At 73.0% G+C, this 57,671-nt stretch carries 46 protein-coding genes and 1 tRNA gene (1 of these 47 running past the window's edge); 23 read left to right on the plus strand and 24 right to left on the minus strand.

Features of this window, described 5'->3' with window-relative positions; translation table 11 throughout:
- Positions 1-359: 359 nt before the first annotated feature.
- The 4 genes from ACFY1P_RS21850 to ACFY1P_RS21865 form a co-directional block, all read right to left on the minus strand.
- A complete protein-coding gene (locus ACFY1P_RS21850; protein WP_361533632.1) occupies positions 360-1,250 on the minus strand; it encodes a LysR substrate-binding domain-containing protein in 891 nt (296 codons plus the stop codon).
- Positions 1,251-1,327: 77 nt separating this feature from the next.
- Complete coding sequence (locus ACFY1P_RS21855) at positions 1,328-2,989, minus strand: sigma-70 family RNA polymerase sigma factor (protein WP_390751631.1); 1,662 nt, start codon at positions 2,987-2,989, stop codon at positions 1,328-1,330.
- Between the two features lie 105 nt (positions 2,990-3,094).
- Positions 3,095-4,561, minus strand: a complete 1,467-nt coding sequence (locus ACFY1P_RS21860) for a PH domain-containing protein (protein ID WP_390751632.1) — start codon at positions 4,559-4,561, stop codon at positions 3,095-3,097.
- Complete coding sequence (locus ACFY1P_RS21865) at positions 4,558-5,085, minus strand: PH domain-containing protein (protein ID WP_361532340.1); 528 nt, start codon at positions 5,083-5,085, stop codon at positions 4,558-4,560. Before ACFY1P_RS21865 ends, ACFY1P_RS21860 begins: the two co-directional genes overlap by 4 nt.
- Positions 5,086-5,175: 90 nt before the next feature.
- Here ACFY1P_RS21865 and ACFY1P_RS21870 point away from each other — a divergent pair, with 90 nt between their 5' ends.
- Positions 5,176-5,775: a TetR/AcrR family transcriptional regulator gene (locus tag ACFY1P_RS21870; protein WP_390751633.1), complete on the plus strand. Its 600-nt coding sequence runs from the start codon at positions 5,176-5,178 to the stop codon at positions 5,773-5,775.
- Positions 5,776-5,817: 42 nt separating this feature from the next.
- On the opposite strand, the gene ACFY1P_RS21875 is transcribed toward ACFY1P_RS21870, so the two are convergent.
- The 8 genes from ACFY1P_RS21875 to iolC form a co-directional block, all read right to left on the minus strand.
- Positions 5,818-6,078 carry a hypothetical protein gene (locus ACFY1P_RS21875; protein ID WP_361532334.1) on the minus strand — a complete coding sequence of 87 codons (261 nt, stop codon included), beginning with the start codon at positions 6,076-6,078 and terminating at the stop codon, positions 5,818-5,820.
- Positions 6,075-6,428 (minus strand): hypothetical protein, encoded by a 354-nt coding sequence (locus ACFY1P_RS21880; RefSeq protein ID WP_361532331.1) that lies wholly within the window; start codon positions 6,426-6,428, stop codon positions 6,075-6,077. The genes ACFY1P_RS21875 and ACFY1P_RS21880 overlap by 4 nt, the downstream gene beginning before the upstream one ends.
- A gap of 59 nt (positions 6,429-6,487) precedes the next feature.
- Complete coding sequence (locus ACFY1P_RS21885; protein WP_390751634.1) at positions 6,488-8,584, minus strand: FUSC family protein; 2,097 nt, start codon at positions 8,582-8,584, stop codon at positions 6,488-6,490.
- A 182-nt stretch (positions 8,585-8,766) separates the two neighbouring features.
- A complete protein-coding gene (locus tag ACFY1P_RS21890) occupies positions 8,767-10,260 on the minus strand; it encodes a CoA-acylating methylmalonate-semialdehyde dehydrogenase (RefSeq protein ID WP_390751709.1) in 1,494 nt (497 codons plus the stop codon).
- Between the two features lie 172 nt (positions 10,261-10,432).
- On the minus strand, positions 10,433-12,313 hold the full coding sequence (gene iolD / locus ACFY1P_RS21895) for a 3D-(3,5/4)-trihydroxycyclohexane-1,2-dione acylhydrolase (decyclizing) (RefSeq protein ID WP_390751635.1): 1,881 nt from the start codon (positions 12,311-12,313) through the stop codon (positions 10,433-10,435).
- Positions 12,310-13,185, minus strand: a complete 876-nt coding sequence (gene iolB / locus ACFY1P_RS21900) for a 5-deoxy-glucuronate isomerase (RefSeq protein WP_390751636.1) — start codon at positions 13,183-13,185, stop codon at positions 12,310-12,312. Before iolB ends, iolD begins: the two co-directional genes overlap by 4 nt.
- A 40-nt stretch (positions 13,186-13,225) precedes the next feature.
- Positions 13,226-14,095 (minus strand): deoxyribose-phosphate aldolase, encoded by an 870-nt coding sequence (locus ACFY1P_RS21905; RefSeq protein ID WP_390751637.1) that lies wholly within the window; start codon positions 14,093-14,095, stop codon positions 13,226-13,228.
- A 285-nt stretch (positions 14,096-14,380) separates the two neighbouring features.
- A complete protein-coding gene (iolC, locus tag ACFY1P_RS21910; RefSeq protein WP_361535409.1) occupies positions 14,381-15,385 on the minus strand; it encodes a 5-dehydro-2-deoxygluconokinase in 1,005 nt (334 codons plus the stop codon).
- Positions 15,386-15,569: 184 nt separating this feature from the next.
- Between iolC and ACFY1P_RS21915 the strand changes: the two genes are divergently transcribed.
- The 6 genes from ACFY1P_RS21915 to ACFY1P_RS21940 all read left to right on the plus strand — a co-directional run bounded on the left by ACFY1P_RS21915 (position 15,570) and on the right by ACFY1P_RS21940 (position 22,174).
- Positions 15,570-16,487 carry a sugar phosphate isomerase/epimerase family protein gene (locus ACFY1P_RS21915; protein WP_390751638.1) on the plus strand — a complete coding sequence of 306 codons (918 nt, stop codon included), beginning with the start codon at positions 15,570-15,572 and terminating at the stop codon, positions 16,485-16,487.
- A 34-nt stretch (positions 16,488-16,521) separates the two neighbouring features.
- Positions 16,522-17,541, plus strand: coding sequence for a Gfo/Idh/MocA family protein (locus ACFY1P_RS21920; RefSeq protein WP_390751639.1), 1,020 nt, complete (start codon positions 16,522-16,524; stop codon positions 17,539-17,541).
- A 407-nt stretch (positions 17,542-17,948) separates the two neighbouring features.
- Entirely contained in the window at positions 17,949-18,944 is a 996-nt protein-coding gene (locus ACFY1P_RS21925; RefSeq protein ID WP_390751640.1) for a Gfo/Idh/MocA family oxidoreductase, read from the plus strand.
- Between the two features lie 357 nt (positions 18,945-19,301).
- On the plus strand, positions 19,302-19,508 hold the full coding sequence (locus ACFY1P_RS21930; RefSeq protein ID WP_390751641.1) for a helix-turn-helix transcriptional regulator: 207 nt from the start codon (positions 19,302-19,304) through the stop codon (positions 19,506-19,508).
- A 163-nt stretch (positions 19,509-19,671) separates the two neighbouring features.
- Positions 19,672-19,890, plus strand: a complete 219-nt coding sequence (locus ACFY1P_RS21935) for a heavy-metal-associated domain-containing protein (protein WP_361523375.1) — start codon at positions 19,672-19,674, stop codon at positions 19,888-19,890.
- A 16-nt stretch (positions 19,891-19,906) separates the two neighbouring features.
- A complete protein-coding gene (locus ACFY1P_RS21940; RefSeq protein WP_390751642.1) occupies positions 19,907-22,174 on the plus strand; it encodes a heavy metal translocating P-type ATPase in 2,268 nt (755 codons plus the stop codon).
- Between the two features lie 402 nt (positions 22,175-22,576).
- Here the strand turns inward: ACFY1P_RS21940 and ACFY1P_RS21945 are convergent, their stop codons facing one another.
- The 5 genes from ACFY1P_RS21945 to ACFY1P_RS21965 all read right to left on the minus strand — a co-directional run bounded on the left by ACFY1P_RS21945 (position 22,577) and on the right by ACFY1P_RS21965 (position 29,727).
- Positions 22,577-23,863 (minus strand): citrate synthase, encoded by a 1,287-nt coding sequence (locus tag ACFY1P_RS21945; protein WP_361523381.1) that lies wholly within the window; start codon positions 23,861-23,863, stop codon positions 22,577-22,579.
- A gap of 115 nt (positions 23,864-23,978) precedes the next feature.
- The gene (locus ACFY1P_RS21950) at positions 23,979-26,270 is read right to left on the minus strand and encodes an ATP-dependent RecD-like DNA helicase (RefSeq protein ID WP_390751643.1); all 2,292 of its coding nucleotides are present in this window, start codon (positions 26,268-26,270) and stop codon (positions 23,979-23,981) included.
- A 261-nt stretch (positions 26,271-26,531) separates the two neighbouring features.
- Positions 26,532-27,422 carry a sugar phosphate isomerase/epimerase family protein gene (locus ACFY1P_RS21955; RefSeq protein WP_390751644.1) on the minus strand — a complete coding sequence of 297 codons (891 nt, stop codon included), beginning with the start codon at positions 27,420-27,422 and terminating at the stop codon, positions 26,532-26,534.
- Complete coding sequence (locus ACFY1P_RS21960; protein ID WP_390751645.1) at positions 27,419-28,576, minus strand: dihydrodipicolinate synthase family protein; 1,158 nt, start codon at positions 28,574-28,576, stop codon at positions 27,419-27,421. Before ACFY1P_RS21960 ends, ACFY1P_RS21955 begins: the two co-directional genes overlap by 4 nt.
- Positions 28,573-29,727 (minus strand): Gfo/Idh/MocA family protein, encoded by a 1,155-nt coding sequence (locus ACFY1P_RS21965; RefSeq protein ID WP_390751646.1) that lies wholly within the window; start codon positions 29,725-29,727, stop codon positions 28,573-28,575. Before ACFY1P_RS21965 ends, ACFY1P_RS21960 begins: the two co-directional genes overlap by 4 nt.
- Before the next feature lie 91 nt (positions 29,728-29,818).
- Here ACFY1P_RS21965 and ACFY1P_RS21970 point away from each other — a divergent pair, with 91 nt between their 5' ends.
- The 3 genes from ACFY1P_RS21970 (at position 29,819) to ACFY1P_RS21980 (ending at position 32,286) form a co-directional block, all read left to right on the plus strand.
- Entirely contained in the window at positions 29,819-30,619 is an 801-nt protein-coding gene (locus ACFY1P_RS21970) for a sugar phosphate isomerase/epimerase family protein (RefSeq protein WP_390751647.1), read from the plus strand.
- A gap of 72 nt (positions 30,620-30,691) precedes the next feature.
- Entirely contained in the window at positions 30,692-31,321 is a 630-nt protein-coding gene (locus ACFY1P_RS21975) for a TetR/AcrR family transcriptional regulator (RefSeq protein WP_361523399.1), read from the plus strand.
- Positions 31,322-31,674: 353 nt separating this feature from the next.
- Entirely contained in the window at positions 31,675-32,286 is a 612-nt protein-coding gene (locus tag ACFY1P_RS21980; protein WP_361523401.1) for a hypothetical protein, read from the plus strand.
- An 8-nt stretch (positions 32,287-32,294) separates the two neighbouring features.
- Here ACFY1P_RS21980 and ACFY1P_RS21985 read toward each other — a convergent pair whose 3' ends face one another.
- The 3 genes from ACFY1P_RS21985 to speB all read right to left on the minus strand — a co-directional run bounded on the left by ACFY1P_RS21985 (position 32,295) and on the right by speB (position 38,727).
- On the minus strand, positions 32,295-33,722 hold the full coding sequence (locus ACFY1P_RS21985) for a S28 family serine protease (RefSeq protein WP_390751648.1): 1,428 nt from the start codon (positions 33,720-33,722) through the stop codon (positions 32,295-32,297).
- 150 nt (positions 33,723-33,872) lie between these two features.
- Positions 33,873-37,637: an ABC transporter ATP-binding protein gene (locus tag ACFY1P_RS21990; protein ID WP_361523407.1), complete on the minus strand. Its 3,765-nt coding sequence runs from the start codon at positions 37,635-37,637 to the stop codon at positions 33,873-33,875.
- Between the two features lie 115 nt (positions 37,638-37,752).
- Positions 37,753-38,727 (minus strand): agmatinase, encoded by a 975-nt coding sequence (gene speB, locus ACFY1P_RS21995; RefSeq protein ID WP_390751649.1) that lies wholly within the window; start codon positions 38,725-38,727, stop codon positions 37,753-37,755.
- Between the two features lie 179 nt (positions 38,728-38,906).
- Here speB and ACFY1P_RS22000 point away from each other — a divergent pair, with 179 nt between their 5' ends.
- The gene (locus ACFY1P_RS22000) at positions 38,907-39,695 is read left to right on the plus strand and encodes a phosphatase (protein WP_390751650.1); all 789 of its coding nucleotides are present in this window, start codon (positions 38,907-38,909) and stop codon (positions 39,693-39,695) included.
- A gap of 114 nt (positions 39,696-39,809) precedes the next feature.
- On the opposite strand, the gene ACFY1P_RS22005 is transcribed toward ACFY1P_RS22000, so the two are convergent.
- Genes ACFY1P_RS22005 through ACFY1P_RS22015 form a run of 3 tightly spaced genes read right to left on the minus strand, consistent with a single transcriptional unit; the run spans position 39,810 to position 42,612 of the window.
- Positions 39,810-40,712 carry an acyl-CoA thioesterase II gene (locus ACFY1P_RS22005; RefSeq protein WP_361523415.1) on the minus strand — a complete coding sequence of 301 codons (903 nt, stop codon included), beginning with the start codon at positions 40,710-40,712 and terminating at the stop codon, positions 39,810-39,812.
- Between the two features lie 23 nt (positions 40,713-40,735).
- Positions 40,736-41,893 carry an acyl-CoA dehydrogenase family protein gene (locus tag ACFY1P_RS22010; protein WP_361523417.1) on the minus strand — a complete coding sequence of 386 codons (1,158 nt, stop codon included), beginning with the start codon at positions 41,891-41,893 and terminating at the stop codon, positions 40,736-40,738.
- Positions 41,894-41,952: 59 nt separating this feature from the next.
- The gene (locus ACFY1P_RS22015) at positions 41,953-42,612 is read right to left on the minus strand and encodes a TetR/AcrR family transcriptional regulator (RefSeq protein WP_361523419.1); all 660 of its coding nucleotides are present in this window, start codon (positions 42,610-42,612) and stop codon (positions 41,953-41,955) included.
- Between the two features lie 97 nt (positions 42,613-42,709).
- Between ACFY1P_RS22015 and ACFY1P_RS22020 the strand changes: the two genes are divergently transcribed.
- From ACFY1P_RS22020 to glmS, 6 genes are all read left to right on the plus strand, one after another.
- On the plus strand, positions 42,710-44,326 hold the full coding sequence (locus tag ACFY1P_RS22020) for a carboxyl transferase domain-containing protein (protein WP_390751651.1): 1,617 nt from the start codon (positions 42,710-42,712) through the stop codon (positions 44,324-44,326).
- 8 nt (positions 44,327-44,334) lie between these two features.
- Positions 44,335-46,488 (plus strand): acetyl/propionyl/methylcrotonyl-CoA carboxylase subunit alpha, encoded by a 2,154-nt coding sequence (locus ACFY1P_RS22025; RefSeq protein ID WP_390751652.1) that lies wholly within the window; start codon positions 44,335-44,337, stop codon positions 46,486-46,488.
- Complete coding sequence (locus ACFY1P_RS22030; RefSeq protein WP_361523426.1) at positions 46,485-47,423, plus strand: hydroxymethylglutaryl-CoA lyase; 939 nt, start codon at positions 46,485-46,487, stop codon at positions 47,421-47,423. The genes ACFY1P_RS22025 and ACFY1P_RS22030 overlap by 4 nt, the downstream gene beginning before the upstream one ends.
- Positions 47,424-47,432: 9 nt before the next feature.
- Positions 47,433-48,587 carry an acyl-CoA dehydrogenase family protein gene (locus ACFY1P_RS22035; protein WP_361523466.1) on the plus strand — a complete coding sequence of 385 codons (1,155 nt, stop codon included), beginning with the start codon at positions 47,433-47,435 and terminating at the stop codon, positions 48,585-48,587.
- Between the two features lie 182 nt (positions 48,588-48,769).
- Positions 48,770-49,045 carry a hypothetical protein gene (locus ACFY1P_RS22040; protein ID WP_361523429.1) on the plus strand — a complete coding sequence of 92 codons (276 nt, stop codon included), beginning with the start codon at positions 48,770-48,772 and terminating at the stop codon, positions 49,043-49,045.
- Between the two features lie 60 nt (positions 49,046-49,105).
- Positions 49,106-50,926, plus strand: coding sequence for a glutamine--fructose-6-phosphate transaminase (isomerizing) (gene glmS / locus ACFY1P_RS22045; RefSeq protein ID WP_361523432.1), 1,821 nt, complete (start codon positions 49,106-49,108; stop codon positions 50,924-50,926).
- Between the two features lie 329 nt (positions 50,927-51,255).
- On the opposite strand, the gene ACFY1P_RS22050 is transcribed toward glmS, so the two are convergent.
- Entirely contained in the window at positions 51,256-51,777 is a 522-nt protein-coding gene (locus ACFY1P_RS22050) for a universal stress protein (protein ID WP_116211949.1), read from the minus strand.
- Positions 51,778-52,199: 422 nt separating this feature from the next.
- On the opposite strand from ACFY1P_RS22050, the gene ACFY1P_RS22055 reads away from it, so the two are divergent.
- The 6 genes from ACFY1P_RS22055 to ACFY1P_RS22080 all read left to right on the plus strand — a co-directional run.
- Positions 52,200-52,607 carry a hypothetical protein gene (locus ACFY1P_RS22055; RefSeq protein WP_390751653.1) on the plus strand — a complete coding sequence of 136 codons (408 nt, stop codon included), beginning with the start codon at positions 52,200-52,202 and terminating at the stop codon, positions 52,605-52,607.
- 368 nt (positions 52,608-52,975) lie between these two features.
- A complete protein-coding gene (locus ACFY1P_RS22060) occupies positions 52,976-54,346 on the plus strand; it encodes a helix-turn-helix domain-containing protein (protein ID WP_361523438.1) in 1,371 nt (456 codons plus the stop codon).
- Positions 54,347-54,351: 5 nt separating this feature from the next.
- A complete protein-coding gene (orn, locus tag ACFY1P_RS22065) occupies positions 54,352-54,957 on the plus strand; it encodes an oligoribonuclease (RefSeq protein WP_361523440.1) in 606 nt (201 codons plus the stop codon).
- Between the two features lie 99 nt (positions 54,958-55,056).
- Positions 55,057-55,129 (plus strand) — tRNA-His (locus tag ACFY1P_RS22070).
- Positions 55,130-55,437: 308 nt separating this feature from the next.
- Positions 55,438-56,715, plus strand: coding sequence for an extracellular solute-binding protein (locus ACFY1P_RS22075; RefSeq protein WP_361523442.1), 1,278 nt, complete (start codon positions 55,438-55,440; stop codon positions 56,713-56,715).
- Positions 56,712-57,671, plus strand: partial view of a carbohydrate ABC transporter permease gene (locus ACFY1P_RS22080; RefSeq protein WP_390751654.1) — the 5' portion only. It continues 30 nt past the right edge of the window; only the first 960 of its 990 coding nucleotides appear in the window; the start codon lies at positions 56,712-56,714; its stop codon lies beyond the right edge, outside the window. The genes ACFY1P_RS22075 and ACFY1P_RS22080 overlap by 4 nt, the downstream gene beginning before the upstream one ends.

Below are 57,671 nucleotides of genomic sequence, written 5' to 3' on the forward strand. Positions count from 1 at the left end.
GGGGGGGGGGGGGGGGGGGGGGGGGGGGGGGGGGGGGGGGGGGGGGGGGGGGGGGGGGGGGGGGGGGGGGGGGGGGGGGGGGGGGGGGGGGGGGGTGGGGGGGGGGGGGGGGGGGGGGGGGGGGGGGGGGGGGGGGGGGGGGGGGGGGGGGGGGGGGTGGGCTGGGTGGCTGACCGGGGCTCCGCCCCGGACCCCTGCGCCTGCGGCGGGCTTTTCCCCTACCCACCCCTTCCCGAAACCGGGGCTTCGCCCCAGACCCCGAACCGCGCTCCGCGCGGTGTCCTCAAACGCCGGACGGGCTGGATTTCACGAACCGTGGGTTCCTCACCTGCGGGCCACAGGCAACGGACCCGCACCCACTACCCGGCCCCACCCAAGTGCTCCAGCAACACCCCCCGCAACTCCCGCGCAGCCCGCGGCGGAGCCACGTCCTTGCGGTGCGCCACCGCGATCGTCCGCCGCATCCGCGTCCCCTCGAACGGCGTGACCCGCAGGCCCGAGCGGGCGGCGACCATGCCTGGGACCACCGCGAGGCCGAGGCCGGCGCGGACGAAGCCGAGGACCGCGTCCATCTCGCCGCCCTCGACGGTGAAGGACGGTTCGAAACCGGCCGCCCGGCACGCCGCCGTGGTGATCTCGCGGAGGTCGTAGCCGCGCCGGAACATCACCATGGGCCGGTCGGCGAGTTCGGCCACCCGGATGGCGCGGCGCCGGGTGGGCGGGGGCGCCGAGGGGGCGGTGACGACGACGAGGTCCTCGCGCAGCAGCTCGGTGGTGGCCAGGGCGGGGCCGCCGACGGGCAGCGGGGTGATGATCAGCGCGAGGTCGAGCTCACCGGCGGCGAGGGTGCGGACGAGGTCCTGGGAACCGCCCTCGTCCACCACGAGCTCGATGCCGGGGTAGCGCGCGTGATACGCGTGCAGCACGTCGGGGACCAGGCTCGCGCAGAGGCTGGGCGGCGCCCCGAGCCGCACCCGGCCGCGCCGCAGCTGGACGACCTCCTGGACCTCGCGGCGCGCCGTCTCGGTGTCCGCGAGGATCTGCCGGGCGAGCGGCAGCAGGACCTCGCCCGCGTCGGTGAGCGTGATGTTGCCCCGGGCCCGGTGGAAGAGCTCGGCGCCCAGCTCCCGTTCGAGGGCGCGGATCTGCTGGGAGAGCGACGGCTGGGCGACGTGCAGCGCGTCCGCCGCCCGCGTGAAGTGGCGGATCTCGGCGAGGGTGGCGAAGTAGCGGAGCTGCTGGAACTGCACCCGCGCATCGTATATAGCCGGAACCTATCGAGACAGGCTCCGGCATCGACGATCGCTGTCCGGCGCGGGCGGCCGCGTCAGCGCGCCCCGAACACCTGGGTCCACCGCGGGCCGCCGGGCGCGTGGTTGACGCCGACGCCGATCTCCTTGAAGGAGCAGTTGAGGATGTTCCGCCGGTGTCCGTCGCTGTGCATCCAGGAGTCCATGACGGAGGCGGGGTCCTGCTGCCCGTAGGCGATGTTCTCGCCGTACGTGCTCCAGTGGTACCCGGCGGCGGTGATGCGGTCGCCGGGGCCGGCGCCGTCGGGGTTGGTGTGGTCGAAGAAGTTGCGGGCGGCCATGTCGTCGGAGTGGCCCTGCGCGGCCCGGTCCAGGGTGCCGTTCTCGGTGACGGGCGAGCAACCGGCCTTCGCGCGCTCGGCGTTGACGAGGTCGGTGACCTGCTGCCCGAGCGAGCCGCCACCGGAGCCGCCGGCCGGCTTGGGCGCCGGAGGGGCCTTCGGGGCAGGGCGGTCGGTGGTGGGGTCCGCCTTCTTCGGCTCGGGCGACTCCTCGGCCGGGGTGCTCGCGGGGGCGGAGGCCGAGGCGGACGCGGACGCGCTGGCCTTCGGGGAAGCACCGGCGCTCGCGGAGGGCGACGGGGAGGCGCTCGGGGGCAGCGCGCCGGTGGAGGCGTCGAGCGCCTTCACCTGGGTGGGTATCTCGTCCCCGGCCGAGACCGGCCGGTCGGTGCGGTCCGTGGAATCGGTGAAGAGGTAGAGGCCGCCCAGCACGCCGCCCGCGACGACGGCCAGGGCCGCCGCTCCGGCGGCCGCCCGCTTAACGGTGCGGGGCCGGGAGGCGGCGCGGTGGCCGTGCGTACGGCCGCCACCGGCGCGGCGGCGGGCGGCGCGGGAGGTGCCCGGCACGGAGGCGGAGGCCGGGGCCGAGGCCGAGACCGACTGGGTGCGCAGGACCGCGCCGCCGCCCCACCAGCCGAGCAGCGCGCCCGCCACCGGCACCAGGCCGAGGCCGACTAGCAGCCGCTCGGCGGGGACCAGCGCGGACCAGGATCCCCCGCACGCCCCGCAGGCGCGCGCGTGCCGGGCGATGCGCTTGCGCCACAGCGCGGACGGCGCGCCGTCCCAGGGGGCCACGAGGTCGGCGAGCTCGCGGCAGCGGGGTGCGGCGCCGAGGGCGCGTACGACGCCGCGGGCGGTGTCCAGTTGTTCCTTGGTGCGCTGGACGCGGACGGCGGTGTGCGCGGGCGAGAGCTCCAGCGCGGCGGCGACCTCGGCGCGGGTGAGCTCGCCCGCCGCCTCCAGCCACCACAGGGACAGCACGGTCTGCTCGCCCTCGTCGAGCCAGCGGGTCGCCTCGGCGACCTCCCTGCGCTGGCCCTGGAGGCCCAGCCGCACGATGGTCAGGTCGACGAAGTCCGCGCGCGGGTCGGGGACTTCGGCGACCTCCTGCAAGCCACTGACGGGTGCCTCGGGGCGGGCCCGCCAGTGGCTGCGTATCTGATTGGTCGTGATGGCCACGAGCCAGGAGCGGAAGCGGGCGGGGTCCCGGAGCTCGTCCAGGCCGTTGATGACCCGCAGCATCGTCTCCTGGACCACGTCGTCGACGTCGGCGTGACCGTTGAGGGCCCGTCCGACGATGTTGTAGACGAGCGGCAGGCAGGCGGCGACGAGCTCGTCCTGTGCCGCCTGGTCCCCGGCCCGCGCCGCCTCGACCACGGCCACGCTGTCACTGTTCACGCCGCGCCACCCCTTCTCGCTTTTCCGTTCGGTCCGACACATAGGAGACGTGGGGCGACGCGCGGGATAACAGAAAAGGGAGAGAAATTTTTTGTGCGGGATTTTTTACGCGAGGAACTCCGCCACGATGCCGGGCGCGGCCGACTCCGCGAAGCCCGCCGCGTCCGCCGCCGCCATGTCGCGGACGCGGTAGCCCTCCTCACCCGCCGCGACCGCGGCCGTGAGCGTGACCACGCCGGCCCGCCGCGAGAACGGGTTGTCCGTGAACGTCCAGGCCAGGACAGCCCGCCGGTCGAGCACGGCCGTCTGCCGCCCGAACGTGCCCGCCCGCACGACCAGATGGCGCCCGCGCACCGCGTGCCCCAGCCCGCGGTACGCGCTGCGCGCGAGGGCGTACGCGACGGGGGCGGCGAGCAGGACGTAGCCCGCGGCGCAGTACAGCAGCACGGGCGTGAGCAGCCACCCGAGCACGGCCAGGGCCAGGGCCGGGGGCAGGACGCACCAGAGGAGGGCGCGCACGATCCGCCTGCGCAGGGCGACGCGCGGGTGCGGGGTGAGCCCTGTGATGCCGGTGGCCGTCCCGCCCTCGCCCAGCAGATCGGCGCACACGCGCAGCGCTTCGGCGCGGGGCGCGGGCGGCATGACGACGCTGCGCCTGCGGTTCTCCTCGCGGTTGCCGAGGCCACCGGCCACGGCCCGCACGCTCGCCCCGCCGCCGGCGCGCAGCATGAGCGGTTCGCAGAGGGTCACGCCGCGCAGGCGGGCGCGTTCGATGGAGACGGAGCGGGTCGTGAACAGGCCACGGCGGACCCGCAGCATGCTCGAACCGTCCCATTCCAGGCGGTACTTCCACCAGTTCTCGGCGTACAGCGCGACGGCCCCCACGACGCCGAGGGCGGTCACGGCGAGTACGGCCAGGGGCACGGTGATCCACAGGGCGCTGTTGCCGAACTCCTGGAAGGCGTGGCGCACGAAGCCGATGCGCCACGGCTCGACGCCGATCCCGTCGAGCACCCGCCACACCGTGCCGGCCGCGACGAAGACCCCGCCGAACACCCAGAAGGTCAGCGGCGCGTAGCGCAGCCAGCGGGGGTCGGCGACGGCGAGCACGGGGTCGTCGGCGTCGCGCGCCCCGGCGCGGGCGAGGAGTTCGGTGCGCAGCCGCTCGGCCTCGGGGCGGGCGAGGGCCTCCAGGGCCAGCCGCGCGCCCTGGCCGCCGGTGCCGGCACGCAGCACGGCGAGGCCGAGTGCGCGCTGCACGAGGTTGGCGGTGACGTCGACCGTACGGATCCGGCTCAGCGGTATCGAGCGGAGGCTCTGGGTGAACAGGCCGGTCCGCAGCTCGAAGGAGTCCGCGGTGACACGGAAGCGGGTGCGCCGCCAGGTGATGAGCCCGGCCACGGTGAGCACGGCGAAGACGGTGCCGATGACGGCGAGGGTGATCCACGCGCGGGTGTCGAGGCGGCCGCCGGTGGCGAGCGCGGTGAGGGCGAGCGAGCCGAGCGGCGCGCCCATCCAGGTGCAGTGCAGGACGAGGGTCCGGGCGTCGAGGGTGCGCCAGCCGGCGGTCATGCGGCGTCCCCGGGTATCAGGCGCGCCGCGTCCGTGATGCGCTCGGCCAGGTGCCGGGCGTCGGCGTCGGACAGCCCGGCGATCTTCACGTCGCCCGCCGTGGAGGCGGTGGTGACGGTGACCGTGGCGAGCCCGAACGACCTCTGCAGGGGCCCGCGTACGGTGTCGACGGTCTGCACCCGGGACAGCGGGGCGATCCGCCGCTGCTGCCGGAACCAGCCGCCGGCGGCGTAGACCGCGTGCTCGCCGAGCTCCCAGGCGTGGACGCGGTACCGCAGCCGGGGCATGACGAGGAGATAGCCGACGGCGGGCAGCACGAGCGCACAGGCCACGAGTGGCGCGAGCCACGGCAGGGCGCCGGGGAAGAAGAGCAGCGACAGCACGAGCAGCGCGAGGGCGACGAGCAGCAGCGGGCCGCTGACAGTGAGCACCGCCTGCACGGTCCACCAGCGCCGCGCCCGGGGATCGACGCCGTGGCGTGGCGGCCGGAGCCTGACCTGTGGACGGTGCCGTCGTGCGGCCATCGCTGCCCCCGCTTCTTTCCAAGTCAGTCGTACTGGCAACCGCTAAGCTATAGCAATACAACCGACCCGTAAAAGTGAGGGGTGGCGGACGTGCCCAAGCGCGTGGACCACGAGGAGCGCCGCAGAACCATCGCGGAGGCCCTCTGGCGGATCGCGTGCGAGCGCGGCCTGGACGGCGCGAGCCTGCGCGACGTCGCGGCGGAGGCGGGCATCTCGCTCGGGCAGTTGCAGCACTACTTCGCCAGCAAGGACGACATGCTCGTCTTCGCCCTCGGCCACATCAGCGAGCTCGCGACGCGGCGGGTGGCCGCGCGGCTGGAGGCACTGCCCGCCGCGCCCTCGCCGCGCGAGGTGCTGCGCGAGACGATCGTGGAGATCCTGCCCCTGGACGAGGCGAGCCGCACCGGCAATCTGGTGCAGATCGCCTACTTCGTCCGCGCCCTCCACGACGAACGCCTGCGCACCCACGCCAAGGAGGGCATCCCGGCACTGCGGGCCTTCTTCGCCGGCCAGGTGCGCGAGGGCATGACCCGGGGCGAGATCGCCGCGGACCGCGACCCGGACGCGGAGGCGATGCTCCTGATCGCCCTGTCCGACGGCCTGACCACCCACGCGCTCCTGGACGTCTCCTCCCGGGAGGAGACCCTGCACCTGCTCGACGCTTATCTGGAACGGCTGTTCACGCGGTAGCGGGGAGCGGGACTCCGGCCCAGGCCGGAGCGACCCGCCGCGTCAGCCGTACCAGGTGATGTCGCAGACGTACACGCAGCAGTGGCGAGGAACGACCAGAAAGCTGAGGAAGCCGCGTCCGCCGAGGAAGTCGAAGTGCCGCACGCCGCCCTCGGGCCTCGGAGACCTGCCGACCTTCTCGGCGTCCCGCCCGAGTGCGGCGAGTTCGGTGGCCAATCGCTCCACCTCGGCCATCACACCGGGCGGAAGACCCGCCGAGACGTGCTCCTCGTCAGGGTCGTACTCCCAGGACCAGTCGCTCACAGCCCCGCCTCGGTCTCCGCCGTCCGGAAGATCTGGCGGATCTCGGCGAGCAACGGCCGGAGCGCGTCCTTGGTTTCCGCGGTCCGCGCTGCGTCCTCCAGTTCGCGCAAGCGGGCCGCGCGCTCGGGGTGGCGCTCGATCGCGATGAACACGGCCCAGTGGTGCACGAAGGTCCGGAGCGGGGCGAGACTCTGCGTCTGCTGCGCGTTCGTCGTCGCTTCGAACAGGTGCTGGGTGAGGTCGGGGATCCTGCTCGGGGCGATCCGGGCGACCGCTGCCCGCAAGGCGTCCGGCGTGAGCTCCGGCATGGGGATCAGCGGGCCGTACGGACCGTCGGGCTGCGCACTCACGGTGTCCTCCGTTGCGAACGGGGTGGTCCCGGCCACCGTACCGTCAGGCTGGGCCCCCCTCACGGCCTCCGCGTCGCCCTGTTGCGGCCGCCGGGGCCCGGGGAGAGGGCTTCGGCGAGGTCGTCGAGGGCGTCCATGAGGAGGTCCGCGCCGCGGACGGCGACTCCCTCGTCGCCGACCTCCGCCTGCCAGGCGGTGAGGGCGGCGCGGGGGCCCGTCCAGTCGAGGGAGCAGCGTTCGCGTACGGCCGCGGCGGCGGCGGGGAGGGCCTCCTGGAGGGCGGCGGCGAAGGCTTCGGCGCCCTTGGAGGGTTCGGCGTCGCGGTCCGGGAGGTGGGCCTCCATCAGCATGGTGGCCCGGCCCATGGTGGCGAGCGCCGCGTCCGCCGCGCGCTCCTTCGTACGGGACAGGCCCCGGTGCCGTACGGGCTCGGTCAGGGCGCGGGCCGCCGCCTCGTCCCAGGCCGTACGGGCCGAGCGCGAGGCCAGCAGTGCCTCGCGCACCCGGCGCGGGCGGCGCTCGGACGGGCTGCCGAACGCCTTGAGCACGGCCAGGCTGTAACGGCCGTTGGCGGTCAGCCAGTCGGCGAGGCGGTCGCGCAGCCGGGGCGTCTCCCAGGTCGGGAAGAGCGCGTACGCGGCCATCGCGAGCAGTCCGCCGAGCAGGGTGAGGGCCACCCGCGCCTGGACGGTCTGCGACCAGCTCCCGCCCGCGATGCCCAGGAGGAAGACGACATAGGCGGCGATGCACGCCGACGCCACGCTGTAACCGGTGCGCATCAGCAGATACATCAGGCCGATGCACAGCACGGCGAGGCCCGCGTTCACCCACTCCCCCGGGTGGGCCACGGCGACCAGCGCGCCGGCGAGCAGGACGCCGACGACGGTCCCCGCGAAGCGGGCGACGCCCCGGGAGTAGGTCTGCCCGAAGTCCGGCCGCATCACCATCACGGAGGTCATCGGCGCCCAGTAGCCGTGCCCGAGCGGCAGCGCGGTGCCCAGCACGTAACCGGCCAGCACGACCACCGCCGTGCGGACCGCGTGCCGGCCGACCGGCGACGACCAGCGCGCCTCGCGGCGCACGGCGCTCAGCACGAGCGGCGCGAGGCGGGGCACCGAGGGCCGCGGCAGGTGCGGGTGCTCCTGCCCACCCTGCGGGGGCGTGGTGCGGACCGGTTCGTCGGTGGCGTCGACGGCGTCGCCGAGCAGCGAGATCAGGCGGTACGCGGACCGCCGTGCCGGGCCCTTGAGCATCGGCCCCGACGCGGGCACCTCCAGCGCCGCCATCGCCTCCGCCGGCAGCCGCACCGGCTTGCCCCAGCGGATGGCACGGGCGACGGCGTCCAGGACGGCCCCGGCGGCGGCCAGCAGATCGCGGGCCCGGTCGCGCTCGGGCCCTTCCGCGGGGGCGCCCAGCACGGGGTCGGCGAGCGAGGCGAGCACCGGCCGGATGCTCTCGGCCACACCGCGCGGGCCGGCGAGCTGGCGCGGCCGGTTCCGGGCCTGACGTGGGGTCAGCTCGGCGGCCTCGCGCGCGTCCATCAGCGGCTGCGGGTCGAAGCGGGCCATCGGGTCGTGGCGGAGTCTGCGCGCGTAGTCCGCCTCGGCGGCCAGCGCGTCCGCGAGCGCGTCGCGCTGCGCGCCCCAGGGCCGGATGGGCAGCAGCACGATCAGCGCGGCCTGCACCAGACCGCCGAAGGCGATGAGCCCGGCGTGCTCCAGGGCGCCGAGCAGCGACGTGGGCAGGGTGACCGTGACCAGCATGACCGCGATGGTCTGCGTCGCGACCAGCCCGGACACCGGCCCGGCCGCCCAGGCCATGCCGGCCAGCAGGGTCCACACCGTCAGCAACGTGGCGAACAGCACGTGGTCGGCGGCCGCGACGTAGCCCAGGAACGTGCTGATCGCCAGGCCCACCGCCACCGCGAGGGCGAGCACGGGCCGCGGCCGCCAGCTGCGCTGGAACGTCGCCAGGCCCGAGGCGAAGGCGCCGAACGCGGAGGAGACGGCGAGGGTGGGGTTCCCCAGCCACAGCATCAGCCCGATCACGATCGCGACCCCGGCGGCGCCGCGCACGGCGACGAGGGGCGTGAGCTTGGTGCGCTCCACGGTCAGCCCGGCCCGTGCGGTCTCTCTCAGGGCACTCGACCAGGTCATACCCCGAGCTTACGATCATGCCCGGACGAACCGGAGGTGCGGTTCCGCTCCGCTGGAGGTCCGGTTTGCCGCTGCGGGCCGGCTGTGGCCGGTCGCGCCCGCGCGGCGGAGCCGCACGACGTCGCAGCCCCGCGCCCCTTACGGGGCGCGGTTTCGCATGGACTTCGGCGCGTCCGGGCCCCCTACTTGTGGCTCGGGAAGCCCAGGTCGACGCCGCCGTCCGACGGGTCCGGCCAGCGCGTGGTCACCACCTTGCCGCGGGTGTAGAACTGCACGCCGTCGTTGCCGTAGATGTGCAGGTCGCCGAAGAGGGAGTCCTTCCAGCCGCCGAAGGAGTGGTAGCCCACCGGCACCGGGATCGGGACGTTCACGCCGACCATCCCCGCGTGGACCTCCAGCTGGAAGCGGCGCGCTGCCCCGCCGTCGCGGGTGAAGATGGCGGTGCCGTTGCCCCACGGCGAGCCGTTGATCAGGGCCAGCCCGTCCTCGTAGGTGTCGGCGCGCAGCACGCACAGCACCGGGCCGAAGATCTCGTCGCGGTAGGCGTCCATGTCGGTGCCGACGTGGTCGAGGAGGGACAGGCCGATCCAGTGGCCGTTCTCGTGGCCCTCGACGGTGAAGCCCGTGCCGTCCAGCACGACCCGCGCGCCCTGCCCGGCGGCGCCCTCCACGTAGGAGGCGACCTTGTCGCGGTGCGCCTTGGTGATGAGGGGGCCCATCTCGGACGTGGGGTCGTCACCCGGCCCGATCTTGATCTTCGCGGCGCGGTCGACGATCTTCTGTACGAGCTCGTCGCCGGTGGCACCGACCGCCACGACGGCGGAGATGGCCATGCAGCGCTCGCCCGCGGAGCCGTACGCGGCGGAGACCGCGGCGTCGGCGGCGGCGTCGAGGTCGGCGTCGGGCAGCACCAGCATGTGGTTCTTGGCGCCGCCGAGTGCCTGGACGCGCTTGCCGTGGGCGGTGGCCACGGTGTGGATGTGCCGGGCGATCGGGGTGGAGCCGACGAAGGAGACGGCCGCGACGTCGGGGTGCTCCAGGAGGCGGTCGACGGCCACCTTGTCGCCGTTGACCACATTGAGGACACCGGCGGGCAGGCCGGCCTCCGCGGCCAGCTCCGCGAGCAGGAAGGCGGCCGAGGGGTCCTTCTCGCTCGGCTTGAGGACGAAGGTGTTCCCGCAGGCGACGGCCAGCGGGAACATCCACATCGGCACCATGGCCGGGAAGTTGAAGGGCGTGATGCCCGCGACGACGCCGAGCGGCTGCCGGATCGAGGCGACGTCGACGCCGCTGGACACCTGGGACGACAGCTCGCCCTTGAGCTGCGTGGTGATCCCGCAGGCCAGCTCGACGATCTCCAGGCCGCGGGCGACCTCGCCGAGCGCGTCGGAGTGGACCTTGCCGTGCTCGGCGGTGATCAGCCGGGCGAGCTCCTCGCGGTGGCCGTCCAGGAGCGCGCGGTAGCGGAAGAGGACGGCGGTGCGGGCGGCGAGCGAGGAGGTGCCCCAGGTGGCGAACGCCTCCTTCGCGGCGGCCACGGCGGCGTCGACCTCCTCGACGGAGGCGAAGGCGACCCGCGTCGTCCGCTCCCCGGTCGCGGGGTCGGTGACCGGCCCGAACGTGCCGGAGGTGCCCTCGACGGCCTTGCCGCCGATCCAGTGGTTGACGGTCTTCATCTGCACAGAACCCTTCTGGAACGGGGGGCTTCTTACTGGCGGTGCGAGGCGCTCCGCCGGTCATCCGCGGGTGGTTCGTGGCTGGTCGCGCCACGCGGCGGAGCCGCACAACGTCACAGCCCCGCGCCCCTTCGGGGCGCCGACGAACCGCACCGGACTTCGTCGAGCCCGCTCAGAGGTGACGACGCCGGGCCGCCACCTGCCGCTCGTACTCCTTCCGGGCGGCGACGGCCGCGGGCCGGCCGGCGGTCTCGGCGACAGGCACATCCCACCACGCCTGGGCAGGGGGCGCGCCCGGCACTGTGTCGGCCCTTTCGGTCTCCACATAGACACATGTGGGGACGGTGGCGGCGCGCGCCCGGGTCAGCGCCTCCTCCAGCTCGCGGACCGTCCGGGCGCGCAGCACCGACATCCCCAGGGAGGCTGCGTTGGCGGCGAGGTCGACGGGCAGCGGGTCTCCGGTGTACGTGCCGTCGGCGGCCCGGAAGCGGTAGGCCGTGCCGAAGCGCTCGCCGCCGACGGCGTCCGAGAGGCCGCCGATGGAGGCGTAGCCGTGGTTCTGGAGCAGCACCAGCTTGATGGCGATGCCCTCCTGCACGGCCGTCACCAGCTCGGTCGGCATCATCAGATACGTGCCGTCGCCGACGAGCGCCCAGACGGGGCGGTCGGGGCTCGCCATCCGGACGCCGATCGCGGCGGGGATCTCGTAGCCCATGCAGGAGTAGCCGTATTCGAGGTGGTAGTCGCGGCGGCCGCGGGCGCGCCAGAGCTTGTGGAGGTCGCCGGGGAGCGAGCCGGCGGCGTTCACGATCACGTCCGCGGGGGTGACGAGGCGGTCGAGCGCGCCGAGCACCTGGGCCTGGGTGGGGCGGGCGTCGCCGTCGGGGCAGGAGAAGGCGCGGGTGACGGCCTCGTCCCAGGCGGCCTTCCCCCGGGCGCACTCCCGCGCGTACTCCTCGGGCACGCGGTGGCCCGGCAGCGCCTCGCCCAGTGCCTCAAGGCCGGCCCGCGCGTCGCCGACCAGGGGCAGTGCGGCGAGCTTGTGGGCGTCGAAGGAGGCGATGTTGAGGTTGACGAAGCGCACCCCGGGCGCGGCGAAGAGGGTCGAGGAGGCGGTGGTGAAGTCGCTGTAGCGGGTGCCGACGCCGATGACGAGGTCGGCGGTGCGGGCGAGTTCGTCCGCGACGGCGGTGCCGGTGTGGCCGAGGCCGCCGACGTCGCAGGGGTGGTCGTGGCTCAGCGTGCCCTTGCCCGCCTGGGTGCAGGCGACGGGGATGCCGGTGGCGCTCGCGAAGGAGGAGAGCGCGTCGTACGCCGCGCTGTGCGCCACGCCGCCCCCGGCGATCAGCAGCGGGCGGCGGGCGGCCCGTACGGCCTCGGCCGCCTCGGCGAGGGCGTCGGCGTCGGGCACGGGGCGGCGCACGCGCCAGACGCGGTCGGCGAAGAACGCCTCCGGCCAGTCGTACGCCTCGGCCTGCACGTCCTGCGGCAGGGCGAGGGTGACGGCACCGGTCTCGACGGGGTCGGCGAGCACCCGCGCGGCCTCCAGGGCGGCGGGGATCAGCGCCTCGGGGCGGGTGACGCGGTCGAAGTAGCGCGAGACGGGCCGCAGGCAGTCGTTGACGGAGATGTCACCGGCGCCGGGGTGTTCGAGCTGCTGGAGCACCGGGTCGGCGGGCCGGGTGGCGAAGGTGTCGCCGGGCAGCAGGAGGACGGGGATGTGGTTGACGGTGGCGAGGGCGGCACCGGTGACGAGGTTGGTGGCGCCGGGGCCGATCGAGGTGGTGACGGCGTGGGCGGAGAGCCGGTCGCGGTGGCGGGCGTAGCCGACGGCGGCGTGCACCATGGCCTGTTCGTTGCGGCCCTGGTGGTAGGGCATGGCGTCGCCGGTCTCCAGCAGCGCCTGGCCGATCCCGGCGACGTTGCCGTGGCCGAAGATGCCCCAGCAGGCGGCGATCAGCCGCTGCCGGACGCCGTCGCGCTCGGTGTACTGGTGGGCGAGGAACTCCACCAGGGCCTGGGCGACGGTCAGTCGCCGGGTGGGTGCGGTCATCGGTCCTCTCCCGCGGTGCAGAGCGGCAGCCTGGGGTCGACGGGCTGCCCGGGCCAGGTGCCCCTGATCCAGGCGTGGTCGGGGTGGTCCCGGATGAGCCACTCCCGTTCGGGCGCGGGCCCGGCCATGACGTTGAGGTAGTACATCGTGTGGCCGGGGGCGGCGACGGACGGGCCGTGCCAGCCGTCGGGGATCAGCACCGCGTCACCGCTGCGGACCTCCGCGAGCACGTCCGTGCCACCGGGCCGCGAGGGCGAGACGCGCTGATAGCCGAGCCCGGCCTCGCCCTCGATCTCGAAGTAGTAGATCTCCTCCAGCAGCGACTCCTCGCCGGGGTGGTGCTCGTCGTGCTTGTGCGGCGGATAGGAGGACCAGTTGCCGCCCGGGGTGAGCACCTCGACGGCGATGAGCCGGTCGCACGCGAAGACCCCGGCGGCGGCGAAGTTGTTGACCTGCCGCGAGCAGTTGCCGGTGCCGCGCAGCTCCACGGGGACGTCGGCGGCGGGGCCGTAGCGCGCGGTCAGCCTCCTCCCGCAGCGCGCCCCGGCGAGCGCGAACCGGCCGCCCGTGCCGGAGTCGAGCGTCACCTGCGCGTCCCTCGGCACGTAGACGAAGTCGCTCACCCCCTCGAACACGCTCTTCCTGCCGCGCAGTTCGAAGACCTGCCCGTCGACCGCGACCGTGCACCCCCCGGCCAGCGGCAGCACGATCCACTCGCTGTCACCGGCCGTGAAGGTGTGCGTGGACCCGGGCGAGAGGGTGAGGACGCGCAGCGAGGAGTGGCTCCACCCGGCCTGCTCGGGCCAGATGTCCAGGGCGTACGGGCCGTCGGCGGCACTGCCGGCCGGCAGGTGGTTGGTGGCGAAGGTCATGAGTTCTCGTCTCTCCTGACGCCGTGTGGGGACTCAAGCGTCACAGGAGTCCTACGGCCGTGTCGACGGCACCGGCCACGTCCCCGTCGGCCGGATAGAGCAGGGAGCGGCCGACGACGAGCCCCTGCACGGTGGGCAGCCGCAGGGCCGCGCACCACTTCTCGTACGTGCCCTCCGCGACGTCACCGCCCAGCAGCACGGTGGGGAGCGTCGTGGTCTCCAGCACCCGGGCCATGTCGGCGGGGTCGTCGGTGACGGGCACCTTGAGCCAGGTGTACGCGGAGGTCCCGGCGAGCCCCGAGGCGACGGCGATGGAGGTGGTGACGGCCTCGGCGCTCAGGTCGTTGTGCACCCGCCCCGCCACGCGCCGGGAGAGGAACGGCTCGACGAAGACGGGCAGTCGGCGCGCGGCCATGTCGTCGATGACGCGGGCCGCGGAGTGCAGGGTCCGCAGCGAGCCGGGGTCGTCGTGGTCGATGCGCAGCAGGAGCTTGCCCGCGTCGAAGCGCAGCCCGGCCAGGTCCTCGGGGCGGTGTCCGGTGAACCGGTCGTCCATCTCGAACGCGGCGCCCGCGAGCCCGCCACGGTTCATGGACCCGATGACGACCTTGCCCTCCAGCGCGCCGAGCAGCAGCAGGTCGTCGAGGACATCGGCAGAGCCGAGCACGCCGTCGACGCCGGGCCGGGACAGCGCGAGGCAGAGCCGCTCCAGCAGCCCGGCCCTGTCCGCCATCGCGAACGGCCGCCCACCGACGGCGAGGGCGCCTCGGGCGGGGTGGTCGGCGGCGATGATCATCAGTCGGCCGGTGTCGCCGATGAGCGGCCGCGTCACTCTGCGGGCGGCGGCTTCGGCGATGGCTTCGGGGTGCCGGCTTCTTGTTCTGGCGAGGTCGGCGATGTCGATTCTCACGTCTGCCTTCGGCTTGGCGGATGGTCTTGGTGGGTTGCGCCTGCGGCGGGCTTTTTTCCCCAATCCCGCCCCTTCCCGAACTGGGGCTTCGCCCCAGACCCCGAAGCACGCTTCGCGCGCTGTCCTCAAACTCCCCCAGACTTCGTCCGGGGGGACCCCCAGCAGGGCGCTCTCCGCCGCAGGCGGCAACGGCGGGACAGCCGGGGGCCTGGGGCACGCGCCCCAGTTTCGGGAAGGGGCGGGGCTGGGGAACAAAGCCCGCCGCAGGCGCAGCGGACCGCCCCCCTACCCACCCGACCCGCCGAGGAGACCCTCGATCTCCGCAGGCGCCGGCATAGCGGACGAACACGACAACCGAGAAGCCACGATCGCCCCCGCCGCATTCGCGTACCGCAGAGCCGCCTCCAGGGAACGCCCCGCCAGCAAGCCGTCGCACAGCGCACCCCCGAACGCGTCGCCCGCGCCCAGCCCGTTGAGGACCTCGATCTCCACGGGTGGGACCTCGGCCGTCGTGCCGTCCCGGTGGACGGCGAGGACGCCCTTGGGGCCCTGCTTGACGACGGCCAGTTCGACGCCGGCGTCGAGGAGCGCCCAGGCCGCCGCGAGGGGGTCGCGTTCGCCGGTGGCGACCTCGCACTCGTCGGCGTTGCCGACGGCGACGGTGGCGTGGGCGAGGGCGGCGGCGTAGTAGGGCCGGGCGGTGGCCATCGCGGCGGCGCCCGTACGCCCGCCGTCGCCGGAGGCGCCGCCCTCGCCGCCCCAAAAGAGCGGCCGCCAGTCGAGGTCGAAGACCGTGGTGCCCCGCTTGGCGCGGGCCGCGAGCGCGGCCAGGGTCGCGGAGCGGCTCGGCTCCTCGCACAGCCCCGTGCCCGTCACCCAGAAGATCCGGGCGGCGCGCACGGCGTCCAGGTCCAGCTCGGTGGTGTGGATGTCCAGGTCGGGGGCCTTGGGGCGGCGGTAGAAGTAGAGCGGGAAGTCGTCCGGCGGGAAGATCTCGCAGAAGGTCAGGGGGGTGGGGTGGGCGGGCACGGCGGTCACCCACCGGTCGTCCACGCCGAAGTCGCGCAGCGCCCGGTGGACGTATTCGCCGAAGGGGTCGGCGCCGGTGCGGCTGATCAGCGCGGTGCGGCGGCCGAGCCGGGCGGCGGCGACCGCGACATTGGCCGGCGACCCGCCGAGGAACTTCCCGAAGGTCTCGACCTCCGCCAACGGCACGCCGGGCTGGAGGGGATAGAGGTCCACCCCGACCCGGCCCATCGTGATCAGGTCGTACGGTCCCGTCTCGCTCATGGGGTCAGGTCTAGCCGGGGCCTCACGACCGTGTCAAGGAATTGTCCTTACATATAGACGTACCCGGGCCGGACTTGACGTGACGTCCGAATGTCCGGACGTAACCTTGACACCCCGTCCGCCCGGCGGGGAAGCTACGGAGGAGCCCCGCCCCTCGTCCGAGGCGACCCGAGGAGAGCCGCAGATGCCCCCCAGCCCCGCTCCGTCGCCCGCGTCCCGCATCCGGGTGGGTTCCGCCCCGGACTCCTGGGGCGTGTGGTTCGCCGACGACCCGGCCCAGGTCCCCTGGCAGCGCTTCCTGGACGAGGTCGCCGACGCGGGCTACGCCTGGACCGAGCTCGGGCCGTACGGCTATCTCCCCACCGACCCCGCCCGGCTGCGCGAGGAGACCGGGCGGCGCGGCCTCTCCGTCTCCGCGGGCACCGTCTTCACCGCCCTCCACCGCGGCCCCGCCGTCTGGGACGCGACCTGGGAGCAGGTGGCGGCGGTCGCCGGGCTGGCGCGGGCGACGGGCGCGCGGCACCTGGTCGTCATCCCGTCCTTCTGGCGCGACGACCGCACCGCCGAGGTCGTCGAGAGCCCGGAGCTGACGCCCGAGCAGTGGCACCACCTGGCCACGGGCACGGAGCGGCTGGCCCGCGAGGTCCGCGACCGCTACGGCCTGGAGACCGTCGTCCACCCGCACGCCGACACCCACATCGACACCGAGGCGCACGTCGAGCGCTTCCTCGACGCGACGGACCCCGCACTGGTCAACCTGTGCCTGGACACCGGCCATTACGCGTACTGCGGCGGCGACAGCGTCAAGCTCATCGAGACCTACGGCGAGCGGATCGGCTACCTCCACCTCAAGCAGGTCGACCCGGCGGTCCTCGCGGACGTGGTCGCGAAGGGCACGCCGTTCGGGCCCGCCGTGCGGCAGGGCGTGATGTGCGAACCACCGCTCGGCGTACCGGCGCTGGAGCCCGTGCTCGCGGCCGCCGCGAAGCTGGACGCCGACCTGTTCGCGATCGTGGAGCAGGACATGTACCCCTGCCCGCCCGACCGTCCGCTGCCCATCGCCCGGCGCACCCGGCGCTATCTGCGGGGCTGCGGCGTCTGACGGCGTCCCGCACGGAAACGAGGAGACACCCACCATGACGCAGCAAGGCACGCTCGGCGTCGCCGTCATCGGCACGGGGCGGATGGGCGCCGACCACGTCCGGCGGCTCGACCGGGTCATCAGCGGGGCGCGGGTCGCGGCGGTCGTCGACGTCGACGGCGACCGCGCGAAGCGGGCCGCCACCGGCATCGACGGCTGCACGGCCTACACCGACACGGCGGCCGCCCTGTCCGCCCCCGACGTGGACGCCGTGCTCATCGCCTCCCCCGGCCCCGCGCACGAGGCCGCGCTGCTGGCGGCGTTCGCGCGCGACCTGCCCGTGCTGTGCGAGAAGCCGCTGACGCCGGACGCCGCGTCCGCGTTGCGCGTGGTGGAGGCCGAGGCGCGGCTCGGGCACCGGCGCGTCCAGGTGGGCTTCATGCGGCGGTACGACGCGGAGTACCGCCGGCTGAAGTCCCTGCTGGACGGCGGCGGGATCGGGCGCCCGCTGATGCTGCACTGCCGGCACCGCAACGTCGCCACGCCGCCCGGCTTCACCGAGCAGATGATGATCAACGACTCGGTGGTCCACGAGATCGACGCCACCCGCTGGCTCCTCGGCCAGGAGATCACCGCCGTCACCGTCCTCAAACCGGCCCGCTCCCCCGCCGCGCCCGAGGGCCTGAGCGACCCCCAGCTCGTCCTCCTGGAGACCTCCGGCGGCGCCCTCGCGGACGTCGAGGTCTTCGTCAACTGCGGCTTCGGCTACGAGGTCCGGTGCGAGGCCGTCGGCGAACGCGGCAGCGCGCGCATCGGCGAGCCGGGCGGCCCGCTCGTGAACACGGCGGGCCGCTGGGGCGGCGAGATCCCCCAGGACTTCGTGACCCGCTTCCGCTCCGCGTACGACGAGCAGGTGCAGCGCTGGGTGACGGCCACCCGCTCGGGCCGCACGGAGGGCCCTTCGGCGTGGGACGGCTACGCGGCGGCGGCCGCCTGCGAAGCGGGCACCCGGTCTCAGGCATCGGGTGCCCGCGAGGTGGTCGACTTGGCGCGGCGGCCGGCGCTGTACGACTGATGTCCGCCTGCGGCGGGCTTTGTTTCCCCTACCCCGCCCCTTCCCGAAACCGGGGAGACCCCGGACCCCAGCGCCCTTGGGGGTCCCCCCGGACGAAGTCTGGGGGAGCGTCCTCAAACGCCGGACGGGCTGATTTCAGCCCGTTGGGGGCACCTCTGGGGGCACCCCCGGACGGAGTCTGGGGGAGGTAGCTGGGGGAGTTTGAGGACAACGCGGCGAAGCCGTGTTGCGGGGTCTGGGGCGCAGCCCCAGTTTCGGGAAGGGGCGGAGTAGGGGAACAAAGCGCCGCAGGCGCCAATGGACCCGCACCCGACCACGGGTCCGGGGCGGAGCCCCGGCCGCGGCGGAGCCGCGCATCAGATGCTGCGGGAAGGGGCGGGGCTGGGGAAAAAGAAAGGGGCACCACCATGCGTATCGGACTCATCGGCGCAGGCCGCATCGGCTCGTTCCACGCCACCGCCCTCGCCGCCAACGACGACGTCCACGACCTCCTCATCGCCGACGCCGACGACCACCGCGCCACCACCCTCGCCAAACGCCTCAACACCCGCACCACCCCCCTCGACACCCTCCTCCGCACCGTCGACGCCGTCGTCATCACCACCCCCACCGCCACCCACGCGGAGCTGATCACACGCGCCGCGGAAGCCGGTCTGCCCACCTTCTGCGAGAAACCCGTCGCGCTCGACCCCCACCGCACGCGGGAGGCGCTGCACGCTGTCGAGGAGGCGGGGACGCTGTTGCAGATGGGGTTCCAGCGGCGGTTCGACCCGGGGTTCCGGGCGGCGCGCGAGGCGGTGCGGGCGGGACGGCTGGGGCGGGTGCACACCATCCGGGCCGTCACCTCCGACGCCGCTCCCCCGCCCGCGGACTTCCTGCCCCTCTCGGGCGGTCTGATCCGCGACTGCCTGATCCACGACTTCGACGCCGTGCGGTGGCTGACGGGACGTGAGGTGACGGAGGTCTACGCGCGGGGTTCCGCCGGCGGCGCGGCGTTCTTCCGGGAGGCGGGCGACGTGGACACCGCGGCCGCTCTGCTCACCCTGGACGACGGCACACTCGTCACCGCGACCGCCACCCGCTACAACGGAGCCGGCTACGACGTACGCATGGAGCTGGCCGGCGAACGCGACCAGTGGGTGGCCGGGCTGGGCGACCGTACGCCCACGACATCGGCCGAGCCCGGCGGCCCCGGGGCACCGGAGCGGCCCTGGGCGGACTGCCTGGAGCGATTCGAGGCGGCTTACCGAGCCGAGTTGGCTCATTTCCTACGGGCCGCGCGCGGCGAGGCACCCAACCCCTGCTCCGGTCAGGAGGGCCTGGCGGCACTGCTCATCGCGGAGGCATGCGAACGGTCCCGCCGGGAGAACCGCCCCGTGCGGGTGGCCCGGCCGGACTCGTGACAACTGCGGGACCCGAGACCAAGCCCGTCCGGCGATTGAGGACACACCCGAAGGGTGTTCTGCCGCACTGGACAACGGCGAGATCCACAACAGCCCGGCCGGCGTTTGAGGCCGCCCGCCGCTGGGGGCACCTCCCAGCGGTAGCTGGGGGAGCAACGAACCCGCACACGACAACGGCGAGCAACCCCCACCACCCCGCAAAACCGTCACGCTTCGGTCACAGAGCGCCAACAACCCCTCGCCGCCTGTCACTCGGCGTCGTTCACAGGGCAAAGGCTCAGTGATCACGAAGGCCGCGCCCCGGCTTCCCCGACGGATCCCCCTCCGTCGCCGGGGCGCAGCGGAGAGGCGCGAGAGATGACCGATCGTCGACTCTGGTCCTACAAAGAGATCGCGGCACACATCGGCGTACAGACCGACACCGTCCGGACCTACCGCAAGCACGGCATGCTCCCCACCCCCGATCTCGTCGAGGGCGGCAAGCCCTACTGGTTCGCGGACACGATCCGCGACTGGGTGGCCGCACGTCCCGGCAACCGCTCCCGGCGCGCAGCCGAGGACTGACCGGATATCGCCCCCACAGGGGCCCCGGGCCGGACTTCCGGCCCGGGGCCCCTGGCCGTGCACACCCCGCGGGGCCTTTGGAACACCCCTTCGGGAATACCCCCAGGGGGTAAGCTGTTGTCGCTGTTGTCCGACGACGCACGACCCACCGAGGGGAACCACCATGAGCGACTCCACCACCGTCTACCAGGTGACCGGCATGACCTGCGGCCACTGCGAGTCCGCGGTCACCGAAGAGATCTCCGCCCTCGCCGGGGTCACCTCGGTGAAGGCCGTCGCCGCGACCGGCCAGGTCACCGTCACCGCCGCGGCCCCGCTGGACGACGAGGCCGTCCGCGCCGCCGTCGACGAGGCGGGCTACGAGCTCACGGGCCGCGCCTGATCACCAGGAGTCCGCGATGAACAGCACGGCCCCCGCCCCGAAGGCGCCCGCTCCCGCCGAGGTCGAACTCGCCATCGGCGGGATGACCTGCGCGTCGTGCGCCGCCCGCGTGGAGCGCAAGCTCAACCGGATGGACGGCGTCCGGGCCACCGTCAACTTCGCCACGGAGAAGGCGCGCGTCGCCCTCGGTGAAGGGGTGGCGGTGGCGGACGTCATCGCCACCGTGGAGCGGACGGGCTACACGGCCGAGCCACCCCGGGCCCCCGAGCCCGCGGCGGCCGCGGCACCGGAGGCCGGCGGCGCAGGAGCCGGCGGCGGGGAAGCCGACGCGCTCCTGCGGCGGCTGGTCCTCTCCGCCGTGCTGTCCGCGCCGGTCGTGCTGCTGTCGATGGTCCCGGCGCTGCAGTTCGACAACTGGCAGTGGCTGTCCCTGACGCTCGCCGCGCCCGTCGTGGTCTGGGGCGCGTTCCCCTTCCACCGGGCCGCGTGGACGGGCGCCCGGCACGGCGCGGCGAGCATGGACACCCTGGTCTCGATCGGCACGCTGGCCGCGTTCGGCTGGTCGCTGTGGGCGCTGTTCCTCGGCACGGCCGGGATGCCGCACATGCGGCACGCCTTCTCGCTGACCGTATCCCGTACGGACGGGTCGTCGGCGATCTACCTGGAGGCGGCGGCCGGGGTGACGACGTTCCTGCTGGCCGGGCGCTGGCTGGAGGCGCGGTCCAAGCGGAAGGCGGGGGCCGCGCTGCGGGCGCTGCTGGAGCTGGGCGCCAAGGACGTGACCGTCCTGCGGGACGGCCGCGAGGAGCGGATCCCGGTGTCCCGGCTGGCGGTCGGCGACCGCTTCGCCGTGCGGCCCGGGGAGAAGATCGCGACGGACGGCACGGTCGTCGAGGGCGCGTCCGCGGTGGACGCCTCGATGCTGACCGGCGAGTCGCTGCCGGTGGACGTGGCCGTGGGCGACACGGTGGCCGGCGCGACGGTCAACGCCGCCGGGCGGCTGGTCGTCGAGGCCACCCGGGTCGGCGCGGACACCCAGCTCGCGCGGATGGCCCGGCTGGTGGAGGACGCGCAGAACGGCAAGGCCGAGGTGCAGCGCCTCGCCGACCGCGTCTCCGGCGTCTTCGTGCCCGTGGTGCTGCTGATCGCGCTCGGCACGCTGGCCGGCTGGCTGCTGGCGACCGGGGACACCGCGGCCGCGTTCACCGCCGCCGTCGCCGTGCTGATCATCGCCTGCCCCTGCGCCCTGGGCCTGGCGACGCCGACCGCGCTCATGGTCGGTACGGGCCGGGGCGCGCAGCTCGGCATCCTGATCAAGGGGCCGGAGGTGCTGGAGTCGACCCGGCGGGTGGACACGGTCGTGCTGGACAAGACGGGCACGGTGACCACCGGCCGGATGGGGCTGTACGACGTCGTCACCGTGCCGGGCGGGAGCGAGCGCGAACTGCTGCGGCTGGCCGGGGCGGTGGAGCACTTCTCCGAGCACCCGGTCGCGCGGGCCGTCGCCGCCGGAGCGGCGGAGCGGACCGGCGCGCTGCCGCCCGTCGAGCACTTCGAGAGCCTGGCCGGGCTGGGCGTGCGGGGCGTGGTCGAGGGGCACGAGGTGCTCGTGGGCCGGGAGTCCCTGCTGGCCGACGCCGGGATCGCGCTGCCCGCCGGGCTCGGGGAGGCGCTGGATGCGGCGCGGGCCGAGGGCCGCACGGCCGTGGCGGTGGCCTGGGACGGGGCGGCGCGGGGCGTCGTGTCCGTCGCCGACACCGTCAAGGGGACCAGCGCTGAGGCAGTGGCCGGGCTCAGGGCCCTGGGGCTGCGCCCGGTGCTGCTGACCGGCGACAACGCCGCGGTGGCCGGATCCGTCGCCCGCGCGGTGGGCATCGACGAGGTGATCGCCGAGGTGCTGCCGCAGGACAAGGCCGACGTCGTCCGGCGTTTGCAGGGCGAGGGCCGTACGGTCGCGATGGTCGGTGACGGCGTCAACGACGCGGCCGCCCTGGCCACGGCCGACCTGGGGCTCGCGATGGGCACCGGCACGGACGCGGCCATGGAGGCGGGCGACCTCACGCTCGTCCGCGGTGACCTGCGGGTCGCGGCCGACGCCATCCGGCTGGCCCGGCGCACGCTCGCGACCATCAAGGGCAACCTCTTCTGGGCGTTCGGCTACAACGTGGCCGCGCTGCCACTGGCCGCGGCCGGCCTGCTCAACCCGATGATCGCGGGAGCCGCGATGGCCTTCTCGTCGGTCTTCGTCGTGACCAACAGCCTGCGGCTGCGCGCGTTCCGCTGAACCCGGGCCGGCCGGGGTCCGGATTCACGTAACCCATAAAAGCGACACAACACCCACACATTCACCCCCTTGCCCTTTTACGTCCAGTTATGGCAGGAGACCTAGATCACAGCGATTCCGACGTAACCATTGCGGGGGGTCGTGGGTCTAACCAGGCAGTGCTGGATCGTCTTGGGGGACGGTACCGGCCACGCGTGGCCGGGGCACGTACACCGGGGAGCTTTGAGCGGCCCTCCCGTGCGTACGGGTCCCGGCAGATCGCGTCGGCACCGCGCACCGCGGCTCCCGGCCGGATCCCGTGGGGGGAATCCGTACCGGGGAACGGAAAGCGCCCCGCTCCGACCCGTGGGGGGATCGGTAGCGGGGCGCTTTTCTCTGTCCTGGGCCCTGAACGGCCTCGGATCAGCCGCGGCCGAGCGGGAGGTCACGCTCCACGACGCCGGTGTAGATCTGGCGCGGGCGGCCGATGCGGGAGCCGGGCTCCTTGATCATCTCGTGCCACTGGGCGATCCAGCCGGGAAGGCGGCCGAGCGCGAAGAGCACGGTGAACATCTCGGTCGGGAAGCCCATCGCCCGGTAGATGAGACCGGTGTAGAAGTCCACGTTGGGGTAGAGGTTGCGCGAGACGAAGTAGTCGTCGGAGAGCGCGTGCTCCTCCAGCTTCAGCGCGATGTCCAGCAGCTCGTCGGACTTGCCGAGCGCCGAGAGGACGTCGTGCGCCGCCGCCTTGATGATCTTCGCCCGCGGGTCGAAGCTCTTGTAGACGCGGTGGCCGAAGCCCATCAGGCGGACGCCGTCCTCCTTGTTCTTCACCTTGCGGATGAAGGAGTCCACGTCGCCGCCGTTGGCCTGGATGCCTTCCAGCATCTCCAGGACCGACTGGTTGGCGCCACCGTGCAGCGGGCCCCACAGGGCGCTGATGCCGGCGGAGATCGAGGCGAACATGTTCGCCTGCGAGGAGCCGACCAGGCGCACGGTGGAGGTCGAGCAGTTCTGCTCGTGGTCCGCGTGCAGGATCAGCAGCTTCTCGAGGGCCGAGACGACGACCGGGTCGAGGTCGTACTCCTGGGCCGGCACCGAGAACGTCATCCGCAGGAAGTTCTCGACGTAGCCGAGGTCGTTGCGCGGGTAGACGAACGGGTGGCCGATCGACTTCTTGTAGGCGTACGCGGCGATCGTCGGCAGCTTGGCCAGCAGACGGATCGTCGAGAGGTGGCGCTGCTTCTCGTCGAACGGGTTGTGGCTGTCCTGGTAGAAGGTGGACAGCGCGCTGACCACGGACGACAGCATGGCCATCGGGTGGGCGTCACGCGGGAAGCCGTCGAAGAAGCGCTTGACGTCCTCGTGCAGCAGCGTGTGCTGGGTGATCTCACCCTTGAAGGTGGCGAGCTCGTCGGCGGACGGCAGCTCGCCGTTGATCAGCAGGAACGCCGTCTCCAGGAACGTGCTGCGCTCGGCGACCTGCTCGATCGGGTAACCGCGGTAGCGGAGGATGCCCTGCTCGCCATCGAGGTAGGTGATAGCGGACTTGTACGCGGCGGTGTTGCCGTAACCGGAGTCCAGGGTCACCAGCCCGGTCTCGGCGCGGAGCTTGCCGATGTCGAAGCCCTTGTCGCCGACGGTGCTGTCGACCACCGGGTAGGTGTATTCGCCGTCCCCGTACCGCAGTACTACAGAGTTGTCGCTCACGTCATCCCTCACCGACGTTGTGCCTCTTCTTCGAGGTGCCCTGACTACCCCTACCTTCCCCCATTTGGACGATGCACGTGCACTCGGGGTCGGCCATAGGGCCTAAAGACGGCACTCAGTGCCGCCCAGCCTGGCCATACTGCCCCGTTCGCCCCGGTTGGTAAACCGTCTGGGAAGGAATGCCGCCTGCATCACTTCCGCCGGGGCCCGCACCGAGCCGGTGGTCCAGGGCCGTGCATCTGCGGCCTGCGGAAACGGTGCGCACGGCCTGGCCGAGGGCCTTGCGGGAGCCCACCAGGACCACCAGGCGCTTCGCCCGGGTCACGGCGGTGTAGAGGAGATTGCGCTGGAGCATCATCCACGCGCCCGTGGTGACCGGGATCACCACCGCCGGATACTCGCTGCCCTGCGAGCGATGGATGGTCACGGCGTAGGCGTGGGAGAGCTCGTCGAGCTCGTCGAAGTCGTAACCGACCTCCTCGTCCTCGTCGGTGCGCACGGTCAGGCGCTGCTCGACGGTGTCCAGGGCGGTGACCACGCCCACCGTGCCGTTGAAGACGCCGTTCTCGCCTTTCTCGTAGTTGTTCCGGATCTGGGTGACCTTGTCGCCGACGCGGAAGACCCGGCCGCCGAAGCGGCGCTCCGGCAGGTCGGGGCGGGCGGGCGTGATCGCCTGCTGGAGCAGGGCGTTGAGGTTGCCCGCGCCGGCCGGGCCGCGGTGCATGGGGGCCAGCACCTGGATGTCGCGGCGCGGGTCGAGGCCGAACTTCGCGGGGATGCGCCGCGCCGCCACCTCCACGGTCAGCCGGCCCGCCTCCTCGGTGTCCTCCTCGGGGAAGAGGAAGAAGTCGGCCAGGCCCTGAGTGATGGGCTGCACACCGGAGTTGATGCGGTGGGCGTTGGTCACCACGCCGGACTGCTGAGCCTGTCGGAAGATGCGGGTGAGCCGCACGGCCGGGACGGGACTGCCTGGCGCGAGGAGGTCACGGAGCACCTCTCCGGCACCCACGGACGGCAGCTGGTCGACGTCGCCGACGAGCAGCAGGTGGGCGCCCGGTGCCACGGCCTTGACGAGCTTGTTGGCCAGCAGCAGGTCGAGCATGGACGCCTCGTCGACCACCACCAGATCGGCGTCCAGCGGCCGGTCCTTGTCGTACGCGGCGTCACCGCCGGGCTTGAGCTCCAGGAGCCGGTGCACGGTGGAGGCGTCGGCGCCGGTGAGCTCGGAGAGCCGCTTGGCGGCCCGCCCGGTGGGCGCGGCGAGCACGACCTTGGCCTTCTTGGCGCGGGCCAGCTCGACCACCGACCGCACGGTGAAGGACTTGCCGCAGCCGGGGCCGCCGGTGAGGACGGCGACCTTGCTGGAGAGCGCGAGCCGCACCGCCTGCTGCTGCTCGGGGGCCAGCTCGGCGCCGGTGCGGTCGGCGAGCCAGGCCAGCGCCTTGTCCCACTCGACGGTGCGGAAGGCGGCCAGCCGGTCGTCCTCGGCCCGCAGCAGCCGCGTCAATTGACCGGCGAGGGAGAGCTCGGCGCGGTGGAAGGGGATGAGATAGACGGCGGTCACGGGCTCGCCGTCGGGGCCGGGCACGCGCTCGCGGACCACGCCCTCCTCTTCGGCGGCGAGCTCGGCGAGGCAGTCGATGACGAGCCCGGTGTCGACCTGGAGGAGCTTGACGGCGTCGGCGATCAGCTTCTCCTCGGGGAGATAGCAGTGGCCCTGGTCGGTGGACTGGGAAAGGGCGTACTGCAGACCGGCCTTGACGCGCTCGGGGCTGTCGTGCGGGATGCCGACGGCCTGGGCGATGCGGTCGGCGGTCAGGAAGCCGATGCCCCAGACGTCAGCGGCCAGCCGGTAGGGCTGATGGCGGGTCACGGAGATGGAGGCGTCGCCGTATTTCTTGTAGATCCGCACGGCGATGGAGGTGGAGACGCCGACGCCCTGGAGGAAGACCATGACCTCCTTGATGGCCTTCTGCTCCTCCCAGGCGGCGCCGATCATCTTCGTCCGCTTGGGGCCGAGGCCGGGGACCTCGATCAGCCGCTTCGGGTCCTGCTCGATGACGTCCAGGGTGTCGGTGCCGAAGTGCTCGGTGATGCGGTCGGCGATGCGGGGGCCGATGCCCTTGATGAGGCCGGAGCCCAGATAGCGGCGGATGCCCTGGATCGTGGCGGGGAGCAGCGTGGTGTAGTTCTCGACGGTGAACTGGCGGCCGTACTGCGGGTGGGAGCCCCAGCGGCCCTCCATTCGCAGTGACTCCCCCGGCTGCGCGCCGAGCAGGGAGCCGACGACCGTGAGGAGATCGCCGCTGCCGCGGCCGGTGTCGACGCGGGCGACCGTATAGCCGCTCTCCTCATTGGCGTAGGTGATCCGCTCCAGAACCCCTTCGACCACTGCCATGTTCGCCATGACCCGACGGTACCGCCGGGGTGCGACAGGCGTTCGGGGCTGTGGATAACTCGACGGGCGCGAGGCGGGTGCGAGGCAGACACGAGGGGGACGGGCGAGGACAAGCCGAGGGGCCCGGTCCGACGACCGGGCCCCTCGGGCACCCCCCTGAAACCGGCTTCCTCCGAAATCCCCCCGGATCCCTCCCCAGGAAGCCCGATGCAAGTTACGACCCGCCTGAGGGCGAAAGGGTTGCACCGACTTCAAGGAGTTATCGTTCCGTTACCCGGGGCGGGGAACGGGCGGCCGCTTGTTACCGTCGGTACCCCCCAGGACGTGCCGGTCATATCGGTCCAGCACCTCCGCCAGGACCTCCCCGCCGTCCCGCGCCCACAGCCCCGGATGGAAGATCTCCACCTCCGCCGGCCCCCGGTACCCGGCCGCGCCCACCCGCTCGTGGAACCACCGCAGGTCCACGCAGCCGTCCCCCAGCTGCCCCCGGCCCAGCAGCGCGCCCTCCGGCAGCGGGGTGACCCAGTCGGCCAGCTGGAAGGCCGCGATCCGGCCGCCCTCCCCTGCCCGCGCGAGCTGCCCGGCCACGGCGTCGTCCCACCACAGGTGGTAGGTGTCGACCACCACGCCCACCTGCTCGGCCGGGAACCGCTCGGCCAGGTCGAGCGCCTGACGCAGGGTCGACACGACGCACCGGTCGGAGGCGAACATCGGGTGCAGCGGCTCGATCGCGAGCCGGACCCCGAGCCCGGCCGCGTACGGCCCGAGCTCGGCCAGCGCCGTGCCGACCCGCTCGCGCGCCCCCGGCAGGTCCCGCGAGCCCGGCGGCAGGCCGCCCGCCACCAGCACGAGCGTGCCGGTGCCCAGGGCGGCCGCCTCCTCGACGGCCGCCCTGTTGTCGGCCAGTGCGGCGGCCCGCCCGGCAGGGTCGGCGGCGGTCAGGAAGCCGCCCCGGCACAGGCTGCTGACGGTCAGCCCGGCATCCCGCACCAGATGGGCGGCGGCCTCGACGCCGTACTCCCGCACCGGCCCGCGCCACAGCCCCACCTGACGCACCCCGGCCGCCGCGCAGCCTGCCACGAGCTCGGGCAGGGACCACTGGCGCACGGTCTGCTGGTTGAGGCTGAACTGGTTGAGGCTGAACCGCGCCCGTCCCGTCACGGGCCCACCCCGTGCAGCGCGAGCAGCCGCGCCATGCGGGCCTCCGCGCGCTCCGGGTCGGGGAACAGGCCGAGCTCGTCGGCCAGTTCGTACGCCCGCGCCAGGTGCGGCAGGGAGCGCGCGGCGTGCTGTCCCGCGACCATCGTGAAGTGCTCCTGGTGGCCCGCGAGCCAGGCCAGCAGGACGACTCCGGCCTTGTACGCGCGCGTGGGCGGCTCGAAGAGGTGCCGGGAGAGCGCGAGCGCCGGGTCCAGCCGCTCCCGGAAGCCCCGCCGGTCACCTGCGTCCAGCCGGCGCGCGGCGTCCACGGCGAGCGGCCCCAGCGGGTCGAACACACCGAGGAGCGCGTCGCTGTGGCCGTGCTCGTCCCCCTCGATCAGCTCGGGATAGTGCAGGTCGTCGCCCGTGAAGCAGCGCACCCCGGCGGGCAGCCGCCTGCGCAGGGCGCGTTCACGCCCGGCGTCCAGCAAGGAGACCTTCACCCCGTCGACCTTCTCCCGGTGGGCGGAGACGATGTCCAGGAGCGTCCGCGCGGCACTGTCCAGGTCGTCGCTGCCCCAGTATCCCTCCAGCGCGGGGTCGAACACCGGGCCCAGCCAGTGCAGTATCACGGGCCCCGACGTCTGGCTCAGCAGCCGCCCGTACGTCCACCGGTAGTCGTCCGGCCCCGTGGCGACGGCCGCGAGCGCCCTGGAGGCCAGGACGACGGCCTGCGCGCCGTGCGCCTCCACCACGTCCAGCTGCTCCTCGTAGGCCGCCGTGACGTCCTCCAGCGACCCGTACGGGGGCGTCAGATGGTCGGTGCCCGCCCCGCAGGCGATGCGGCCGCCCACGGCCCGCGCCTCGGCCGTGGAGCGCCGGATCAGCTCCGCCGCCCGCGTCCAGTCGAGCCCGGCGCCCCGCTGCGCGGTGTCCATCGCCTCGGCGACGGCCAGCCCGTGCGCCCACAGGTGGTGGCGGAAGGCGAGCGTGGCGTCCCAGTCGAGGTCGGCGGGGCCGTACGGCGTGGTGTTGCCGTACGGGTCGGCGACGACATGGGCGGCGGCGAAGAGCGTGCGGGAGGCGGGCGGGCCGCCCGGCGCCACCGGCTCCAGGGGCCGCTCGTTGGGCTCGTGCGGGCGCAGGGCGCCGGACGCGTCGGGGAGCCGGATCACGGTGCCGCCCCCTCCCGCGCCTCGGGACCGGACACCGCCAGCAGGCGCTTGCGGCCGTCCCGGGCGGAGCTCCGGGCGAGCAGCCCGAGCCGCACGCCGCGCGCGCCCGCGTCGAGCCCGAAGCGCCAGGGCTCGTCGAGGGCGACGTGGCGCAGGAAGAGCTCCCACTGCGCCTTGAAGGCGTTGGTGTCCTCCCCGGCGTTGCCGTTGTCCGGGACCTCCTGCCACTGGGCGCGGAAGTCCTCGGTCACCGGCACGTCGGGGTTCCACACGGGCCGCGGGGTGGCCGAGCGGTGCTGGGCGCGGCAGTTCCGCAGGCCCGCGACGGCCGAGCCCTCGGTGCCGTCGACCTGGAGCTCCAGCAGCTCCTCGCGGTGCACCCGCACCGCCCAGGAGGAGTTGAGCTGGGCGACGATCCCGCCCTCCAGCTCCAGGATCGCGTAGACGGCGTCGTCGGCGGCCGCCTCGTACGGCACGCCCCGCTCGTCCCAGCGGCGGGGAATATGGGTGGCCATGTGTGCCTGTACGGACCGGATGGGGCCGAACAGCTCGCGCAGGACGTACTCCCAGTGCGGGAACATGTCGGCGGTGATGCCGGCGTCCGGGTCGCGGTAGTTCCAGGAGGGGCGCTGGGCGGGCTGCCAGTCGCCCTCGAAGACCCAGTAGCCGAACTCCCCGCGCACGGACAGCACTCGGCCGAAGAAGCCTCCGTCGAGCAGCCGCTTGAGTTTGCGGATGCCCGGGAGGAAGAGCTTGTCCTGCACGACGCCGTGCTTGACGCCCGCCTGGACGGCCCGGTGGTGCAGGTCGAGGGCGCCGCCGTGGTCGAGGGCGGTCGGCTTCTCGCAGTACACGTGCTTGCCCGCGGCGAGGGCCTTGTGCACCGCGCCTTCGCGGGCGGCGGTGGCCTGCGCGTCGAAGTAGATGTCGGTCGCCGGGTCGCCGAGGACGCTGTCGAGATCGGTGGTCCACGCGTCCAGTCCGTAGCGCCCGGCGAGTGCTCTGAGCTTGTGTTCGCTGCGTCCGACGAGGACGGGTTCCGGCCACAGCCGGGTGCCGTCGCCCACCTCGATGCCGCCTTCCTCGCGCAGGGCGAGGATCGAGCGGACGAGGTGCTGGTGGTGTCCCATGCGTCCGGTGACACCGTTCATGGCTATCCGTAAGGCTCTGGTGTCCGTTCCGGTCACCCCCTTCTGCCGTACGGGAAGCATTTCCCGGACGCCGCCGGGGAACCCGCTCCCCATGAAACTCGCTTTCTCCACACTCGGAGTGCCCGGAACGCCCCTCCCGGAGGTGGCCGCTCTCGCCCGCGCGCACGGCTACGACGGCGTCGAGCTGCGGGCCCACCCGGAGGAACCCCTGCACCCCGGTACGGGGCCACGGGAACGCGCCGCGGCGGCGGCAGGGTTCGCGGAGGAGGGGGTGGAGATCCTGGGCGTCGCCGGATACGTCCAGGTGGCCGCCCAGGAGACGGACGAGGCCGTGTTCGACGGACTGAACGGGCTGATCCGGCTCGCCGGCGACATCGGCGCGCGGTACGTCCGCGTCTTCCCCGGCGGCGGCGACCGCCCCGTGGCGGAGGCGGACGCGGACGCCGCCCGGCGCCTCGGCGCGGTCGCGCCCCTCGCGGCGGACCTCGGCGTCCACGTCCTGCTGGAGACCCACGACTCCCACCGCCGGGCCCAGGACACCGCCCGCGTCCTCGGCCCCGTCGGCCACCCCAACGTCGGCGCGCTCTGGGACGTCCTCCACACCTGGCTGGGCGGCGAGACCCCGGACGTCAGCTTCCCCGCGCTCGCCCCGCACCTGGGCTACGTCCAGCTCAAGGACGTCGCCTCGGCGGACGACACGGCCCCGCTGCCCCTGGGCACGGGCGTGCTGCCGCTGGGCGCCTGCGTGGACGTCCTCGGCCGGGCGGGCTGGGACGGGTGGCTGTGCTGGGAGTACGAGCGCCGGTGGCACCCCCAGGCCGCGGACTTCGTCCAGCTGATGGGCCCGGGACGGGCGTACCTGGAGGGCCTGCTGGCGGGTGCCGCGCCCTGAGCCCCGGTCCGGGCGCGCCCGGACCGGCCCACCGCCCGAACCGTATGATCAGCCCTGGCGAGAGGGCTGCACATGTCGGTGGAGGACACCAAGGAACGGCTGATCAGCGCGGCGGGCACCGTGCTGAGGACGCAGGGCTACGGCAGGTCCAGCGCCCGGACGATCGCCAAGGAGGCCGGGGTCAACTCGGCCCTGGTCTTCTATCACTTCGGCGGTGTCGACCCGCTGCTGTTCGCCGCGCTCGACCGGTCCTCCGCCGAGCGGATGGACGTCCTCTCGGACGCCGTCACCGACTGCCGCACCCTGGAGGACCTCGTGGAGGCGGGCACCCGCGTCTACCGCCACGACGTCGACGCCGGGCACCTCACGCTCTTCTCCGAGCTCGTCGCCGCCGCCGTCGCCAAGCCGGAGCTGCGGGACGAGATCAAGGTGCGGGCGGAGCCGTGGATCTCGTTCGTCGAGGAGACGCTGGAGCGGGTCATCGGGGGGACGCCGCTGGCCCGGCTGACGCCGCCGCACGACCTGGCCAACGCGGTGATCACGTTCTACCTCGGAGTCAACCTCTTCACCGTGCTGGACTCCGACCGCTCGCGCACGGAGTCGGTGTTCGCGATGGCCCGGCGGCTCGCCCCCCGCGCGCGGCTGCTCACCCGGCGGCTCCCCACGCGGCTCGGCGGCGGCAGGCGGCGCGCGCACGGCTGACGCGCGCCCCGCACGGAACCGCCCGGGGGCACCGCCCGTCCAAGGGGCGTGCTGCCGTCGGGGCATCGCGCAGTGCGGTATCGGCGTACGCCGCTGACCGCGTCGCTGACCTACCCTCTCCGCCGCCTGCGTCCCGACAGCACCGCCGCCGGCGCACCCCCCTTCAACGCGCCGGCGGTGCCTCCCGGCCGGGTCCCGGGCGCGCGAACGAGGGCCGCACGCGCCCGCGTACGGCCCGCACGACGCGCCCCGCACACGCTCCGTTCCCTCCTCCCGTACGCGCCCCGCGCGTCTGGTGCGCGCCGGATCCGGGCAGCACGCTGGAGCGCACAGGAGGACGGACGGGGGACGACATGCGCCATCGCGCTCTGCCGGGCGCGCTGCTCGCACTCATGGGACTCACGGGGCAGGCGGCGCTGTCCGGCTGTCACGCGCCGCAGCGGGCCGGCTCGGTCGTCGCCCCCTCGCCGTCCCCGTCCGGGGGCAGGCCCGAGTTCCTGGCGGAGGACGCGTGCGCGGGCGGGGACGGGCAGGCGTACACCGAGCTCGACTGCGCGGACCGGCGCGCCGCCGCCCGGGTCCTCGCCCGCTACAACGGCCCGCAGGCGAACGGCCCGCGCTGCCCGGCCGCGACGGACTTCGTCCTGCACGTCGCGGCGGTGGACCACGGTGACTCGGAGGAGGACAGTTCGCCGGAGGGCTACGCCTGCATGCGCAACCTCCGGCCGCCGCACCCGGGCGACCCGGGGCAGGGCGGCGGGCCGCTGACGGTGACCGGCGACTGCGTCTACGCCCAGCGGGACGGGGTGGTGAAGGAGACCGCGTGCGACGGCTCGGGGGCGCACGCGCCGGAGTACCGCGTGACCGACGAGGTCACCACGCGCGACGCGTGCCCGCCGGCGACGGATCTCTATGTGCAGGTGGGCGGCGGGACACCCGTCGGGTGCGCCCGCCGCCTGGCCTGAGGACGCCGCTACGGCCGCAGGCTCTGCTGCCGGTCGACGACCGGGCGGTCGAGCTTCGCGTCGTACGGCGCGAGGGGCTTGGCGTGGGAGGCGTCCTGCTGGACGGCCTTGGGGGCGACGCCCGCCCACTGGAGGACCTCGGCCGTGGCCTTCGCCCGCTCGTCGGCGACGAGTTGGGAGATGTTCGAGCCGTGGTTGCCGCCGGGGGCGTAGAAGCGGAAGTCGTGGCGCGCCGCGGCGTTCCTGCCGAGGGTGAAGGGCTCACCGCTCCACGGGTCGTTCTGGCCGTAGACGAAGAGCATCCGCTCGCTGTCCTTGCGGACCCAGCGGTCGATGTCGGCCATCACACCGCGGTGGAAGCGCATCGGGATGTCCCGCGGCACGTACGCCCGGGGGACGTTGATGCCGGGGTACCGCAGCAGGCCCTTGAGCTGCGGCGTCCTGACGGTGGGCCAGCCCAGCTCGGTGCCCGCCTGGTAGTAGTACGGCGTGAACTTCTCCAGACCCTGGTCGGTGTAGCTGTCGAAGCCGGAGATGGTGTCGACGAACTTGTAGAGGTCGTCCGTGGAGGCGTCGGTGGCGGGCACGGACGCGCAGTCGCTCTGCAGGTGGTACTGCCAGAACGACCACACCAGGTCGAGCGCGACGTTCTCGTACGCCTTGTCGGCGCTGCCGACGACCTTGAACGTCCTGCCGTTCGCGTCGGCCCACTTCTGGTAGCGGGCGACGATCTCGTCGCGGCGGGCGAGCGCCTCCTTCTGCACGGAGCTCAGCTGCGTGCGGCACGCCTTGTCACCGACGTTCGCGAAGAAGCGGTCGTACGCCGAGTCCTCGTCGTTGTTGACGTCGTTGGGCGCGACGTAGGCGATCGTGCCGTCCATGTCGTGCGGGTGGAAGCGGCGGTAGTAGGTCGCGGTCATGCCGCCTTTGCTGCCGCCGGTGGCCAGCCAGTTCTTGGTGTAGACGGGCTTGAGCGCCGCGAAGAGACGGTGCTGGTCGTCTGCGGCCTGCCGGATGTCGAGCTTGGACCAGTCGGCGGGCTGCGGGCGGGACGGCGTGAAGAAGCGGTACTCCAGCGACACCTGGTTGCCGTCGACGATGCGGGTGGGCTCGCTGCGGCCGGGGCTGGTGTTGACGTTGTAGCCGGAGGTGAAGAAGACCGTCGGGCGGTCGACGGACTTGTGCAGCAGGGTGAAGCGCTGCTGGAACGTGCCCTTCGACGGGTCGCGGTGGTCGACGGGCTGGTCGTAGCTCAGGACGAAGTAGCGGTAGCCCTCGTAGGGCCGCTCGTCGAGGAAGTGCATTCCCGGGATGCCGAGGATGCGTTGCTTGATGTCCGGCTCCGGGCCCGCCGCGGTGGCCGTGGTCGCCGCCCCGAGACCGATGGTGCTCATGAGCACCGTCAGCGCCAGCAGCCATCTGAGTACCTTGCGCATACGCCCTCCCCTTGGGTTCGCATAGGTCGCGGCGAACTTACCTGGGCGGACGGGTGTTTGTCTTGAGCGTCTTCCGTTGCTTCCAAGGCGGCGGCGTCAATCAGCGGACGGGCCGGGGGCGTTGGCCCCCGGCCACGAGAGCTCCCCGGCTCAGGCCGCGACCGCCGCCCCCGTGAACGTGCGCCACAGCTGCGCGTAGTGACCGTCCAGCGCGAGGAGTTCCTCGTGCGTGCCGTCCTCCGCCACGCGGCCGTGGGAGAGGACGATCACGCGGTCCGCGCGGGCCGCCGTGGTGAGGCGGTGGGCGACGACCAGCGTCGTGCGCGTGCCCGCCAGCCGGGCCGTGGCCTGGTTGACCAGCGCCTCCGTGGCCAGGTCCAGCGCGGCGGTGGCCTCGTCCAGGAGCAGGATGTCCGGGTCGACCAGCTCCGCGCGGGCCAGGGCGATCAACTGCCGCTGTCCGGCGGAGAGGTTGCGGCCGCGCTCGGTGACCCGGTGCAGATAGCCGTCCTCCAGTCCGGCGATCATCGCGTGCGCGCCCACGGCGCGGGCCGCGGCCTCGACCTCGGCGTCGGTGGCGTCGGGGCGGCCGTAGGCGATGGCGTCGCGCACCGTGCCGGGGAAGAGGTAGGGCTCCTGCGGGACGACGCCGAGGCGGTGCCGGTAGCCGGTGGGGTCGAGCTCGCGCAGGTCGTGGCCGTCCACCCGGACGGCGCCGGAGGAGGGGTCGTAGAACCGTGCCACCAGCTTGACGAGCGTGGACTTGCCCGCGCCCGTCTCGCCGACGAACGCGACCGTCTGCCCGGCGGGCACGGTCAGGTCGATGCCGGTCAGCGCCGGTTCCCCGTCGCCGTAGTGGAAGTGCACGCCGTCGAAGACGATCGCGCCGCTCAGCTCCCGCACCTCGCGCGGCTCGGCGGCCACCGGGGTCGTGGTGGGCTCGCGCAGCAGCCCCTGCACGCGGCCCAGGGAGACCGTCGCCTGCTGGTAGCCGTCGAAGACCTGCGACAGCTGCTGCACGGGTGCGAAGAACAGGTCGATGTAGAGCAGGTACGCCACCAGCGCGCCCGCCGTCAGCGTGCCGTCGCTCACCCGGCCGGCGCCCACGATCAGCACCGCGGCGGCCGCGACGGACGACAGCAGCTGGACGAACGGGAAGTAGACCGAGATCAGCCACTGGCCGCGCACCCGCGCCTGCCGGTAGCCGTCGCTGCGCTCGGCGAACCGCCGGGCGCCGGTCTCCTCGCGGCGGAACGCCTGCACGACGCGCAGCCCGGCGACGCTCTCCTGGAGGTCGGCGTTGACGACGCCGACGCGCTCGCGGGCGAGCTCGTAGGCCTTGACGCTCTGCCTGCGGAAGACCACCGTGCCGGCGACCAGCAGCGGCAGGGTCGCGAAGACGACGAGGGCCAGCTCGACGTCGAGGACGAGGAGGGCGACGAGGATGCCGAAGAAGGTGAGGACGGAGACGACGGCGGTGATCAGGCCGGTCTGGAGGAAGGACGACAGGGCGTCCACGTCCGTCGTCATCCGGGTCATGATCTTGCCGGTGAGCTCGCGCTCGTAGTAGTCGAGACCGAGCCGCTGGAGCTGGGCGAAGATCTTCACGCGCAGGGCGTAGAGCACGCGCTCGCCGGTGCGGCCGGTCAGCCGGGTCTCGGCGACCTGCGCGGCCCACTGGCCGATCACGACGAGCAGCGCGAGGCCGGAGGCGGCCCAGACGGCGCCGAGGGCCAGGCGCTGGACGCCCTGGTCGATGCCGTGCCGGATCAGGATGGGCAGCAGCAGGCCCGCCACCGCGTCCACGACCACCAGCAGCAGGCCCAGCGCGAGCGGCGCCCCGAAGCCCCGCAGCAGCTGCCGCAGGCCGTACGACTCCTCGGGCCGGGCGGCGCGCTCCTCGTCGACGTCGGGGGTGTCGGTCGCGGGCGGCAGCGCGGCGACCTTGGCGAGCAGCTCGGGGGTGGCGGGCATCCCCGCGATGTCGGCGCTCTCGCCGGTGTCCTTGCGGACCCACAGGGACGGTGTGACGCCGTCGACGACCCTGCGCTTGGCGCGGGGGGCCGCCAGGGGGTCCGCGAGTCCGGTGGCCGACGCCTCGCCGCCGAAGGCGCCCGCGAGGGCGAGCGGTTCGGCGGCCGGGGCGAGGCCCGCGGGGTCCTTCGGCACGCCCGCCAGTTCCTCGGGGTCGGTGAGCAGCTCGCGGTAGAGCGCGCAGCGGCTCTCCAGCTCCTCCGCCGTGCCGATGTCGGCGAGGCGGCCGTTGTCGAGGACGGCGATGCGGTCGGCGAGCGCCAGGGTGGAGGCGCGGTGGGCGATGAGGAGGGTCGTACGGCCCGCCATGACGCCGCGCAGGGCCTCGTGGATCTCGTGCTCCACGCGGGCGTCGACCGCGGAGGTCGCGTCGTCCAGGAGCAGCAGGCGGGGGTCGGTGAGGATGGCGCGGGCGAGCGCCATGCGCTGGCGCTGGCCGCCGGAGAGGGTCAGGCCCTGTTCGCCGACCTCGGTGGCGTAGCCGTCGGGCAGTTCGGAGATGAAGCCGTCGGCCTGCGCGGCGCGCGCCGCGGCCCGTATCTCCTCGTCGGTGGCGTCGGGGTGCCCGTAGGCGATGTTGTCGCGGATGGAGGCGGAGAAGAGGAAGCTGTCCTCCGGCACGAGCCCGATGGCCGCCCGCAGCGAGGGCAGCGTCAGGTCGCGCACGTCGTGGCCGCCGACGCGTACCGCGCCGGAGGTGACGTCGTAGAAGCGCGGCAGGAGCAGCGAGACGGTGGACTTGCCGCTGCCGGAGGCGCCGACGACGGCGACGGTCTCGCCGGGCTCGATGCGCAGGGAGAAGTCGGCCAGCACGGGCCGCTCCGGGTCATAGCCGAAGGTGACGCCGTCGAACTCGACGGTGGCCGGGGCGTCCTCGGGCAGTGTGTGGGCGCCGGGGCGCTCCTCGACGACCGGCTCGGTGTCGATGAGCTCGAAGACGCGCTCCACTCCGGCACGGGCCTGCTGCCCGACCGTGAGCATCATGGTGAGCATCCGCACGGGGCCGACGAGTTGCGAGAGATACGTCGAGAAGGCCACGAAGGTGCCGAGGGTGATCTGGCCGCGCGTGGCCATCCACCCGCCGACGGCCAGCATGGCGACCTGGCCGAGGGCCGGTACGGCCTGGAGGGCGGGGGTGTAGCGGGAGTTGAGCCGCACGGTGCGCAGGCGGCCCGCGAACAGCCTGCGGCTGACCTCGCGCAGCTTCGCGGCTTCCTGCGCCTCCTGGCCGAAGCCCTTGACGACGCGTACGCCGGTGACGGCGCCGTCCACGACGCCCGCGACCGCGGCGGCCTGGCCCTGGGCGTACCAGGTGGCCGGGAAGAGCTTGACGCGGCTGCGCTTCGCCAGGAACCACAGCGCCGGTGCGACGGCCAGGGCGATGACCGTGAGCAGCGGCGACAGGAAGACCATGACGGCCAGCGAGATCAGGAACAGCAGGATGTTGCCGATCATCATCGGCAGCATGAACAGCAGGCTCTGGACCAGCTGGAGATCGCTGGTACCGCGGCCGACGACCTGGCCGGTGGAGAGCTCGTCCTGGCGCCGGCCGTCGAGCCGGGCTATGGACGCGTACATCTGGGTCCGCAGGTCGTGCTGGACGTCGAGGGCGAGGCGCCCGCCGTAGTAGCGGCGGAGGTAGGTGAGGCCGTAGACGACGACCGCGGCGACGATCAGCAGCGTCGCCCAGGGCGCCAGCGGGCGGTCCTGGGCGCCTATGACGTCGTCGATGATCAGCTTGGGTATGAGCGGGACGAGCGCCGTGACGGCCATACCGGCCAGGGAGGACCCGAGCGCCAGCAGCACGGTGCGACGGTAGCGCCAGCAGTGGCCTGCCAGGCGTCTGGCCCATCCTTGACCGGTCACATCCGTCGTTCCCACCCGAGACCTCCCGTTGTCCCCACGTTTCCCGTCCGGAGGGCCCAACGCGGTGGACTGCGGATTTCATCCCGCGGCAACATTTCGGTGACCGGAGGTCTTTTGTTCCCAGCCCCGCCTACACGGAGCGCGACGCCGCGATCTGCCGGGACATGATCGTCGTCAGCTCGTACGCCGTGTGGGACGCCGCCACGGACGTGATCTCCGCGTGGTCGTACGCCGGGGACACCTCGACCAGGTCCGCGGAGACGAGGTTGCAGGAGGAGAGGCCGCGGATGATCTCCAGCAGCTCGCGGGAGGTCAGGCCGCCCGCCTCCGGGGTGCCGGTGCCGGGGGCGTGGGCCGGGTCCAGGACGTCGATGTCGATGGAGATGTAGAGCGGGCGGTCGCCGACGCGCTGGCGGAGCTGGTCGGCGATCTCGTCGACCCCGCGTCGCATGACGTCGGCGGAGGTGACGATGCCGAAGCCCATCTTCTCGTCGTCGGTGAGGTCCTTCTTGCCGTACAGCGGGCCGCGCGTGCCGACGTGGGAGAGTGCCTCGGTGTCGAGGATGCCCTCCTCGACGGCGCGGCGGAACGGCGTGCCGTGGGTGTACTCGGCGCCGAAGTACGTGTCCCAGGTGTCCAGGTGCGCGTCGAAGTGCAGCAGGGCCACCGGGCCGTGCTTCTTGGCGACCGAGCGCAGCAGCGGCAGCGCGATGGTGTGGTCGCCGCCCAGCGTCATCAGCCGGGCGCCGGTGCCGAGCAGGTCGTCGGCCGCGGCCTCGACGGTCTCGACGGCCTCGTCGATGTTGAACGGGTTCGCGGCGATGTCACCGGCGTCGGCGACCTGCGCGAGCGCGAAGGGCGAGGCGTCCTGGGCCGGGTTGTACGGGCGCAGCAGGCGGGACGCCTCACGGATGGCGTTGCCGCCGAAGCGGGCGCCGGGCCGGTAGGAGACGCCGGAGTCGAAGGGCACGCCGACGACGGCGACGTCGGCGGTGCCGACCTCGTCCAGGCGCGGCAGGCGGGCGAAGGTCGCCGGGCCCGCGTAGCGCGGGATCCGGGAGGAGTCGACGGGGCCGCGCGGGTCACGGGGGGCGGGGGTGCTCATACGGGAGCCTCTCGAAATCACGGACGCGTTACGGTCGAACCAACGTCGGGGCGGCGGCTGTGGACGTACCCGAGGGTAGGCAGGGCGGCGGATTCCGCACATGTACGTACTGAAGGGTCCGGCCTCGCCATATGGACATCACGTCCATCGCGGGGCCGTCGGGGGAGAGAATGAGCCGTATGCCGATACCGAGCCGTGCCGAACTGATCGACCACCTTGTCCGTACGCGCATCGCGGGCGCCGTGGCGACCCCGCGCGAGAACAACCTCGACCACTACCGCAGGCTCGCGGCCGGCGACCGGCGGCACTGGCTGGGCCTGGAGCTGGGCGACCGCTGGACGGACGAGCAGGACGTGCTGGCCGTGATGGCGGAGCGCTGCGGCGTCAGCGACGACCTCGGGCACCGCTCGGGCCAGGACACGATCGACCCGGAGCTGACGGTCGACGGCCTGGAGCGGATGGCGACGCTGCTGCGCAAGGCGGCCGAGGGGCGGCAGCGGGTGCTGCTGGCGACCGGGCACCCTGGCGGCCTGCTGGACGTGCACCACACGACGGCGAAGGCGCTGCGCGCGGCGGGCTGCGAGATCGTCCGGATCCCGGGCGGGCTGCGGGCCGACGACGGTGTGGTCTGCCAGTTCGCGGACATCGCGGTCTTCGAGGGCGGCGCGACGCTGTGGCACACGCACTCCCCCGCGCCGATGGCCACGATCCTCGACGCCCTCGCCCGGGAGGGCCGCCCGCTGCCCGATCTGGTGGTCGCCGACCACGGCTGGGCGGGCTGCGCGGCGCAGCGCGGCATCGACGCGGTGGGCTACGCGGACAGCAACGACCCGGCGCTCTTCCTGGCGGAGGCGGAGGGGACGCTGCGGGTGGCCGTGCCGATGGACGACCACGTGGTGGATCCGCGGTTCTACGAGCCGATGACGGCGTACCTGCTGCACGCGGCGGGGCTGAACGCGCCCTGTTAGGGGCGCGGGACCGTACCGTCGTGCGGCTCCGCCGCGCGGGCGCGCCCAGCCACAGCCGACCCGCAGCGGCTACAAGGTCAGGGGTCCGGGGGCCTGCCCCCGGAACCGGAAAACCTAGCCCTGTTCCGCGCCGCCGCCCCGCGGAACCCGCACCAGCCCCTCCTGGATCACCGACACCGCCAGCGCCCCGTTCTCCGTGAAGATGCGGCCGCGCGCCAAGCCGCGCCCGCCGGAGGAGGTCGGGCTCTCCTGGTCGTAGAGCAGCCACTCGTCCGCCCGGAACGGCCGGTGGAACCACATCGCGTGGTCCAGGCTCGCCCCGACGACGTCCCCGACGGCCCAGCCGCCGCGCCCGTGCGCGAGCAGCACGGAGTCCAGGAGCGTCATGTCGGAGACGTAGGTGGCCAGGCAGATGTGCAGCAGCGGATCGTCCGCCAGTTTGCCGTTCGTCCGGAACCAAACCTGCGACTTGGGTTCGCGGGGCTCCCCCACCTTGCCGAACGGCGGCTCGTCGGCGTAGCGCAGGTCGACCGCCGCGCGGGCGTCCAGCAGCCGGTCCAGCAGCCGCGGGTCGGCGAAGCGGTGCGCGTGGCGGGGCAGCATCTCGGCCGCGGTGGGCAGGGAGAGCGGGTCCGGCGCGGCCGGCATCGGCTCCTGGTGCTCCAGCCCCTCCTCGTGCGTCTGGAAGGACGCGGAGAGGTGGAAGATCGGCTGGCCGTGCTGGACGGCGACGACCCGGCGGGTGGTGAAGGACCGCCCGTCGCGGATGCGGTCGACGCTGTAGACGATGGGCACCTCGGGGTCGCCGGGGCGCAGGAAGTAGGAGTGCAGCGAGTGCGGCAGCCGGTCCGCGGGGACCGTGCGCCCGGCGGCGACAAGGGCCTGGGCGGCGACCTGCCCGCCGAAGACGCGCGGCACCAGCGAGGGGCGGCTGGTGCCGCGGAAGATGTCCCGTTCGATCTGCTCGGGGTCGAGGACGGAGAGCAGGTCGTCCAGGGCTGTAAGGGGCTCGTTCATGGGCGTCTGGGGCTTACCGGCCGCTACAGGCCCATGGACTTGGCGATGATGGAGCGCATGACCTCGCTCGTACCGCCGTAGATCCGGCTGACGCGGGTGTCCGCGTACAGACGGGCGATGGGGTACTCCATCATGTAGCCGTAGCCGCCGTGCAGTTGGAGGCACTTGTCGATGACGACGGCGGCGCGCTCGGTGGTGAAGAGCTTCGCGGAGGCGGCGTCGGCGGCGGTCAGCTCGCCGGCGTCGTGGGCCTCCAGGGCGCGGTCCACGACCGCCTCCATGGCGTCGACCTCGGCCTTGCAGTCGGCGAGCACGAACTTGGTGTTCTGGAAGGCCGCGACCGACTGCCCGAAGACGGTGCGGTCCTTCACGTACGCCTTGGCGAACTCGACGGCCGCGGCGGACTGCGCGTACGCGCCGACGGCGATGTAGAGCCGCTCCTGCGGCAGGTTGTGGCCGAGGTAGCCGAAGGCCTTGCCCTCCTCGCCGAGGAGGTCCGCCACGGGCACCTTGACGTCGGTGAAGGAGAGTTCGGCGGTGTCGGAGGCGTGCAGGCCGAGCTTCTCCAGCTTGCGGCCGACCGCGTAGCCCTCGGAGCTCGTGTCGACGACGAGGATGGAGATGCCCGCGCGGCGGTCCTCGGGGGTGGGCGGCGCGGTGCGGGCGCACACGAGCACCCGGTCGGCGAGCACGCCGCCGGTGATGAAGGTCTTCGCGCCGTTGAGGACGTAGTGCGTGCCGTCCTCGGAGAGCCTGGCGGTGGTCTTCATGCCGGCCAGGTCGGAGCCGGTGCCCGGCTCGGTCATGGCGATGGCGGTCATCATGTCGCCGGAGACGAAGGACGGCAGCCAGCGCCGCTTCTGCTCCTCGGTGGCGTACTTCAGGATGTAGGGCAGGCACAGCGCGGTGTGCACGCTGCTGCCGCCGAAGCTGACGCCGGCGCGGGCGCACTCCTCGGTGACGACGGCGTGGAACTTGAAGCTGTGCTCACCGGCGCCGCCGTACTCCTCGGGCACCTCGATGCCGAAGACGCCCAGCTCGCCGAGCTTCTTGTAGAACTCGCGCGGCGCGGCACCGGCCTCGCGCCACTGCTCGTAGTACGGCACGACCTCGGCGGCGATGAAGTCGCGGATCGTCTCCCGGAACGCCTCGTGGTCCTCGCCGTACACGGTCCGACGCATGGCCATCCCCCAGTCTGCGTATCACCTAAGCGCTTGCTCAGGGCGAAGTTACCCGGCGGTCACCGAGACTGTCCAGAGGTCAACTTCCCTTCCTCGCGGGCCGGGGAGCCGTCCGAGAGGGCCGCGAGCGCGCCCAGCGCCAGGCGGCGCAGGAGGGCGGCGGTGGCCGCGCGGCCGGGGAGCGCGCCGGGCCGGCCGAGGTGGGGCGTGGAGTTGAGCAGGCCGAAGACGGCGTGGACGGCGGCGCGCGCCTCGGCCTCCAGGGCGTCCGGATGCAGCCCGCGGACGACGTCGACCCACAGCTCGACGTACTGCCGCTGGAGGGAGCGCACCTGCTTGCGGTCGGCGTCGCGCAGCTGGCCGAGCTCGCGGTCGTGCAGGGTGATCAGCGCCCGGTCGTCGAGGGCGAAGTCGATGTGGCCGTCGATGAGCGAGTCCAGCACGGCGGCCGGCCCGCCGCCCGCGGCGACGGCCTCGGCCACCCGCTCGCGGCCGCCCGCGAAGAGCCGCTCGCTGATGCCCACCAGCAGCTCGGCGAGCATCGCGTCCTTGCCCGCGAAGTGGCGGTAGAGGCCGGGCCCGCTGATGCCGACGGCCGCCCCTATCTCGTCGACGCCGACGCCGTGGAAGCCGCGCTCGGCGAAGAGGCGGGCGGCCTCCTGGAGGATCTGCGCCCGGCGGTTGGAGGCGGCCGGCGTGCGGGTCGGTGCGTTGTTCACGAAATCGATTCTAGACAGCGGGGTTAGCAGTCGTTAACCTGAAGGCAATGTGTTAACGCTCATTAACCGAGTTGACCGAGCAAGGGAGCTCGAGCACATGCAGCAGGCACCGGTGCTGGGGAGCACCGCGGACCCCGCGTCCGATTCCTGGCGGACCAACGAGGCGGCGCACCGCGAGCTGTCCGCGCAGCTGCGCGAGCGGCTCGCCGCGGCGCGGCTGGGCGGGGGCGAGAAGGCCCGGGAGCGGCACACCGCGCGCGGCAAGCTGCTGCCGCGCGACCGGGTGGACGCCCTGCTGGACCCGGGGTCGCCCTTCCTGGAGCTCGCGCCGCTGGCGGCCGAGGGGATGTACGGCGGGGCCGCCCCGGCGGCGGGCGTGATCGCAGGGATCGGCCGGGTGTCCGGGCGCGAGGCGGTGATCGTCGCCAACGACGCCACCGTCAAGGGCGGCACGTATTACCCGATGACGGTGAAGAAGCACCTGCGCGCCCAGGAGATCGCCCTGGAGAACCGGCTGCCGTGCCTGTATCTGGTGGACTCCGGCGGCGCCTTCCTGCCCATGCAGGACGAGGTCTTCCCCGACCGCGAGCACTTCGGCCGGATCTTCTACAACCAGGCGCGGATGTCCGGCGCGGGCATCCCGCAGATCGCCGCTGTCCTGGGCTCGTGCACGGCCGGCGGCGCGTACGTGCCCGCGATGAGCGACGAGGCGGTCATCGTGCGCGGCCAGGGCACGATCTTCCTGGGCGGCCCGCCGCTGGTGAAGGCCGCGACCGGCGAGGTCGTCACCGCGGAGGAGCTGGGCGGCGGCGAGGTCCACTCCAGGGTCTCCGGCGTCACCGACCACCTCGCCGAGGACGACGCGCACGCCCTGCGCATCGTCCGGACGATCGTCTCCACCCTGCCCGAGCGCGGGGCGCTGCCCTGGCCGGTGGAGCCGGTCGAGGAGCCGAAGGCCGACCCGGCGGGGCTCTACGGCGCGGTCCCGGTCGACTCCCGCACGCCCTATGACGTGCGCGAGGTCATCGCGCGCGTGGTGGACGGCTCGCGGTTCGCGGAGTTCAAGGCCGAGTTCGGGCAGACCCTGGTGACCGGCTTCGCCCGGATCCACGGCCACCCGGTGGGCATCGTCGCCAACAACGGCATCCTCTTCTCCGAGTCCGCCCAGAAGGGCGCGCACTTCATCGAGCTGTGCGACCAGCGCGGCATTCCCCTGGTCTTCCTCCAGAACATCTCGGGCTTCATGGTCGGCCGGCAGTACGAGGCGGGCGGCATCGCCAAGCACGGCGCGAAGATGGTGACGGCGGTGGCCTGCGCCCGTGTCCCCAAGCTGACGGTCGTCATCGGCGGTTCGTACGGCGCGGGCAACTACTCGATGTGCGGGCGCGCCTATTCGCCGCGCTTCCTGTGGATGTGGCCCAACGCCAAGATCTCCGTGATGGGCGGCGAGCAGGCCGCGTCCGTCCTCGCCACCGTCAAGCGCGACCAGCTGGAAGCGCGCGGCGAGGAGTGGAGCGCCGAGGAGGAGGACGCCTTCCGCGCCCCGGTCCGCGAGCAGTACGAGACGCAGGGCAGCGCCTATTACGCGACCGCGCGGCTGTGGGACGACGGCGTCATCGACCCGCTGGAGACCCGTCAGGTGCTGGGCCTGGCGCTGACGGCCTGTGCCAACGCCCCGCTGGGTGAGCCCGGCTACGGCGTCTTCCGGATGTGAGGCGGAGCATGTTCGACACTGTCCTTGTCGCCAACCGAGGCGAGATCGCCGTACGCGTCATCCGTACGCTGCGCGCGCTCGGCATCCGCTCCGTCGCCGTCTTCAGCGACGCGGACGCCGACGCGCGGCACGTGCGCGAGGCCGACACGGCCGTGCGGATCGGCCCGGCGGCCGCCGCCGAGAGCTATCTGTCCATCGAGCGCCTGCTGGAAGCGGCCCGCAGGACGGGCGCGCAGGCCGTCCACCCCGGCTACGGCTTCCTCGCCGAGAACGCGGCCTTCGCGCGGGCCTGCGCGGAGGCGGGCCTGGCCTTCATCGGGCCGCCCGCCGAGGCGATCTCGCTCATGGGCGACAAGATCCGTGCGAAGGAGACGGTCCGGGCGGCGGGCGTGCCCGTCGTCCCCGGCTCCTCGGGCAGCGGGCTGACCGACGCCGAACTGGCCGCCGCGGCACACGAGATCGGCATGCCCGTCCTGCTCAAGCCCTCCGCGGGCGGTGGCGGCAAGGGCATGCGGCTCGTGCGCGACGCGGCCCTGCTGGGCGAGGAGATCGCCGCCGCCCGGCGCGAGGCGCGCGGCTCCTTCGGCGACGACACGCTGCTCGTCGAGCGCTGGGTCGACCGCCCCCGGCACATCGAGATCCAGGTGCTCGCCGACGGCCACGGCAACGTCATCCACCTCGGGGAGCGCGAGTGCTCCCTCCAGCGCCGCCACCAGAAGATCGTCGAGGAGGCGCCGTCCCCGCTGCTGGACACGGCGACGCGCGCGGCGATGGGCGAGGCGGCCGTCCAGGCCGCGCGCTCGTGCGGCTACGCGGGCGCGGGCACGGTGGAGTTCATCGTGCCGGGCGACGACCCCGCCTCGTACTACTTCATGGAGATGAACACCCGCCTCCAGGTCGAGCACCCCGTCACCGAGCTGATCACCGGGCTGGACCTGGTGGAGTGGCAGGTGCGGGTCGCCGCGGGCGAGCGGCTGGGCATCGCCCAGGAGGACGTGACCCTGACCGGGCACGCGGTCGAGGCCCGCATCTGCGCGGAGACCGCGCGGGTCAGCGGTGACCGCGTCGACTTCCTGCCGTCGGCGGGCACGGTGCGGCTGCTGCGCGAGCCCGCGGGCGCGGGCGTGCGGGTCGACTCGGGCCTCTCCGAGGGCACGGAGGTCGGCACCTCCTACGACCCGATGCTCGCCAAGGTCATCGCGTACGGCCCGGACCGCGCGACGGCGCTGCGGCGGCTGCGCGCGGCCCTGGCGGAGACGGTGGTGCTGGGCGTCGACACCAACGCGGGCTTCCTGCGCCGGCTGCTCGCGCACCCGGCGGTGGTCGCGGGCGCGCTGGACACGGGCCTGGTCGACCGGGACGCCGCGACGCTCGTGCGGTCCGAGGTGCCCGACGAGGTCTACGCGACGGGCGCGCTGCTGCGGCAGGCGGCGCTGGAGCCGGGGGCCTCCGGCGGGACCGGCCCGGCCCTCCGGCCCACCGCCTGGGTGGACCCCTTCTCCCTGCCGACCGGCTGGCGCCTGGGCGGCGAACCCGCCTGGACGGTCCACCACCTGCGCTGCGCGGGCCAGGACCCGGTGACGGTACGGGTCCGGGGGCAGGCCGCAGACGCAGTGGTCGAGCTCTCTGGTTTGTGGGCAGGCGTTCCGCAGGGCGATGGGGGAACCCCCGGCCGAAGGCTGGGGGAGGGTGGGCACAAACCGACCACCGGCCCGCACCCGGGCGACGAACGGCCGCCCCGCTCAGGGGAAGAAGCCCCCGCCCGCCTCGTCCCCTTGGACAACACCACCCTCACCCTCGAACTGGGCGCCCTGACCCACCGCTTCACCCACGCCCCCTCCCCGGAGGGGACCTGGCTCGGGCGCGACGGCGACGCCTGGCTCGTGCGCGAGCACGACCCCATAGACGCGCGCGGCAGTGCGAGCGCCGCGGGCGCCGACACCCTGACCGCGCCCATGCCCGGCACCGTCACCGTGGTGAAGGCGGCCGTCGGGGACGAGGTCCGCGCCGGGCAGAGCCTGCTGGTCGTGGAGGCGATGAAGATGGAGCACGTCATCGCCGCCCCGCACGACGGCACCGTCACCGAGCTGGACGTCCGGGCCGGTGCCACGGTCGCCATGGACCAGGTCCTGGCCGTCGTCACCCCCGCGGAGGAGTCATGACCGAAGGACTGCCGATGACCGTGCCGGAGCCCGGTCTCCCGGCACGCGTGCGGATCCACGAGGTGGGCCCGCGCGACGGCCTGCAGAACGAGAAGACGGTCGTGCCCGTCGAGGTGAAGGCGGAGTTCATCCGCCGCCTCGCCGCCGCCGGCCTCGGCACCGTGGAGGCGACGAGCTTCGTGCACCCCAAGTGGGTGCCCCAGCTGGCCGACGCCGAGCAGCTGATGCCGCTGCTGGAAGGGGTGCCGGCCCGCCTCCCCGTGCTGGTGCCCAACGCGCGCGGCCTGGACCGCGCCCTCGCCCTGGGCGTCCAGGAGATCGCCGTCTTCGGCAGCGCCACCGAGTCGTTCGCGAAGGCCAATCTCAACCGCACGGTGGACGAGTCGCTGGAGATGTTCGCGCCGGTCGTCGCCACGGCCCGCGAGGCGGGCGCACGGGTGCGCGGCTATCTCTCCATGTGCTTCGGCGACCCCTGGGAAGGGGCCGTCCCCGTCGAGCAGGTCGTGCGGGTCGCCCGCCGCCTGCTGGACCTCGGCTGTGACGAGCTGAGCCTCGGTGACACGATCGGCGTGGCGACGCCGGGCCACGTCACCGCGCTGCTCACCGCGCTCAACGGCGCCGGGCTGCCGACCGGCCGGCTCGCCGTGCACTTCCACGACACGTACGGCCAGGCTCTCGCGAACACCCTCGCGGCGCTCCGGCACGGCGTGACCACGGTCGACGCCTCCGCAGGCGGCCTCGGCGGCTGCCCGTACGCCAAGAGCGCGACGGGCAATCTCGCCACCGAGGACCTCGTCTGGATGCTCGACGGCCTCGGTGTCGACACCGGGGTCGATCTCGGCCTGCTCACCGCCACCAGCGTGTGGATGGCCGACCGGCTGGGCCGGCCCAGCCCGTCCCGCACCGTCCGCGCCCTCTCCCACCAGGAGCCCTGAGCCATGTCGCTGGACCACCGCCTCTCCCCCGAGCACGAGGAACTCCGCCGCACCGTCGAGGAGTTCGCGCACGACGTCGTAGCGCCCAAGATCGGCGACTTCTACGAGCGCCACGAGTTCCCGTACGAGATCGTGCGGGAGATGGGCCGCATGGGCCTGTTCGGACTGCCCTTCCCCGAGGAGTACGGCGGGATGGGCGGTGACTATCTGGCGCTCGGGCTCGTCCTCGAGGAGCTGGCCCGCGTCGACTCCTCGGTGGCGATCACCCTGGAGGCCGGGGTGTCGCTGGGCGCGATGCCCGTCTTCCGCTTCGGCACGGAGGAGCAGAAGCGGGAGTGGCTGCCCAGGCTGTGCTCCGGCGAGATGCTGGGCGCCTTCGGGCTGACGGAGCCGGGCGCCGGCTCGGACGCGGGCGGCACCCGCACCACCGCGCGGCTGGACGAGGCCACGGACGAGTGGGTGATCAACGGCACCAAGTGCTTCATCACCAACTCCGGCACGGACATCACCGGCCTGGTCACCGTCACCGCCGTCACCGGCCGCAAGCCCGACGGCAAGCCGCTGATCTCCTCGATCATCGTGCCGTCCGGGACGCCCGGCTTCACCGTCGCCGCCCCGTACTCCAAGGTCGGCTGGAACGCCTCGGACACCCGGGAGCTGTCGTTCTCCGACGTGCGGGTGCCCAAGGCCAACCTGCTGGGCGAGGAGGGGCGCGGCTACGCCCAGTTCCTGCGGATACTGGACGAGGGGCGGATCGCGATCTCCGCGCTGGCGACCGGCCTGGCGCAGGGCTGTGTGGACGAGTCGGTGAAGTACGCCAAGGAGCGCGAGGCCTTCGGCCGCCCGATCGGCACCAACCAGGCGATCCAGTTCAAGATCGCCGACATGGAGATGCGGGCGCACACGGCCCGGATCGCCTGGCGGGACGCGGCGTCCCGGCTGGTGCACGGTGAGCCGTTCAAGAAGGAGGCGGCGCTCGCGAAGCTGTACTCCTCGGAGATCGCGGTGACCAACGCGCGCGAGGCCACCCAGATCCACGGCGGCTACGGCTTCATGAACGAATACCCGGTGGCCCGCATGTGGCGCGACTCCAAGATCCTGGAGATCGGCGAGGGCACGAGCGAGGTCCAGCGCATGCTGATCGCCCGGGAGCTGGGGCTCTAGCCGGCGCCCCGCGAGAAGCTCCGCCAGAGGCCCGCCCCGGATCCGGGGCGGGCCTCTGGCACAAGATCACCCATCTGTCCCCAAAGAGCGTTTTCCCCCGCTTGGCCGCTTCCACCCCTCCCCCTTGCCCGATATCGGGCAGGATTCTTGCGAAACGTCGCGGCACCCCGCAGTATCGACGGGTGCTCGAACGCCGTACTCCCCATGACGACCTGGTCGATCACCTGGTGCGCAGCACGCCGCTTCAGCGCGGCGAGGCCGCCCGGGTGGTCCTGGACGTCCTGGCGTACTTCGACGAGTCGACCGAGGCGTTCGTCCGCCGCCGCCACCGCGAGCTGCAGTCCGGCGGGCTGCGCAACGCGGAGATCTTCGAGCGGATCGCGGCGGAGCTGCCGCACCGCGCGGTGGCACCACCCGAACTCTCGCTGCGGCAGCTGCGCCGCATCGTCTACGGCTGAACACGACGGCTGCTGCCGTCGTCGAGCATCACTGATCGTTTGCCTGGGAGGGTCAACACCATGTGCGGAATCGTCGGATATATCGGTAAGCGCGATGTCGCTCCGCTGCTGCTGGAGGGCCTCCAGCGCCTGGAGTACCGCGGCTACGACTCCGCCGGCATCGCCCTGCACGCCAGTGGCAAGACCGGTGGCCTGAAGACCGCCAAGGCCAAGGGCCGCGTCCGCGAGCTGGAGGCGCGCCTGCCCAAGCGCTTCGCGGGCAGCACGGGCATCGCCCACACCCGCTGGGCCACCCACGGCGCCCCGAACGACGTCAACGCCCACCCGCACGTGGACGCCGAGGAGAAGGTCGCCGTCGTCCACAACGGCATCATCGACAACGCCTCGGACCTGCGCGCCCGGCTGACCGCCGACGGCGTCGTCTTCCTCTCCGACACCGACACCGAGGTCCTCGCGCACCTCGTCGCCCGCTCCCAGGCCGCCACGCTGGAGGAGAAGGTCCGCGACGCGCTGCGGCACATCGAGGGCACGTACGGCATCGCCGTGCTGCACGCCGACTTCCCGGACCGCATCGTCGTCGCCCGCAACGGCTCGCCCGTCGTGCTGGGCATAGGCGAGAAGGAGATGTTCGTCTCCTCCGACGTCGCCGCCCTGGTGAGCCACACCCGCCAGGTCGTCACCCTCGACGACGGCGAGATGGCCACCCTCAAGGCCGACGAGTACCGCACGTACACCACCGAGGGCTCCGCCACCTCGGCCCAGCCGACCACCGTGGAGTGGGAGGCCGAGTCGTACGACATGGGCGGCCACGACACGTACATGCACAAGGAGATCCACGAGCAGGCCGACGCCGTGGACCGCGCGCTGCGCGGCCGCATCGACGACCGCTTCTCCACCGTGCACCTGGGCGGCCTCAACCTCGACGCCCGTGACGCGCGCGCCGTGCGCCGGGTGAAGATCCTCGGCTGCGGCACCTCCTACCACGCGGGCCAGATCGGCGCCCAGATGATCGAGGAGCTCGCGCGGATCCCCTCCGACGCCGAGCCCGCCTCGGAGTTCCGCTACCGCAACCCGGTCGTGGACCCCGACACCCTCTACATCGCGGTGTCCCAGTCCGGTGAGACCTACGACGTCCTCGCCGCCGTCCAGGAGCTCAAGCGCAAGGGCGCCCGCGTCCTGGGCCTGGTGAACGTGGTCGGCTCGGCGATCGCCCGCGAGACCGACGGCGGCATCTACGTCCACGCCGGCCCCGAGGTCTGCGTCGTCTCCACCAAGTGCTTCACCAACATGGTGGTCTCCTTCGGGCTGCTTGCCCTGCACCTGGGCCGCATCCGCGACCTGTCCGTCGCCGACGGCAAGCGGATCATCGAGGGCCTGCGCAAGCTGCCCGCCCAGATCGCCGAGATCCTGGCGAACGAGGCGGAGATCGAGAAGCTGGCCGGGGAGTACGCGGACGCCAAGTCGATGATGTTCATCGGCCGGGTGCGCGGCTACCCCGTCGCCCGTGAGGCCTCGCTGAAGCTCAAGGAGGTCTCGTACATCCACGCCGAGGCCTACCCCGCCTCCGAGCTGAAGCACGGCCCGCTGGCGCTGATCGAGCCCGCGATGCCGACCGTGGCGATCGTGCCGGACGACGAGCTGCTGGAGAAGAACCGCGCCGCGCTGGAGGAGATCAAGGCCCGCAGCGGCCGCATCCTCGCCGTCGCGCACCAGGTGCAGGAGAAGGCCGACCACACGATCGTGGTGCCGAAGAACGAGGACGAGCTGGACCCGATCCTGATGGGCATCCCGCTCCAGCTGCTGGCCTACTACACGGCGAAGGCCATGGGCCGTGACATCGACAAGCCGCGCAACCTGGCGAAGTCCGTCACCGTCGAGTAGATCCCCCGGGGCACTCGCGCCCCCTTGAAGACCGGTCCTGCCGCACCTGTCCTGCGGCGGGTCCGGGACAGCCCTCCCCACGCGTGCCACCCGTCGCGCGGGGAGGGCTGTCTCCCCTTGCCGGCGGCAACCTCCCGCCGGCGGTGACGCCGCCGGTCCCGGGAACCGTCACCTCCCGTCCGGCAGCACGTCATATGTGCGACTCCTACCCGCCATCGGGGCGCCGCCCACCCCCTACGCGCGGGTAGATTCATCGGCCGTCAAACGGGCGGCACAGAATCATCGCCCGGACGGGCGACGGAAGTTGACGTGGCCTCACACCGGCCGGTTCACGGGATGACGACGACCGGCCGCTGCGCGCGCCGCGCCAGCCGCCCGGCGACCGAGCCGAAGATGCGGCCGACCAGACCGTGGGTGGAGCCGACGACGATCGCGTCCGCCGCGTACTCCCGGCCGACCTCCTCCAGCTCGTGACAGATGTCGCCACCGCGCTCGACGAGGATCCACGGCACCTCGGACAGATGGTCCGCACAGGCCAGTTCGAGGCCGAGGACCTCCGTGCGGTGATCCGGGACGTCCACGAAGACCGGTGGCTCACAGCCCGCCCACACGGTCGTCGGCAGCCGGTTGGCCACATGGACGATGATCAGGCCCGAGCCGGAGCGCCGGGCCATCCCGATTGCATACGCAAGCGCTCGCTCGCTCGACGTGGAACCGTCGAAGCCCACCACGACACCGTGCTGGAACGCCGGATCGCAGGAATGGCGTGATTCTTCCGCCGCTTCGGGGTGCGCCGCGTGATCGGCGACCCGCTTGCGGTCCGCGGGTTCGGGGAATTCGTGACCGGCCATCGGTGTCTCGGCGAAGGATGTCCTCGTGCGGAGGGATCAGCGGTGGACTGATTGCAGTTGTCAGAGCAGGGGCGGAAGCGAGCACCGGGAAAGACGCGGCCCGGAGCGTCCCGAGGGATCATGAACGAAAAATCCGTCCGGGATTCATCTTTTCAAGCACTTACCTTCAAGGGTACGGCGACACCCGCCGCCTGCCCAGAGGCCGCCCGGCGGGACGGCCCCGAGCGGGCGGGACGGCGGCACCGCCCCCGGGCCCGGGGACACCGGGACGCCGGGCGTTCCCCGGAGCATGCACGAGGGCGGGCCGCAGCGCAATGCCCCCGCAGCAACGCGGCCGTACTCCTGATGCACGCGGCGCAGTGACCCAGGCGCCCGGCCGGGCGTTGTACCACCGTCAGCCGCCGCCAGCAGGGAGCCGCTCCGTGCCCGGAACCCGTGATCACACCCGCGCCGACGACCCCGGGGCGGACTCCCCCGATCCGGTGAGCGATGTGGTCCGCTGGGCGGCCTTCAGCTGTGTGCTCGTGCCTGTCGTGCTGCTGATGTGCGGTCAGTCCTTCGGCGGGGCAGCCGGCACCGCGGCCGGACTGGTGGCCCTCACCTGTGTCTGCCGCGCGCTGCTGCGCCGCTCCGAACGCACCGCCGCGCGCGTCCCGGCGCGGCCCCGGCCGGAGCCGCCCACACCGGAGTCCCCTCTTCCGCATCGCGGCCGGCACGGCCGCACGGGCGTCGGCAGCCATCGCGGCGGCAACCGGCCGGGCGCGTCCGCGCCGGGCGGCACGCGGGGCGCACCCCGGGGTGATACGCCGGGTAGTACGCCCGGTGAATGACACCTTCGTACGGATGCACCCGTTGCTTTTCGGCCAACTTCAGGCCGAACCCCTCACCTTGGCCTGAGCAGCCCCCAACAGCCGGTCGACCAGCAAGGAAAGGATCGCGGAGGGCGGTTGCACCCTACGGGGATTGGGCATGGGCGAGAGGCGTACTTTTCACCGAGCCCTGCAAGTGCAACGCTTCGTGATCGAACGCTTCGCGCCAAGTTGTCATGTCGACATAGAGCCGGGTGGTGAACTGGTCACCGCGACTCCGTGTGACGCAGTAGATTCGATCTTGGCCATGACCGGCGGGGGAACCGTTCAGGACCGAGGGGAAACGTGCAGGACCGAGAGGACTCGACCGCCGAGGGGGGCTTAGCGCCATGAGCCAGGACTCCACGACCGTACCGGAGACCACGCGCAAGCTCTCCGGACGCCGCCGCCGGGAGATCGTCGCAGTGCTGCTTTTCAGCGGCGGCCCCATCTTCGAAAGCTCCATTCCGCTCTCAGTGTTCGGGATCGACCGACAGGACGCTGGGGTACCCCGCTACCGACTGCTGGTATGCGCGGGCGAAGATGTGCCATTGCGAACAACCGGCGGCCTGGAATTGACCGCACCGTACGGCCTGGAGGCGCTCTCCCGGGCCGGCACCGTCGTCGTACCGGCCTGGCGGTCGATCACCCAGCCGCCGCCCACCGCCGCACTCGACGCACTGCGCCGCGCCCATGAAGAGGGAGCCCGCATCGTGGGGCTGTGCACCGGTGCTTTTGTACTGGCCGCCGCGGGCCTGCTCGACGGCAGGCCCGCCACCACCCATTGGATGTACGCGCCCACGCTCGCCAAGCGCTATCCGTCGGTCCATGTGGACCCCCGGGAGCTCTTCGTCGACGACGGCGACGTACTGACCTCCGCGGGCACCGCGGCAGGCATCGACCTGTGCCTGCACATCGTCCGCACCGACCACGGCGCCGACGCGGCGGGGGCCCTGGCCCGCCGTCTCGTCGTGCCGCCCCGCCGCAGTGGCGGACAGGAGCGCTATCTCGACCGGTCTTTACCGGAGGAGATCGGCGCCGACCCGCTCGCCGAGGTCGTCGCCTGGGCGCTGGAGCACCTCCACGAGCAGTTCGACGTGGAGACGCTGGCGGCCCGCGCCTATATGAGCCGCCGCACCTTCGACCGACGGTTCCGCTCGCTCACCGGGAGCGCTCCGCTGCAGTGGCTGATCACTCAGCGGGTGCTCCAGGCGCAGCGGCTCCTGGAGACCTCGGACTATTCCGTGGACGAGGTCGCCGGGCGCTGCGGCTTCCGCTCACCCGTGGCCCTGCGGGGTCACTTCCGCAGGCAGCTGGGGTCCTCCCCGGCCGCCTACCGCGCCGCCTACCGGGCACGCCGCCCGCAGAGCGGGGCGGCCGACCGGCCCGAGCGGGGCGAGCGGCCGGACCGGCCGGAGCGCTCCGACCGGTTCGAGCGGGCGGAGCTGGGCGAGCAGCGCAGCGGGGAGCCGGCGGTGATGGCGATGCGGCGGACGGCTCTGGCCGGCGCGCATGCCGTCGCCGGTCCGATCATGGCCACCCCACCACCCCATAGCGGGCATGGCGGACATATCGCCCAGTCCGCTTCCCATGGAGGTCCTCATGGAGGTCACGGTGGTGGTGGTCATCTCGGCAGCGGCGGCGGCCCGGACCCGGGCAAGCCGGAGTCGGACCTCTACACCCCACGCCTGCCCGGCCAGCGGGAACGCCCCGTAGGGTGAGACGCATGAACGATCGCATGGTGTGGATCGACTGTGAGATGACCGGGCTCTCACTGTCGAACGACGCGCTCATCGAGGTGGCCGCCCTGGTCACCGACTCCGAGCTGAACATCCTCGGCGACGGCGTGGACATCGTCGTCCGCCCGCCCGCCGAGGCCCTGACCACCATGCCCGAGGTGGTGCGCCAGATGCACACGGCCTCCGGGCTGCTCGCGGAGCTGGACAACGGGACGACGCTCGAGGAAGCGGAGCGGCAGGTCCTGGCGTACGTCCGCGAGCACTGCCCGGAGCCGGGCAAGGCCCCGCTGTGCGGAAACTCGGTCGGCACCGACCGCGGTTTCCTCGCGCGGGACATGCCGGCACTGGAGGACCACCTGCACTACCGCATCGTCGATGTGTCGTCGGTGAAGGAGCTGGCCCGCCGCTGGTATCCGCGGGCCTACTTCAGCAGCCCGAAGAAGAGCGGCAACCACCGGGCGCTCGCGGACATCCGCGAGTCGATCGCCGAGCTCCGCTACTACCGCGAGGCGATCTTCGTGCCGCAGCCCGGCCCGGACTCGGACACCGCGAAAGCCATCGCGGCCCGGCACGTGCTGCCCGCCGAGGGTTAAGTGACGCAGCTCGCTCCCAGGACCGGCACCACCTGGGAGCGAGCACCCCCCGAGACCCTGTACACTTTTTCTCAGCCGGTGGGAAACACACCGGACATGGTGGGTATAGCTCAGCTGGCAGAGCACCTGGTTGTGGTCCAGGATGTCGCGGGTTCAAGTCCCGTTACTCACCCTGATCGAGGGCCCCGATCCGCGAAAGCGGATCGGGGCCCTCGGCGTTGGCGGCTGCTCCCCCGGGGCGTGCGCCTGTAGCCCCTAGGAGTGAGCCGGGGCCCGGGCGGGGAGAGTTCACCGCCCGCCCGGGGGAAGGCTCAGGTGTCGCAGTGCGCGCTGCGGCCGGCGCCGCGCCGTGGCATCTGACGGAAGGTCGTGACCGATGGCCCGTGACCCGGTCGAAGCCCGCAGGCCCGGCGAAGGATCCCGCCCCGGACGACGGTGAGCGCCCCGGTGGGCGGCCCGCGCCGCCCGGGACCGGCGCCCGTGGCACTCGCCACCGCCCTCGCGCTCACCGTGGCCCTCCTCGGCAGCTGCGCCAGGGACGACGAGGACGCGAAGCCGGCCGGCGGCCGGACCACCGTCACCATCGGCACCTTCGGGGTCTTCGGCTACAAGCAGGCGGGCCTCTACGCGGAGTACGAGCGGCTGCACCCGGACGTCACGATCAAGGAGAGCGTGATCGAGCGGAACGACACCTACTACCCCCAGCTGCTGACGCACCTCGCGGCGGGCAGCGGCCTCTCCGACATCCAGGCCGTGGAGGTGGGCAACATCCACGACGTGGCGACCACCCAGGCCGACCGCTTCGAGGACTTCTCCCGGGTGCCGGGCGTCCGCAAGGGTGACTGGCTGGACTGGAAGTGGGCCCAGGCCACGTCCGGCGACGGCAGGACGGTCGGCCTCGGCACGGACATCGGGCCCATCGCCGTCTGCTACCGCAAGGACCTCTTCGAGAAGGCCGGGCTGCCCACGGACCGCGAACGCGTCGGCAGACTGTGGGCCGGTGACTGGCAGAAGTACCTCGACGTCGGCAGGGCCTACCGCAGGAGGGCACCGGCCGGCACGGTCTTCACCGACTCGGCGGCCGGGATCTACAACGCGTCCATCCACGGATACGCCGAGCGCTACTACAACCGGCGCGGCAGGGCGGTCTACCGCCACAGCCCCGCGGTCAGGACCTCCTGGCGGCTGGCCGTGCAGGCGGCGCGGGGCGGGCTGACGGCCAGGCTCAAGCAGTTCGAGAAGCCCTGGGACCAGGCGTTCGCCAACGGCCGCTTCGCCACCGTGGCCTGCCCGCCCTGGATGCTCGGCTACATCAAGGAGAAGGCGGGCGCGGCGGGCAAGGACAAATGGGACGTGGCGCCCGCGCCGAGGCCCGCCAACTGGGGCGGCTCCTTCGTCACCGTGCCCAAGGGCGGCCACCACCGGGCGGCGGCGCTCGCGCTCGCGGTCTGGCTGACGGCGCCCGAGCAGCAGGCCAAGCTCTTCGACCGGCAGGCGAGCATCCCCTCCACCCCCGCCTCGTACGCCATGCCGCTCGTCCGCGACGCGCACAACCCCTACTTCGGGGGCGCGCCGACCGGGCGGATCTTCGCGGAGGCCGCCAGGAACATCCCGACCCTGGTGATCGGCCCCAAGGAGCAGCAGATCGGGACGGCCTTCACCGATGTGGCGATTCCCCAGGTCGAGCAGCAGGGCAGAGCGCCCCGGGCGGCCTGGAAGGCGGCGCAGCGGGAGATCGACAACGCGGTGGACGAATGACGGCGACCGCCGAGGCCCCCCGGGAGACGGACGCCCCGCCGCCCGGGGGCGCGGAGAAGCGGCGGAGCGGACCGCGGCCGTGGCGCAGCCGGCTCTGCCGGTGGGACGTGCGCTACAGCCCGTACGCCTTCGTCGCCCCCTTCTTCCTCTTCTTCTCCGCCTTCGGCGTCTTCCCCCTCCTCTACACCGGCTGGGCCTCGCTGCACCGGGTGGACCTCTCGTCGCCGGACCACATGGAGTGGGCGGGCGCGCACAACTACCTCCGGCTGCTGGACGACGACTTCTTCTGGAACGCGCTGCGCAACACCTTCACCATCGGGGTCCTCGCAACGGTCCCCCAGCTGCTGATGGCCCTGGGCCTGGCCCACCTGCTCCACTTCCGGCTGCGCGCCGCCTCCTTCTGGCGGGTCGCGCTGCTGACCCCGTACGCCACCTCGGTCGCCGCCGCGACGCTCGTCTTCGTGCTGCTCTACGGGCGGGACTACGGGATGGCCAACTGGGCGCTGGGCGCGGCCGGATTCGGGCCGGTCGACTGGCAGAGCGGAAGGTGGACCTCCCAGCTGGCGGTCGCCTCGATCGTGATCTGGCGGTGGACGGGCTACAACGCGCTGATCTACCTCGCCGCGATGCAGGCCGTGCCGGACGAGCTCTACGAGTCGGCGGCGCTGGACGGCGCGTCGCGGACGCAGCAGTTCCGCCACGTCACCGTGCCCGCGCTGCGGCCGACGATCCTCTTCACCGTGGTCGTCTCCACGATCGGGGCGACCCAGCTCTTCGGCGAGCCGCTGCTGTTCGGCGGGGCGGGCGGGCAGAAGGGCGGAGCCGCGCACCAGTTCCAGACGCTGGGGCTCTATCTCTACGAACAGGGCTGGTTCGACTTCCATCTTGGGCGCGCCTGCGCCGTCGCCTGGACGATGTTCCTGATCCTGCTGGTGATCGGCGCGGTCAATGTCGTG

It is taken from the genome of Streptomyces sp. NPDC001407, assembly GCF_042895325.1.
In the GTDB taxonomy this organism is placed as follows: Bacteria; Actinomycetota; Actinomycetes; order Streptomycetales; family Streptomycetaceae; genus Streptomyces.

Bases quoted from the DNA above. Each gene is read 5' to 3' on its own strand.
- ACFY1P_RS22050 (WP_116211949.1), bottom strand. From the start codon at position 51,777: ATGGCCGGTCACGAATTCCCCGAACCCGCGGACCGCAAGCGGGTCGCC.
- ACFY1P_RS21965 (WP_390751646.1), bottom strand. From the start codon at position 29,727: ATGAACGGTGTCACCGGACGCATGGGACACCACCAGCACCTCGTCCGC.
- ACFY1P_RS21935 (WP_361523375.1), top strand. From the start codon at position 19,672: ATGAGCGACTCCACCACCGTCTACCAGGTGACCGGCATGACCTGCGGC.
- ACFY1P_RS21915 (WP_390751638.1), top strand. From the start codon at position 15,570: ATGCCCCCCAGCCCCGCTCCGTCGCCCGCGTCCCGCATCCGGGTGGGT.
- ACFY1P_RS22005 (WP_361523415.1), bottom strand. From the start codon at position 40,712: ATGAACGAGCCCCTTACAGCCCTGGACGACCTGCTCTCCGTCCTCGAC.
- speB (WP_390751649.1), bottom strand. From the start codon at position 38,727: ATGAGCACCCCCGCCCCCCGTGACCCGCGCGGCCCCGTCGACTCCTCC.
- ACFY1P_RS21930 (WP_390751641.1), top strand. From the start codon at position 19,302: ATGACCGATCGTCGACTCTGGTCCTACAAAGAGATCGCGGCACACATC.
- ACFY1P_RS21980 (WP_361523401.1), top strand. From the start codon at position 31,675: ATGCGCCATCGCGCTCTGCCGGGCGCGCTGCTCGCACTCATGGGACTC.
- orn (WP_361523440.1), top strand. From the start codon at position 54,352: ATGAACGATCGCATGGTGTGGATCGACTGTGAGATGACCGGGCTCTCA.
- glmS (WP_361523432.1), top strand. From the start codon at position 49,106: ATGTGCGGAATCGTCGGATATATCGGTAAGCGCGATGTCGCTCCGCTG.
- ACFY1P_RS22010 (WP_361523417.1), bottom strand. From the start codon at position 41,893: ATGCGTCGGACCGTGTACGGCGAGGACCACGAGGCGTTCCGGGAGACG.
- iolB (WP_390751636.1), bottom strand. From the start codon at position 13,185: ATGACCTTCGCCACCAACCACCTGCCGGCCGGCAGTGCCGCCGACGGC.
- ACFY1P_RS22000 (WP_390751650.1), top strand. From the start codon at position 38,907: ATGCCGATACCGAGCCGTGCCGAACTGATCGACCACCTTGTCCGTACG.
- iolD (WP_390751635.1), bottom strand. From the start codon at position 12,313: ATGACCGCACCCACCCGGCGACTGACCGTCGCCCAGGCCCTGGTGGAG.
- ACFY1P_RS21925 (WP_390751640.1), top strand. From the start codon at position 17,949: ATGCGTATCGGACTCATCGGCGCAGGCCGCATCGGCTCGTTCCACGCC.
- ACFY1P_RS21940 (WP_390751642.1), top strand. From the start codon at position 19,907: ATGAACAGCACGGCCCCCGCCCCGAAGGCGCCCGCTCCCGCCGAGGTC.
- ACFY1P_RS21950 (WP_390751643.1), bottom strand. From the start codon at position 26,270: ATGGCGAACATGGCAGTGGTCGAAGGGGTTCTGGAGCGGATCACCTAC.
- iolC (WP_361535409.1), bottom strand. From the start codon at position 15,385: ATGAGCGAGACGGGACCGTACGACCTGATCACGATGGGCCGGGTCGGG.
- ACFY1P_RS21890 (WP_390751709.1), bottom strand. From the start codon at position 10,260: ATGAAGACCGTCAACCACTGGATCGGCGGCAAGGCCGTCGAGGGCACC.
- ACFY1P_RS22020 (WP_390751651.1), top strand. From the start codon at position 42,710: ATGCAGCAGGCACCGGTGCTGGGGAGCACCGCGGACCCCGCGTCCGAT.
- ACFY1P_RS21860 (WP_390751632.1), bottom strand. From the start codon at position 4,561: ATGACCGCCGGCTGGCGCACCCTCGACGCCCGGACCCTCGTCCTGCAC.
- ACFY1P_RS21885 (WP_390751634.1), bottom strand. From the start codon at position 8,584: ATGACCTGGTCGAGTGCCCTGAGAGAGACCGCACGGGCCGGGCTGACC.
- ACFY1P_RS21920 (WP_390751639.1), top strand. From the start codon at position 16,522: ATGACGCAGCAAGGCACGCTCGGCGTCGCCGTCATCGGCACGGGGCGG.
- ACFY1P_RS22030 (WP_361523426.1), top strand. From the start codon at position 46,485: ATGACCGAAGGACTGCCGATGACCGTGCCGGAGCCCGGTCTCCCGGCA.
- ACFY1P_RS22025 (WP_390751652.1), top strand. From the start codon at position 44,335: ATGTTCGACACTGTCCTTGTCGCCAACCGAGGCGAGATCGCCGTACGC.
- ACFY1P_RS21985 (WP_390751648.1), bottom strand. From the start codon at position 33,722: ATGCGCAAGGTACTCAGATGGCTGCTGGCGCTGACGGTGCTCATGAGC.
- ACFY1P_RS21865 (WP_361532340.1), bottom strand. From the start codon at position 5,085: ATGGCCGCACGACGGCACCGTCCACAGGTCAGGCTCCGGCCGCCACGC.
- ACFY1P_RS22060 (WP_361523438.1), top strand. From the start codon at position 52,976: ATGAGCCAGGACTCCACGACCGTACCGGAGACCACGCGCAAGCTCTCC.
- ACFY1P_RS21970 (WP_390751647.1), top strand. From the start codon at position 29,819: ATGAAACTCGCTTTCTCCACACTCGGAGTGCCCGGAACGCCCCTCCCG.
- ACFY1P_RS21975 (WP_361523399.1), top strand. From the start codon at position 30,692: ATGTCGGTGGAGGACACCAAGGAACGGCTGATCAGCGCGGCGGGCACC.